Source organism: Fibrella forsythiae (assembly GCF_017353175.1).
Taxonomy (GTDB): Bacteria; Bacteroidota; Bacteroidia; order Cytophagales; family Spirosomataceae; genus Fibrella; species Fibrella forsythiae.
The window spans coordinates 288,357-346,027 of record NZ_JAFMYW010000009.1 but is presented as its reverse complement, the minus strand read 5'-3'; the positions used below and the strand labels follow the sequence as shown (position 1 = coordinate 346,027).

Here is a 57,671-nt window from a genome sequence, read left to right as displayed (position 1 = left end):
CAGAACTTCACGTTCGACATCGTTGGAGGTGCCAGCTTCCGCGATAATACGTCGAAAAACGTGGACGTGAGTGCCAGCAGCCTGGTTATCAACGGCCTGTATAATATTGGCAACTCGCTGAACAACCCAAGTGCCTTTGAATCAAACTTCACAGCCCGTCAGGCTGGGGTGTATGGCGAGACCCGGATTGGCTTCAAAGAATTTATCTACCTGCACGTAACGGCCCGTAATGACTGGCGGTCGATTCTAGCGGCTGAGAACCGGTCGTTCTTCTACCCATCGGCTGACATATCATTCATCGCTACGGACGCTATTCCGGCCCTGCAAAACACCAGTTGGTTGCAGAGTCTGAAAATTCGGGGTGGCTACTCAAAGGTTGGTCAAATCAACTTAGGCAACTCAACTACGTTTGGCGCGTATGCCTTGAATACAACGTTTAGCCAGGCGGCTGGTTATCCATACTCAAGCGGAGCTGGTTTTACCATTAACAATGGCTTGGTTTCATCTAGCCTGAAGCCAGAGATTACGACCGGTGCAGAAGCAGGCTTCGACTTTGAACTGAAAAAGTACAATATCAATGGGGGTCTTACGGTTTATAAAACCAACACCGTTGATCAGACAATCTCTGTATTCGTATCATCGGCGTCTGGCTTTCAGAACCTGCTAACCAACGTTGGTGAAGTAGAAAACCGTGGTTTAGAGACGTACCTGAGCTTTACGCCCATCAAAATGGCCAATGGGCTGGAATTCTCTGTTGGCGCGAACTACACCCTCAACCGCAACAAGGTTATCTCGCTCTCAGAGCAGTCAGATCAACTGATTCTATCGAGCGTAGGTACGTCGGCGCGGGTTCTGGCCAAAACCGGTCAGCCTTTCCCACTGCTACAGACAACTACGTATAACCGCGATCCGCAGGGCCGGATTATCGTTGATCCAATTACCGGTTATCCTGCCAGTAACGGTAGCTTTAGCGACGTTGGTATCACAAACCCACCACATATTGTGGGTCTGAACACGACGCTGAAATACAGAGGCTTCCGCTTCACAACCGTGTTTGAATATCGGAATGGCCACTATATCTATAATAGCGTGTCAACGGGTTACGACTTCTCAGGTGCCGGTATTCGTACGGCCTGGTATAACCGTGACCGGTTCGTGATACCAAATTCATCGATTCTCCAGGCAGATGGTAGCTACGTAGCCAACACCAACATTGCCGTTCGTAGCGGTGGTGCTGATTTCTGGACTGATGGTACCCGTAACACAGGCATTGGCGAAAATTACGTCAACTCAGCCGGTTTCTGGAAAATGCGCGAAGCGGCTATCTCATACGATTTTCCACGGGCCTTATTAGCTAAATCTGGCTTCATTAAAGGTGCGACATTGAGCGCACAAGGACGAAACCTGTTTATCTGGGTACCAAAATCAAACTTGTACACCGACCCAGAATACAGCGCCAACGGCACAGACAGCAACGCGGTAGGTTTCACGACTCTTGCTCAAACACCTCCAGCCCGGTATTTCGGCGGCACTGTTTCGTTAACTTTTTAATTGACAAACGATGAAAAAATCTTCTTTATACTGGTTGTTGACCCTGGTTGTCCTGGTCACTTCCTCTTGCGATAATTACCTGGACATAAACGCCAACCCAAACTCAGCGATCAGCGCTTCGGCACAACTAGTGTTGCCACAAGCTATTGTGAGTGCAGCGGCAATGTCTTCTTCTTACAACAACTATGGCGCTCATTTCGGGGGTTATATGGCAAACGCCGGTGGTTTCTCAGGTTTCGGTAACCTGCTGAACTACAACCTGGTGACGGGGGATTACAATGCGCTTTGGGTCAATACATATGATAACCTACAGGATTTCAAATATGTAATCGATCAGACTGAAGGCGCAGAAGGGCAAGGCTACTTCAATGCAACGGCCAAGATTATGACAGTGTTGGATTATGCCCGCTTAGTCGATGCTTTTGGCAACGTTCCGTATTCAGAAGCTTTGTTGGGTAATGCAGGACGTACCCCCAAATACGACGATGCTGCTACGATCTATCAAGACCTGATAGTTAAACTGGATGCTGCTATTGCTGCCATCGATGCAGCCAAGTTCCCGCTGGCTTTGAACTCGTCGTCTGATCCACTTTTCAAGGGGAACATGACAACCTGGAAGCAGTTTGCCAATACCCTAAAGCTCCGCTTACTAATTCGGATGTCGGGCGTATCGGCGCTGTCTTCTTTCGTAACTACGAAGTTTGCCGCCCTCGACAAAACTCTCGGTTTTCTTACAACAGATGCCATTGTTAACCCAGGCTATACCAAGCAGGATGGCAAGCAGAACCCAACGTGGGGAACATGGGGCTACACGGTAGCCGGCGCACTCGCAAACTCATCGCGTATTCCGACCCAATTTGCTTTTGGTTTCTACAAAGGGCAGAAATTGACAGACAATGGCCGGGGGGCGGTGATTTACAAAAATTTCGCCTCTACAACCACTCCAACACCTATCAATCAACTGGGTAACGAGAGTAACGCACCAGCTATTATTCCAAGCTATTCTACCTGGTATACAGGTACGTTTAACAGCGCATCCAGCATTACCGATGCGCTGGGTATTCTGAAAGGCCCGTCAATGGGTCAACCGATCATGCTGGCCGCTGAGTCATACTTCCTCCAGGCAGAGGCACAGTTGAAGGGATATCTTCCAGGTACGTTTGGCACCAGCTTTGATCAGGGCATCACCCAGTCGTTCACGTACCTGTATAAAGACGTGACCAACGTAGTAGGCACGGGCAAAAATGTAGCTGCAGATGTGGCTACGTACAAAGCAGACAACGCCACCAGCTATTTGGTAAACATTGCTCTGGCAACAACGAACGAGCAACGTCTGGAAGCGATCATTACTCAGAAATACATTGCGCTGAACATGATCAATTCAGATGAGGGCTGGAACGAATACCGTCGCACGGGCTACCCTAAAACGGACCCGGCCGGCAACGGATACACCAATATTGCGTCCAACAAATCGAACTCTACACGGCCCGACAAGTTGCCAACCCGTATCCTGTATCCATCATCGGAGCAGTCGTACAACGCGGCTAATTTCAAAACGGTCAACCAGTTCGCTGACTTGATTTTCTGGGACCCAAACTGATCAGATACACATGAAAAATTTCATAAAATTAGTGAGCCTCCTTTTCATTGGGGCTACCATGACTTCTTGTCTTGATGACAAGCTTAGCCTGGACCCGGCTAATTCCACAAACGTAGTTGAGTTCAAAAACCCCAGCAGTTTTTCGTCTCCCTATGGCAGCAAGTACGCGTTGTATACCCAGGCTTTTGAGGTAGCGCCAGAAAATAACTATACGCTTACGGTAAGTTATTCAGGCGCAAACGTAGCTCCGGAAAATATTACAGTTAGCCTGGGCATTGATCCAACCGCCCTGACTCAGTACAATACGGAGCAAAAGAAGGCATTTGACCTGATTCCTACCAGTTTGTATACGCTGCCAACTCAGGTAGTGATTCCGAAAGGACAGCGTACGGCTACAGTAGGCATGACCTTTAAAAGCAATAATTTTGATTTCAGCAAGAACTATGTATTGCCTGTTCAAATCAAATCGGTCTCTACAGGTGCCATAAGCGGTAATTTTGGCACCATTCTGATTAACCTCAAGGCTAAAAACCCGTATGATGGCGTGTATACGGCAACAGGCGTATTCAATCACCCGACAGCTGGTCCACGTGATATAAAACGTGCTAAGACGCTGGCAACGGTTGACGCTAATACGAGCGAGACGGAATTTGCCGATTTGGGTGCCGCCGCAACTATGCAATTGAAAGTTAACGCGGACAACAGTGTTACATTAACGCCAGGTGGTACTGCTAGTGCTGCGACTGTTCAGTTTGGTGTGAACAAGTATGATGCCGCTACCAAAACCTTCACCTTAAGCTATAAGTACGCAGGTGCAGGTGGAGACCGGATTATCACCGAGACGATCAAAAAGAACTAATACCGTATACAATTGACGTAAAACAAATGCCCCTGGCCAACACTGGCTGGGGGCATTTGTTTTACGTCAACTGTAGTTAATTCATTACCAGAATACTATAACCCTTATCAGTGAACTAGACATGCCATCGTATACTGCAATTCATATGTTTAATTCTTATTACTCTCTGCAAAATAAAAAAAGCACCATATGAGGCAGTTGATCAAAAGGTCGGAAGATCGATACTTACTAGAGACGATTTCGGCAACGAAATCCGTAGTGGTGATTATCTCTACGTCAAGCATTGGATGAAACAGCCCAGCGTAGTAGCCGCTTCGCCTAACATCCGTACTACCTGCGACGAAACCTGGACGTACGGTCACGGTAAACGGCGTTTAGTCAGTACATATCTAAAAGCCGCCCCGATCCATGGATCGGGGCGGCTTTCCTGGTTTTAGCCCAAGTAGAAACAGGCAATATCGTAAGACTAGCTTAACAGATTAATAGCTCCGTAGTCATAAATAACCAGTTAGGCCATGAACGGCGTAGGATGCCTCGCTTTGCCAAAAGCGCGTGTGATAATACTATAAATTTCACAGACCGATATAATACAGAATTTTAGCTACATCGATTCGTACTATAGCCAAATAAAAAGCTGATGTGAATATTTGCTCGCATAATAACTTTCTAATAGTTTTGATGTGGGTTAATTACCTCTTAACCCCATTAATAAACTAATCAACTCTATAAACAATGAGAAAACTTTTACTGATAGCACAGCTGCTGTTGTGCCTCATAAGTATTCCTTTGGTAGCGCAAGATCGGGTAATCACCGGCCGCGTTACCTCTGCTGAAGACGGTTCAGCAATGCCCGGAGTGAACATAGCCCTTAAGGGCACAACACGCGGCGTTACAACAGACGTTGATGGTCAGTATAAAATCAGCGTACCATCAGGCACAGCCCGCCTGGTATTCTCGTTTATTGGCTTTCTCAATCAGGAAGTAATCACGGGAAGCCAAACCACGCTGAATATCACGATGAAGGCAGATGCCTCTCAACTTCAGGAGGTTGTAGTTACGGCACAGGGAATTCGGAAAAACCCGCGCGACATTGGCTATGCCCTTTCCACGGTAAATAACGATGATGTAACCGTTGGCCGTTCGCCACAGTTGGCTCAGGCTCTTTCGGGTAAAGTAACAGGACTGGCCGTATACAACGTAAACAATAGTGTTGACCCAGCGGTAAAAATCGTGCTACGGGGTTACCGCTCATTGACAGGTAACAACGAAGCGTTGGTTGTTCTCGATGGTATGCAAACAACCTCGACGGTACTGTCAACCATTAACCCGAATGATATTGAGAATGTAACGATTTTAAAGGGTGGTCAGGCAGCTACGCTGTATGGTTCAGCTGGTATCAACGGTGCGCTTATCATCACGACCAAGAAAGGCGTAAAAGGCCGGTTAAAAGTGGCCTATTCGAACAGTACGAACTTTGAACAAATCAGCTTTTTGCCCCAGATTCAGGACAAGTACGGCTCTGGTTCACACTACGCAACAGCTTTTGGCACAGCGGGTTACAAAACAGATTACCTGGAGCGCATGAAAGACAACTGGCGTTCGTACGAAAATCAGCAGTATGGTGATGCGTTTGATGGCTCAACCCGGATTCAGGGCCGCACGGCTGAAGATGGTAGCCAGCTTCTTATTCCTTATTCGGCCATTCCGGATGCCCGCCGGAAGGCATTCGATACGGGGGTATCAGTAAATAATCAGATCAACTTCCAGGGAGGTGATGAAACCAGCTCGTTCTACATGTCAATGGAGAATCAGTCAGTCAATGGCATCGTGCCTGGCGATAAGAGCAACCGGACGAGTGCCCGTCTGTCGGCAACGAAAGAATATGGTAAACTGATTGCCAGCTTCAATGCGGCCTACATTCAGGGTGTATACAACCGTACATCGTCTGATTTTTACAACAACGTACTGAATCAGCCAGCCAACCTACCCCTTAGCACCCTGCGCGACTGGCAGAACAATCCGCTGGCAAACCCAAACGGATTCTACAATGACTACTACAACAACCCGTATTTTGAAGCTGATAACGGCCGGTTGAATTACAAGGATGCCAATCTGAACGGTAACATAAACCTGACCTTTAAAGCAACCCCCTGGTTGACATTCACCGAACGGTTAGGTGTTATGAACAACTCGCGGACAGGCAAAAACACGACTGGCAAGTTCGTTTACTCTGACTGGGCTAAAAGCAAATCATTCATCCCGGCTCCGTTCTTCCGGGATGGCGACGGTACGGGTATTTACCGGGCCATTACAGATAACCCAGGTAGCGTACAGGACTACTCAGGTACAGAAAACGTGATCAACAACGAGTTCCAGGTTCAGCTGGCGAAAGATTTTGGTCATATATCGAACCGGCTTATCTTAGGTAGCAGCCTGTATCAACGCACAACCAACAATATCTCTGAAGCATCGAGCTCAATTGTGGTGCCGGGGGTATACAACGTATCTAACCGGCAGGGTATTCTGACAGGTGGTCAGATTCTTACGGAAGAACGTCGATTGGGTTATTACGCAGACTATACGGTCAATTACAAAAACTGGCTGAGTCTGAACGGCTCGTTCCGCTTCGATCAGACATCAAAATTCTACAAACCGGATCGCCCGGCCAACTACTGGTCGTATCCGTATTACGGTATAGCCCTATCGTTTATCGCTACTGATGCGTTTCCAAGCCTCAAGAGCTCGTTTCTGAATTACGCCAAGTTCCGCGCGAACTATAATAAGAACGCTAATGACAATATCCCGCTCTATGGCCTTGACCTAACGTACCCAAATGGAGCCAACTTCCCCTACGGTAACACCGTTGGCCTGACGGTTGGCAACACCTTGCCCGATCCTAATCTGAGACCTGAAACCGTGTATTCGGGCGAAGTTGGCGGTGAGTTTCAGTTGCTGAATAACCGCATCACGGTTGACTTGTCAGCGTACACACAAAACTCGAAAGGTCAAGTAATTACGGTTCGCGTACCTAATTCAACGGGTTTTCAGAACCTGTTGATCAACGTAGGTGAAACCAGGAACTGGGGTTACGAAGCTGAATTGAAATACCTGATTGCCCGGGGTGGCAAATTCACATGGGATGCCAGCGTTCGCTACTCGTATAACGATAACAAAGTAATTGATCTGTATCCGGGCATCGACGAATTCCAGATTGGCGGTTTCGCGTATGCCAATACAAACGTGATCAAAAACACCCGCTTCCCCATTCTGAAAACGGACGGTTACCAGTACGCTCCTGACGGATCGGGCCGGGTGCTGGTTAATGCCACTACTGGCTACCCGCTCCGGAACACAGCCCTGCAGCAGCGGGGTGGCGTATTGCCCCGCCACATTGCCGGTCTGGGTTCGAAAATGGAATACGGAAACTTTGGCTTCACATTTAACTTCGAATACCGGGGTGGCAACGTAATGTTCAGCGATCTGGGCCGTCAGATGACGTTCACGGGTACGGGTAAATGGACAGAAGACCGGACACCACACGTATTCCCGAACTCAGCCATTCTGAATGCCGACGGTAGCGTATCGTCGAATACAACCGTTGTTCGTGAAGCGGAATATGCGTTGTGGGTAGATAACTACCGGCTGGTTTCAGAGAACTTCGTTACACCAGCCTGGTTCATTAAGCTGCGCGACGTTAACCTCTCTTACCGATTGCCACAAAGCCTGGTAAGCAAAACCAAGATATTATCGGGTGCCAGCATTGCATTGTATGGCCGTAACCTGCTTACGATCGTTGATAAGCTGAATTACTACACGGATCCTGAGTTTAGCTACCAGGGCAACCCAACACCAGGCAGCCAGGCTACTTCTGTGCCAACCACAAACTCATCAGTTGGTATTGGTATCAATACAACTGGTCAAACGCCTCCTGTTCGCCAGTACGGTGTAAACATCAACCTCACGTTTTAGTAGCTAGCCTCGACTTACTATGAAATTCAAACCACTATTTATAGCCGCTTTGATGGCTCTGGTTGGTACCGGTTGTAATACCAAAGATTTCCTGAACATCAATACCAATCCAAACCAGTTACCAACCGCGTCGCCAAACTACGTATTTACCAATGCGTTGAACGTTACGACGGTTAACATGCTCAATGCCAATGAGACAGGCACGTACTGGGCAGGGCAATGGTCGCAGGGCAATGGGTATATCATTTCAACAACCATATTTGCCTACAACTTCACGAACGGAGATTTCAACTACTGGGATAGTTATTACGACAACCTGGAAGACTATCAGTTTGTGATCAACAATGCCGATGCCACTAATCAGAAGTTTCTGAAGGGACCGGCCAAGGTGATGAAAGCGATGCTATTTCAGCAATTGGTTGATATGTATGGTAATATTCCTTACACGGATGCCCTGAAAGGCGCAGCGATTCTCGCACCGAAATTCGATGATCAGAAAGCAGTTTACGAATCACTGATCACCTCGTTGGATGAGGCTATTGCGGATATGAAGGCGAATGCCTTTGCCAGCAGTTTCAATACGTCTGACCTCGTTTTCGGTGGTAACCTGACGAAGTGGATACAGTTTGCCAACTCGCTCAAAATGCGTATCCTGATTCGGCAGTCAAAAGTTGCTGGCCGTGAAACGTACATCAAGACGGAGATCAATAAAATCGTAACCGAAGGGTCGGGCTTTATCACCGGTGCTGACGTTGCCGTTGGTGGAGCATCTTTTTATCAGCCAGCGGCAGGCCAGCTGAACCCAATTTATGACCGGTGGGGCTATGACCAAACGGGCGCTAAACGGGCGTTGAATAACTTCCCCCGGCCAACACAATTTCTGATTAATAGCCTCAAAGCATCGAATGATACCCTCCGGTTAAAGCGTATTGCCTACACGACGGGTGGCGAAAGCAGCACAATACCGGGCACAAGTTCGAAAGCAGAAATCGCTGCCAACTATGCGGGAACACCGTTCGGAGCCAGTTCTGGTTACTTACCTGCCAATACGTCATCGGTTGGGCCAAGCCTGCTTGTGAAAGGTGAGTACAACCGATCGTTCATTCTCATGACTGGAGCTGAAATTCAGTTTCTGCTGGCTGAAGCTAAACAACGGTACAGCGATGTATCTCTGCCAAGCACTGCCCAGGCTTATTTCGAAGCGGGTATATTGCAGTCGTTCCGGGTGCTGGGTGCCAACACGGCTGGCGCGGCGGCTTTTAAGGGCAGCAAAATCCCAAACTACGATTGGGATGCATCGACGGATAAACTGGCAGCTATCGCCATTCAGAAATGGGTTGCCCTAACAGGTTTCAGCGGTTTGGAATCGTGGTCGGAATATCGACGTACGAACCTGCCGGTTACACCGCAAAGTATTCAGGTGCCTGATAACAAACGGCCAACACGACTATACTATCCGAATACAGAAGCGGGTTCAAATGGAGCAAACATTACAGCCCAGGGAGCAGTGGACGTATTTAGCACCAAGATCTTCTGGGATGTTGATTAACTGACAGTTTTCCTGCTAATTAACGAGAAAGAGGTTGCCTGTCAGGCAACCTCTTTCTCGTTAATTAGTGCCCGCAGACAACGTAAAACACAAAAAAGCGAGTCGACAGGATCGGCTCGCTTTTTAATTACGCTTTATCCAACTATTAAGATCTGTAAGGTGCTTTATGCGGCAACCTGTTAGTAAATGTTAGTTTCTTGTAGACGCCAACTAGGTCTGAATTCGTTTATGTAGTTTCACTCCTCAAATATCTAAATTTACACTATACAGTAAGTATGGTAATCCTTGATATTTATTAAAAGGAGGCTCTTTTTGGGTTCATACCATCAAATTAGCTAACCTTTTTCCAACAACGGAGTTGTCTACTTATTTAGCAGATTACTAAGACTCACGTTATGGACACAGATCAAACCCGATCACCGCATAGCAGCGATGATACTACCAATAGCGATCACGAAGGTGATAACCTGAACCAGAAAGCACAGGAAAACTCAGCCAACGGGTTGGACAGTACAGAAGTACGAGGTGGCCAAAACGGACGTAATATCCGCGCTATGGGAAGCCAGGACATGGACAGCCAGAACGGGGTACTCCGCCAGAACGACATGAGCAATGGTGCCATGGACGTACCTGACGAAGCGTTTGCCAATGCCGCCGCCAGCGAAAACCAGACCAAAACAGCAACCGTCAGTGTAACAACTGCCGGCCCCGATGACTATGCATCTGACGCTGTAGTGAGCGTGCCCAACGCGCAGAAAGAAGCGAAAAAGCAAGACGATGATGAATCATCTGATGATTCGTCCGACAATGATTCGGTTGAATCGCAGGAAGAGACAGAGGAAGACGTTGCCAACACGGGTACGTCCACTGATCATCAGCCAACTTATTAAAGGAGCGTTGGCGATCGGCTATCAGACAGGGGCTATCTGTCCTGTCTGATGTTCAGTCTTCAACGTTTAATGCCAGTATATGAAGTCCAGCATCCTATAATGTAAACCCAACACGATCATGAGCGTATCAAGCAACATCCGCAAAGAAAGCACCGAGTCGCACGCGGCTCAGCAGATGCACAGTACCATGGGCACTGACCCAAACGTAGGCCAGTTGAACGACAAAAACCTCGATAATGAATTGCCTTCGCGGCTGAACGATCAGGCCAATGGCACATCAGTAGCCGAAGACGTAGAAGAAATTGATGATGTCATTGCTGAAGCTGATGACACCAATAAACCTACCCACGTAGCTGACGCCGACTGGAACCGCAGCACTGAAGAGTAACATGTGGTAATACACTGACCGAAGGTTTTCTGGCAGACTTTACTGGATAAACAGGATTCGCCCATCGAAAGGCGAAACGAAATACCTGTTCATCCAATAAATCCTGTCGGAAAACCTTTTGTGTATATCCAGGACAGGGTAAATTTGGCTACTATACTCGTTCATAGAAACGAAAGTGAGTTGTCTATTCGTTAGGTACGTATCATAACCGTTCCCCAATCATGCTTCGATTACTTAGCCTGTGCCTTGTTGTACTCCTGACCACTTCCTCGTTCACTCCTGCGGGTGATGATGAGAAAAGTGCAGGAATCCAGTTTACCAGTGCCCGCTGGGCCGATATTCTGAAGAAAGCAAAAGCTGAAAACAAGGTTATTTTCCTTGATGCCTACGCTAGCTGGTGCGGCCCCTGCAAGATGTTGCAAAAGAACGTCTTCACGCAAAAGACAGTTGGCGACTTCTTCAACAAGAAGTTTATTAACGTGAAAATGGATATGGAGAAAGGCGAAGGCCCGGCTCTTGCCCAAGTTTATCCGCTGGAAGCATACCCTACCCTCCTGTTCATCAACAGCAGCGGCCGCGTGGTAAAAAAAGCCATTGGCTACATGTCTGCCGAAGATCTTATCGAAGTAGGTAAGGGCGTTAAATAGTCAGCTAAGAGGTAAACAGTTAAGAGTGTAGAGTTAAGAAGTAAGAGTTGGCCGACGCAAAACTTTTCCCGCGTCGGCCAACTCTTACTTCTTAACTCTACACTCTTAACTGTTTTAAACAGAACCCCCGCCTCTGCCCTGCTGTTATAGAAGAAGGCCCGCTAACGAAAGGTCTGATCTCCTGAATGCTTTACCCCAATACCCTCGAACAAAAACTAGGTTTCGATAAAATCCGGGAACTGCTACGGCAAGCCTGCATTTCCCCACTTGGGCAGGATTATGTGGATAAGATTCGCTTTTCCGACAACCACCAACTGATTGATAAATTGCTGCGCCAGACCTACGAGTTTACGCAGATCGTACAATACGAACCCGATTTTCCGCAGAGCAATTACCTCGACGTACGCCCTCAATTGCAAAAGGCGCGCGTAGAAGGCATCACGCTCATGGAAGACGAGTTCTTTGACCTGAAACTGGCCCTGAAAGCTATTCAGGACTGCCTTCGCTTTCTGGCCAATCAGGAAGAAGACCAGTATCCGTATTTGGCCGAACTGGCCCAGCCCGTAACTGTTGACAAGAACCTGCTGGCTGCCCTCGAACGCGTTATCGATGACCGTGGCCATGTGCGCGATAATGCATCTCCCGAACTGGCCAGCATTCGCCGGCGGATCATTTCCGAGCAGGCCAATCTGCGAAAAAAGCTGGATGGCATGCTCCGCACTGCCCGCCAGCAGGGCTGGATTCCCGACGACCTGGGCCTGACCATCCGGGGTGGCCGATTAGTTATTCCGCTGGCGGCCGAGCATAAACGTAAAATCAGGGGCTTCATTCACGACGAGTCAGACACTGGAAAAACCGTGTATATTGAGCCTGCTGAAGTCTTCGACGGCAACAATGAAGTGCGCGAACTGGAATATGAAGAACGGCGCGAAGTGTATCGCATTCTGCTTGCCTTAACCGACCAGGTACGTCCTTTTCTTCCCGAATTGGGTAAGGCGGTTAACTTTCTGGCACAGATCGACTTCATTCGGGCCAAAGCGAAACTGGCCGGCGAACTACAGGCCGGTATGCCGCAGGTAATGAACCGCCCCGTTCTGAACTGGACCGCCGCCCGCCACCCGTTGCTGTTCCTATCGCATCAGAAGCAGAAAAAGAGCGTTATCCCACTCAATATCCGCCTCGACGAGCAGCAGCGTATTCTGATCATCTCAGGCCCGAACGCGGGTGGCAAATCGATTGCGCTGAAAACCATCGGGTTGCTGCAATACATGATGCAGTGCGGTTTGCTGGTACCCATGGCCGAATATTCCGACATGGGGGTGTTCCAGAACCTGTTTATCGATATCGGGGATGAACAATCGCTGGAAAACGACCTGAGTACATACTCGTCACACCTGACCAACATGCAGAAGTTTCTGGTTGGTGCCAATAAACGTACGCTCTTTCTGATCGACGAGTTTGGTACGGGTACAGAGCCCGGACAAGGGGGTGCCATTGCCGAAGCTATTCTGGAAGAGCTCAACAAGTCGGGCGCATATGGCGTCATCAACACACACTACACCAACCTGAAGGTCTTTGCCGACAAAACGGCGGGGCTGATCAATGGTGCTATGCGGTTCGACGGCGAGAAACTGGAACCACTCTATGAGTTGGAGATGGGTCGACCTGGCTCTTCGTTTGCGTTCGAAATTGCCCGGAAAATTAACTTGCCCAATGCGGTTATTGAACGGGCTAAAGAGAAACTGGGCAGTCAGCAGGTAAATTTCGAGAAACTGCTGAAAGAGCTAGATATTGAGAAGCGCGTTTTCTCAGAGAAGAATCTCGACATCAGCATCAAACAGCGCAAGGTAGCCCAGCAACTGGCCGAGTACACAGCTCTGAAAACCAAGCTCGACAATGAGCAGAAGCAGCTGATCAATACGGCTAAAGCCAAGGCCAAAACGTTAGTTCAGGAAGCCAATCAGCGCATTGAAAGTACGATTCGCGAGATAAAGGAATCGAAGGCTGATAAAGACACAACCCGCCAGGTACGTGCCGAGCTTCAGCAGTTTGACCAAAAAGAGCTAAAGCCGGAAGTGGTTGTAGAGCCAGCCAGGCCGAAGGAACCGGAGGAGGAATTCGAGAACGATGCCAGCCCTATCGGCGTAGGTAGCTATGTTCGTATTCAGGGCCAAACGGCCATCGGCGAAATTCTGGCCATCCGCGGTAAAGACGCAGAGGTCCGGATCGGCGAACTGAAATCAAACATCAAGCTGAATCGACTGGAAAAAGTTAGCCGCAAAACATACCGGGAAGCCGTAGGTATTCGCGAAACGCCCCGCAGCCAAGGTATGGACCTGAACGAGAAGATGATGAATTTCTCGTTCAATCTGGACATTCGGGGCTACCGTGGCGAAGAAGCACTTGGCGAACTCGACCGGTTTATGGATAGCGCCCTGATGCTTGGCTATCCCGAGTTGCGTATCGTTCACGGCAAGGGTGATGGCATTTTACGCCAGCTTGTTCGAAATCACCTCCGCTCCTACAAACAGGTGGCGAGTATGGCCGACGAACACGCCGACCGTGGCGGCCAGGGCGTTACGCTCGTAAAGATGAGATAGTCGGTTCAAGTTTTTAGCCAGTTGCGGTCTGCGACTGGCTAAAAACTTGAAGAAATTAATCTTCACGGCCAACGTACTAGATCTGTCTCCCGGGATATGCAAATTAATGATGGCAACTTAGATCAAAATTACGAAGGTGTCCATGACCGGGAGGTTGTAGCAGTCAGGCTGAGCTAAGCAGCGCTAACAGGGGCCCAGGTACGTAAAGTCTGCGGACGCAAGCTCACATGGTTACCGAAAAAATGCCCCAATCATTTCCCATTCTAGCCACCCATTGATTGTGTTTTTTACTCCTTGCAAAAATACTATCACGATAAAGATTGTTTTTCAAAAAGACAAACTAGTGTATCCATCGTACAGAATTAACGCAGCTTTGTAAAAACACATATCCGCTGTTTCTGCAACATAAACAACAAAATTGAAATTAAAATACAGGCAATATAGATAATTACAGTTCAATATATATTTACACGTAATTATATTTGAGCTCCTACTATTATACAATAAATAATGAGCTTTTTCTTATCAACAACGTATTATTAACGATTGACACTTCTTTCTACACGAATAGTTCATTGTTCACTTACCGCATTTGCTTGAATTATTCAGTAATATAGTAAGCAGCTTTCATCGTTTCAGAGCAGTTTTTGAATAAAATTTTACTCAACAATACCATTCATAAAGCCGGACCGAATGAATCTCAGTATTAATTATTTTTTCAGTCAACAGGTAGCTTGTCATTATAATTACTATCAAAAAAAACCGGAACATACAGATTACTTAAAAACCGCCTCAAGATAAGTCGCCGTAGTTACATACTATTGATCGGGGTAACGATAATTTTCGGGCTGGTAGTCTTTCAACGTTCGTAATAAAAGCTGGCGTTATGGTATTTTCCGGCGCTATCCCTATGCAGCCACCAGGAAAAGAATGCAGTAAAGTATTTTGGTTCGATATTACCGATGAGTTGAATACAGCGAAGCTTCCCAGCAATCTAAAATTGTTGATCGTGAACTCATACGGTAAAAAGCGACGAAGATCAGTATTAAGCAGATCAGGGTTGAAACGAGAGATTTCTAGCCAATATAAAACAGATACTAAGTCGGGCAACTTTTTGATCAAGAAATTACCCGAATTAGTATAAAGCAGCTGAACGTACCCGTTTCATTTGTTTATTTTTACAGCCTTCTCACTTTTAACAATTGGTCTTACCTGACGCAATTTAGTATGACTAAAAAGCCAACCATTCGGGTTACTATTCTGATGGACGAGGGGGTTTAACTCGTAGCTATGAATGAAGCAATTGATGTATTTCTACGCGTAAAGCGGTTCAACAAACGATCTTACACGGTATATATAGTGAAAGCCAAAAGTAATACTGTTCGTAGCGAAGATACTGTAGTGGCTATCAAACCCGATTATACGACGCAGACTTCTCTATCCCGGATATAATCGTAATTTCCGTCATTTTAGATGAGAAAAAATTATAAAGGCATGAATCCTGCTCTGGTTCATTTTATTCAGCGTTGTCATGAAAACAAGTTAGAATCACTCATCATACTGTCTGTCTGCATTGGTTTTTTCAGTTTGGCCGCTGCAGGTTTATTGAATGGCCTTCGTGCCACAACACATTACCAAGCGCTGAAAGAGGCTCAAAGCAAGTATCCATCAATTACGATGGTCAAGAATGTACGTTTTGTTCAGGATAAAAATGTTGTTACTACGGATGGGATTACATCGGGTATTGACGGGGCTTTACAGTTGGATGGACCGGAGGTAACCGACATTATGGTCTATACTCGAGACGCTTCTTTACCACCCGGCACTATCTTATAGATATACTGCGTTCATAAACGCCTCAAGCTTCACCGGATCGAGATGGCCGTTGGTACGAACACCGCTGCACAGGTCGAGGCCAAACGGTTGCACGGCCTCAATGGCCTGCCGAACATTATCGGGCCGTAAACCACCCGCCAGAAATACGGGGACAGGCGACTGGTCGCGGATCTGTCGGCTCAGTGCCCAATCGTGTACTCGTCCTGTACCGCCTAATTCTTTGACAGCCATGTTCGGGTTGCCACTATCGAGCAGTAATGCATCCACGTGTGGGGCAATGCATAAGGCTTCTTCTACAGATTGCTGGTCAATGACATGAATAACCTGGACGAGCCAGATACCGGGCAAGGCGGCTCGTATCTGATCATACTTACCCGTTGTAAGCGCGTCGACAATCTGTACAGTGTTTGTGTTCACGCGTTTCTGATGGGCAATAATCTGCTCAGCGTCTGTTTCGCTGGTTAAGAGAAACGTGGCGATGGGTGGCGGCACCATTCGGGCAATTGCAGCGATTTGCTCATCGGTGATAACACCGGGCCCACTGGGCATTGGCCCAACCAATCCAAGGGCGGAGGCACCCAAACTGATTGCCAGCCGGGCCTCATCAGGGCTGCTGATACAACAGATTTTTACGCGAATCATAAATTAAAAAGATAGACAGATAAAAAAAAGTAGAGATAGAGCGCTTCGCTAAAGTAAGAAATGGAATGTAGCGAGTCGCTTTATCTCTACCTCTTTTGACTTTCCCGAAACTGGCTACAAAATTTGGGGGTTCTATAAACGAACTTCCCTATCCTTGAACTTTTCGGCGACTACGGGGGATTTTCGATTGCTTTTGGTACTAATTTCGCCCACTGCTCTTTGTACGGGCAAACAACCTGTTAACGCTGAATTTCTTTACACCCTCGCACGAACGTATGGCAAGCACTGCTGAACTAACCGTAGATGGCAAATCGTACACCTTCCCAACCCTGGAAGGTTCTGAGCACGAAAAAGCCGTTGATATTTCCAATCTCCGTGACCAGTCGGGTTACGTTACTCTCGATCGGGGGTACAAGAATACAGGTGCTACCCAAAGTGCCATTACGTTCTTAGACGGCGAGGAGGGAATCCTTCGTTACCGTGGTTATTCAATTGAAGATTTGGCCTCTAAGGCGTCATTCCTGGAAGTATCTTACCTGCTAATCTACGGTGAACTGCCAACTCAGGCTCAGTTCGACGCCTTCTCGACGGGTATCCGTCGGCATACACTAGTGAACGAGGATATGCGTCATATCTTCAACGGATTTCCGGTCAATGCGCACCCCATGTGTGTACTAGGCTCGCTTGTCAATGCCATGAGCGCATTCTACCCCGACTCACAAGAAGGGAAGAACACCGACCTGCATATTACCCGCCTGATGGCCAAGTTGCCAACGATCGCCACCTGGTCGTACAAACGGACGCAGGGCCACCCGACCAATTACCCTAAAAACGAACTGGATTACATTCCGAACTTCCTCAATATGATGTTCGCGTTGCCAGTAGAAGACTATAAAGTTGATCCGGTTGTTGCCGAAGCACTGAACGTACTGCTGATCTTGCACGCCGACCACGAGCAGAACTGCTCAACCAGCACCGTACGGCTCGTTGGCTCATCGCAGGCCAACATCTATTCGTCTATTGCAGCGGGTGTAAATGCCCTGTGGGGGCCGCTACACGGTGGCGCCAATCAGGAGGTGATCGAGATGCTGGAAGAGATCAAAGAAGGCGGCGGCGACGTGGCCAAGTACATCGACATGGCCAAAAACGCAAAAACAACGGGTTTCCGGTTGTTTGGCTTCGGTCACCGCGTGTACAAAAACTTCGATCCCCGCGCCAAGATCATCAAAAAAGCGGCCGACGACGTTCTGAGCAAACTTGGCGTGAATGACCCTGTTCTGGAAATTGCCAAAGGACTGGAAGAAGCCGCACTGAACGATCCGTATTTCGTACAACGCAAACTCTATCCCAACGTCGATTTCTATTCGGGAATCATCTACCGCGCATTGGGCATTCCAACCAACATGTTCACGGTGATGTTTGCTATTGGCCGACTGCCCGGCTGGATTGCCCAGTGGAAAGAAATGCGTGAGCAGAAAGAGCCAATCGGCCGTCCGCGGCAGATCTACACCGGCTCTACCCTCCGCGAATTCAAGTCAATTGGCGAACGGTAGTTAAACTGCAGACTGGTTTTAGTAAACGCAACAAAGCCCCCGACTGAAAAGATCGGGGGCTTTGTTGCGTTTACTAAAACCAGTCTGCAAAGCTGGTCCGGATAACGAACCGGCACCTTGCCTGCTTCTATCACCCATTATAAGAAGCAGCACACCTGTCTGTTTTCAGTAAGCCCCCCCTCCGGTTAGCAGCCGTTTTTGCACCGGATAAACAGGTAACAAACTGGCAGCGTCATACCTTTGGGGGTATGAATACACTTTCTCAACGTGATCAGGCGGTAATCTGGCACCCGTTTACGCAGATGCAGACCGCTCCTGCCCCCATACCTGTGGTGCGGGGCGAAGGCTCCGTGCTGTATCTGGAAGATGGCCGCGAGATGCTGGATATGATTTCGTCGTGGTGGGTCAACCTGCACGGGCACTCACACCCCTACATTGCCGACCGGGTAGCGGCCCAACTGCGCACGTTGGAGCATACGATCTTCGCCGATTTTACGCACGAACCCGCCGTACAACTCGCCGAGCGACTGCTGCCTATTCTCCCCACAAACCAACGGCGCATCTTTTATTCTGACAACGGCTCAACGGCAGTAGAAGTAGCCTTGAAAATGGCGTTCCAGTACTGGCACAACATTGGCCAACCGCGGCTTAAAGTTGTAGCTTTTGAGGACGCCTATCATGGTGATACGTTCGGCGCTATGGCCGTTGGTGGGCGAAGCGCTTTTACGGCTCCCTTTGCTCCTTTTCTATTCAACGTAACGTACCTGCCGGTGCCGGTGCCGGGCCGGGAGGCTGAAGTACTGGAACTGGCCCAAACTTTATTCACCGACGAAGTAGCCGCTTTCATTGTGGAACCCCTGGTACAGGGCGCAGGCGGTATGAACATGTACGAACCTGCCGCACTAAACGAATTGTTCGCGCTGGCACGTACCCACGGAACGCTGCTCATTGCTGATGAAGTAATGACGGGGTTCGGCCGCACGGGCAAACTATTCGCCAGTCACTACCTGACTGAGCAGCCCGATCTGATGTGTCTATCGAAAGGCATCACCGGCGGCACGATGGCCCTGGGCGTGACGACCTGCACAGCCGCCATTTACGATGCGTTTCTGTCGACCGACAAGATGAAGACCCTTTTCCACGGCCATTCATTCACCGCCAATCCGATCGCCTGCGCCGCCGCCTTAGCCAGCATGGACCTGTTGCTCGACGAAGACCGATTGGCCGACATTCAGCGCATTATCACCAGGCATACGGCGTTTGCCGATAGGTTGCGTCAATCACCCGTAGTGGGAAACATCCGGCAGCGGGGCACGTTATTAGCCTTTGATCTGATCACGAATGGGCAGACGTCGTACTTCAATAACATTCGCGATGTGGCCTACCAGTTCCTGCTCGAGAAAGGCGTCTTGATGCGTCCACTAGGCAACGTGCTGTATTTTATGCCGCCCTATTGCACTACCAACACGCAGTTGCAGGTAGCCTACGATGCCGTGCTGGCCTTGCTGACAAAGCTGGAAGATTGATGGAAATGTATCGCTTTCGGCTTCTGCTGGCTCACGAAAGCAAGTACGACCAGCCAACAGCCAACGTACCTACCGCTGCTTCTCGATGGTATCGACCAGGATCTTGAACCAGACCGTAAAGGTTGCTGGCGCCGTGGCTATCTCGCGCAGTAATTCCTCGCGGCTAACCCAGCGCACAGCCATCACCTCGGCCGGGTTGAAGGGAATCTCTCCGTCATACTGACCCGTAAAAACGTGGTCGAACTCATGCTCGATTAGCCCGTTGGGTAGCGAGGCGTGGTAGATAAAGCTAAACGAAGGTGATAATGACGTACGGAAACCCATCTCCTCATCCAGCCGTTGTTCGGCCTGCGCCGCTGTATTGGCAGGCTGCGTTGGATGCCCGCAGCACGCATTTGACCAAAGTCCTCCAGAATGATATTTTTCCAGCGCCCGCTGCTGAATCAGATAATCGCCCCGATCGTTGTAGATCAGGACCGAGAAGGCACGGTGCAGCACCCCATCGTAGTGGACCTGCATTTTTTCGGCCGTGCCAATGATCTCGTCCTGTTCTGTAACGAGCAACAAATCGGGGGATAACGTACCTACAGAGTTCATGCTTTTCGGCTGTATGCAATGACTGGCAGCGAAGGTAGCGCTCCCGCTAAGCCAACACAACTCACACGAGCTATCTCTACTAACCACACCTGTTTTCGGCTAGTTACTCAGTTGATAAACTATCTAGCGGACTGTCAGACTAACGCATCAATTAGCCTATATTGGCTAATGTGACAGGCAGGGTATTCGTGAAAGCAGTTGTTGACCCCGGCGGACGTATTGCCAACGTAACCCACTACCTGCTCATTCCATCTAACACACGTGTCACGTATGCATCCACGACTTGTTAATGTCATCTTACTGCCCTTCCTTTTCGTAATCAGCTATCGTTCAGCCCATGCGCAGGCGCCCGTTTACAAACCGTTTGAAGTTGATTCGGTGGCGGCTCCGATCGGTGGGCAATCGATGCTGGAAACCTTTCTGGCGGTCAACGTGCAAAAACCGTTTATGGCCAGGGTAGCCAACGTAACGGGGAAAGTTTTTGTAACGGCAGTTGTAGACCCCAACGGGCGGGTATCAGACGTGCAGCTTATGCGCAGTCTTCGGCCCGACTGCGACCGGGAAGCTCTCCGGGTCATGCGTCTGTTCAACGCCTGGAAACCTGCCATCAAGAGCGGGCAACCCGTTTGGCAACTGATAACGTACCCAGTTACGTTTCTGGCAAACGATCCAGTAACCTACGCAACTGGTCAACGAATTGAGTATTTCGATAGCGATCAAAAACCCATCATCAGCAGCCAGAAAGCTCGCTTTCAGCAAACCACTGCTATCGATTCAGTTTCGGGGCTGCCAACGGGTGAACTCGTTGTATCGGAGATAAAGGGGTCAGGGAAACTTCGCGAACTTACCCGCCTGCCGCTAAGCCGGCTCGACAATAAATCTGCTTCTCCCAACGAGCCAGTCACCTATATGCTGGGGCATAAACAGCCGTATAGCACTTGGTATGGCTTTGTCTATACCCTCGATAAAGCTGGCAAATTGATCAGACGCCACCATAGCGCAAACAACGAAACCCTGGAATATGACTCAACGGGCATGGTTACACTCATGCGAACCGCTGTTGGTGGCAAGTCGCAATTGACCTGGCACAGCAACGGGCTGATCAAACAGGTAGAAACGTTCGATAAGGACATTAACCAACTCGAAGGTCGCAATCCGTACCGGATGATGTCTGTCTGGGACGGGGCGGGCAATCAGTTGGTGATCAACGGGAACGGCCAATCGAGCCATAGTAGCCGGGTCTTGTCGAGGGCATCCGACGCAAAAGAGGTAGAGCTGGTGGAAACCGGCAGTTGGGTTAATGGCCTGAAACATGGCACCTGGAGCGGCTCGTACAGCGATGGCTCGTACTCGTATAGCGAATCATTCGACAAGGGGAAACCGCTGGGAGGCTCGGCAACGATAAACGGCGATAAGACAATTACCTATACAGCCAGCCAGCAAAATCCGGAGTTTAAAGGCGGAATGCGAGAAATGTACGCTTTTCTGGGCCAAAACATCAGATACCCGGCCGATGCCATCAGAAATGGTATACAGGGCAAAGTATTTATGGCATTCACCGTTTGCACTGACGGCACCCTCTGCGACTTTGAACTGCTAAACAGTGTACACCCATCGCTGGATGCCGAAGCGGAGCGGGTTGTGCGTGCATCGAGCGGGCGCTGGCAGCCCGGTTATCAGCGGGGCGAGCCAGTGCGGGTCAAGTACAACATCCCGATCAGCTTCCAGGTCACCACAACATCAACCATATATCGGTAAAGGAACGGCTACACATTCCAGTTGAAAGACCGTACTTTTGCGGCAATAAAACCGTCAACATGTCGCTGAAGCAAGTTCCGTTAGACGCCGTACACCGGGCGTTGGGTGCCAAGATTGTTCCTTTTGCGGGCTACGAGATGCCCGTTCGTTATAGCTCCGATCTCGACGAGCACAACACCGTTCGCAACGCCGTGGGCATCTTCGATGTCTCGCATATGGGCGAGTTTATCCTGAAAGGCCCTGGCGCCCTCGACCTGATTCAGCGCGTGTCGGCCAATGATGCCAGCGTGTTATTCGACGGGAAAGTGCAGTATTCATACCTGCCAAACGATCGCGGCGGGGTGATCGATGACCTGCTGGTGTATCGCATCACAGAAAACGAGTACATGCTCGTGGTTAACGCCTCGAACATCGATAAAGATTGGAACTGGATCAACCAGTACGCACCTGAGTATGACCGGTCCGGCGCTCCGGTTGAACTGACGAATATCTCTGATGATATGTGCCTCTTCGCCGTTCAGGGGCCGCTCGCAGCCAAAGCGCTGCAACCCCTAACGAATGCCCTGCTCGAGTCGATGTCGTACTACACCTTCGAGAAGACCGATTTTGCGGGTATGGCCAACGTCATTGTCTCGGCAACGGGCTACACCGGCGCGGGTGGTTTCGAGATTTACGTGTCGAACCATCAGGCCGAAACGGTCTGGAATGCAATAATGGAAGCAGGGGCACCGTACGGCATCAAGCCCATTGGCCTGGGCGCACGCGATACGCTCCGCCTCGAATCGGGCTATTGCCTGTATGGCAACGACATCACCGACGAAACGTCGCCGCTGGAAGCAGGCCTGGGCTGGGTCACCAAGTTCACGCACAATTTCGTTAATTCGGAGGTTTTAAAAGAAGAAAAAGAACAGGGTATTGCGCGCAAACTAATCGGTTTCAGCATGATCGACCGAGGTATTCCGCGTGGCCATTATCAACTGTGCACCGCCGACGGCACCGTGGTTGGCGAGGTAACGTCGGGCACGCAATCGCCCACGCTGGGCAAAGGCATCGGTATGGGCTACGTACCTGCCGCACTCAGCAAACCCGGCACCGAGATCTTCGTCAGCGTCCGCGAAAAGCTGCTCAAAGCCGAAGTAGTTAAACTTCCATTTCTGAAAAAGTAACCGATTTTCTAACAGGATTACAGGAAAAACAGGGTTTTATCTCGATGATGACCTGCTTAAAAATCCTGTTCTTCCTGTAATCCTGTCAGAGAAAATAGCGTATAGATGAAACAAATTGACGTTTGCCTGACCCCGGATCTGCTGCACCTGCACACCATCGATAATACGATTGTGGTGGTGGCCGATGTGTTCCGGGCTACTTCCTGCATGGTTACAGCCTTTGCCTATGGTGTTGGCAGCATTATTCCGGTAGCCACTGTTGACGAGTGCCGCGCCCTGCAACAACGGGGATACCTTGCCGCCGCCGAGCGCAATGCCCAGACGGTAGAGGGATTCGACCTCGACAATTCGCCGTTCAGCTACATGGACGAGCGCCTCGAAGGCACCGACATTGCCATGACCACCACCAACGGCACGCTGGCCATCACCCGGTCGCGGTCAGCGGTGAAAGTACTGGTTGGGTCGTTTCTGAACCTCGACGCTATAGCCCGTTACCTGCGTACCCAGACCTACGACGTCATGGTGCTGTGCGCAGGCTGGAAGGGTCGGGTCAATCTGGAAGATACACTTTTTGCCGGTGCGCTGGCCCACCGCCTCCGCGACGATTACGCCATGCATGAAGATAGCGTGCTGTTGGCCCACCGCCTCTACTGCGACGGGAAAGACAATCTGGTCAGTTACCTGGCCAACGCGTCGCACCTGCGGCGGTTACAGCGGCTTGGTATCCAGAAAGATATTGCCTATTGCCTTCAGCACGACCTCTACGATGTGGTTCCCGTTCTGCGCGGCGGCTCGCTTGTAAAAATGGAAGTGTAAAAAACTGTTTACAGTAAACTGTAAACTCCTTCAAAAATGACATTTTCGGAAATCGCCATCCTACTGCAGGAACACTTCCAGGTAGAGCCTGTTACGACTGGTCTGCAACCTTTCCTGACAGTAAAAGCGGAGGAACTGGTAACAATTTGCCAGTTCCTCCGCAACGATGACCGGTTGTTTTTCGATCTGCTGGCTTGTGTAACAGCCATTGATAACGGGCCCGACGCCAACACGATGGAGGTTGTCTATAACCTGACGTCGATTCCATATGCGCACAACCTGATGCTGAACCTAACGGTGGTTCGCCACAACGAGAACGCCGTAGACGGATTACCGAACGTACCCAGCCTTAGCGACGTATGGCGCACCGCCGACTGGCACGAACGGGAAGCGTTTGATCTGATCGGCATTCGGTTCACCGGGCACCCTGATCTACGCCGCATCCTGCTGCCGCTGGATTGGGAAGGTCACCCCCTCCGCCGCGATTACCGGGAGCCCGAACGATACCACGGTATTTCCACGAAATAACACGGTCAGTTACCCGTGATCAGTTCACAACAAGTAAGCGATATCGTAGCTTAGACGCACGAATAGCGTCGACTGGTAATTGGTAACTGCTAATTGATAACTGACTTATGGTTCGCCTACCTTTCTTACTTCTCCTGCTAATCACGGCTACTGCAGCCTTTGCTCAACCCAGGATCGATTCGGTTATCGTGTCGGGTCAGGTACGTCGGTTATCGGCAAAATTGTACCGACAGTCGCCCACCGTACTGGTCACCCGGACAAATATGCTGCGTGGTGGTATCGAACAGGCATTTCCGGCTCCACTTCAGCCCAATGGCACATTTCGGGTGGCCGTTCCAATCGTGTACCCACAGGAAGAGATGCAGTTCATTATCGGAAATGCCACTACTCCATTTCTGGCTTCGGCAGGCAACCTGACCATTACGCTCGATAACGATTCTCTGTATGTGGCGGCCCTTCCGTTTCAGTTTGGCGGTGTCAACGCGCAGGTGAATCAGCAGTATGCTCAATTTAAAGCGTTTGAAGCCAAGAACAAGCCCGATGAGAATGCCCGAAAACGCACGCTCAAAAAAGCACTGAATGGCGATATTAATCAGACTTTTTCAACGCTCTACCCGACCTTTATAGACCCATTCACTCAGTTTTCGACCAGGCAGACCGTTTTCCCGCTGGTGCGCGACTGGGCCGTCACAAACGCCCGGTATGATGCAGCAGCCTACGTCTTCGACAAAGCCCTTCAGGAACAGCAGACCATACCGCCCAATTATTTCAAAGCCGTCACAACCGATACAGAAACCCTGCTAACGGCCAGCCGCGCCATTGCCATGAGCCGGTTTGGGGCATATGCGGATATGCGCATTCAGCAAAATACGCCTAGCAGTGGTCGTGGCATTCGTATTCGTACACTGGCGCAGTTGATCGATCAATACGGCACCGGCCTTACGGTCAATGACCGGCAACGCCTGGCCGCCTTCCGCGAAACCAACACGGCCCGTACGGCCGATGTACGCTACCTGTCGAAACTGCTCGAGCGCAACCCCGATACACTGACTCGACTGCTTACCTACGAAAATGCCATGCAAACCGCTCGCCCCCTATTCGATAGCCTGTCTATGGATTACCTGAAAGGATACGCGATGAACATGGTGATCACCGAATCTACGCTCGACATTGTTCAGGTAGTAGCACAGCACATTTACCCGCAGATTGGCAATCCATACCTGAAACAGTCGTTCAGTGATCTGCTGGGGCAGGCCCTGCGAGACACCGCCCTGGTCAGACAAGTCCGCGCTGACTACCTGGCGCTGGAAAAACAACCGGGCGTAAACAGCGGCTATGTCGGCGACGGTATTTACGTTACAGCCGGTACAAATCGGGACGGCTCTGAATTGCTCAAAAAGGCGGTTGATCAGAACAGAGGCCATGTAATTTACGTAGTTCTTTGGGGGCCCGGTAGCGAAACGGGCCGGCAACTGGCCCGCGATGCGCAACGGTTACGCGACGTTTTTCTGCCGCAGGATCTAACCATTCTGTACATCAGCACAAACGATGCTGACGAGAAGCTCTGGCTGGAATCGATCGTCCGGAACCGCCTGAAGGGCGAACATATCAGGCTCTCCGAATCACAGACCTATTCTGTATTCAACACCCTGAACCTTAGCGATCCGTCGCCTGTCAGAATTATTCTGCCTCAAGGAAAACTCTTCAGAAAAGAAGCCCTGCTACCCGATAAGTTTGACCAGTTGGTTGAGCAAATTCAGGCGCAACTCCGGTAGAGCCGGGTACGTGTAACTGCCTGATCATCGATCAACGCCCTTACCTCCCCGGCTTCGCCAGCAACGGTTTCGTTCCGGCAGGTATCCCGTATGGTGGCAATGAGTAGATTTTTTATATCAAATGAACCTATCCGGATCGTTGGAATAGGTATATCTTAGACGTTAAAACGCCACGAGCCCGCTTAATGCCCAAGTTATTTGTCGACACCCAGCCACTAAAACATATCAATACCGGCATGGGGCAGGTTTGCCTCAACCTGAGCAAAGAGCTTATTCGACAGTGTCCGGCAAACTGGGAGATCACCTTTCTGGTACCTAAGGGTAAAGAGGGTTTCTTCGGCCCATCGGTGCAGTACAAAGTGGCCACCGAATGGCTACGACATTGGCGAACGACCGGCTATGATGTCTGGCACTGCCTGCACCAGGGATCGAAATTCTTACCCGCCCAGTCGACATCGCTGGTTTACACGATTCTCGACCTGAACTACCTGATCCATCCAAGTTATACAGATAAGCAGAAGGCCAAGCAGAAAAAGCGGTACCAGGCACGCGTAGACCAGGCCTCGGTCGTTACAACAATTTCAGAATACGTAGCCAACGATGTTCGGCAGCAACTGACTCTACCACCCGCCACACCCGTTGAGGTAACGTACCTGGGTGCCAATGTGCCAGACAATATTCAGTCGCTCTCTCCTTCCTTCCGGCCTGATGGGCCGTTTTTGCTATTCATGGGCGTGGTTGATCCGCGCAAGAACGTACACACGCTTCTGCCTATTCTGGCTGCCTCTCCTGCCTATAAACTCGTTCTGGCCGGTGATATGAAGCCCGATTACGTGGCTGATTTGCTGGCCTCGGCCAGACAGATGGGCGTTGCAGACCGGCTCATTCTACCCGGTTCTGTTGACGAAGCCACGAAATGGTGGCTTTATGCCCATTGCGATGCCTTTCTGTTTCCGTCGTTGCTGGAAGGATTCGGTCTTCCCGTTGTAGAAGCAATGGCGCTGGGCAAACCCGTCTTTTCGTCGGATAAAATGAGTTTGCCTGAAGTCGGTGGCCCAGACGCCTTTTACTTCCGATCATTTGAGCCACAGGCCATGATCGACACGTTTCAGGCGGGCATGGCTACCTATGCAAATGACCCGGCCTATCCCGATCGGCTTCGGGCATTTAGCCAGCAATTTCGCTGGGAAAACGTAGCGGCCACCTATTGGCGAATTTATACGGGCTTAGTGTAGCCCCAATCTGGTCAAGGCAGGCGTTAACACCCTTCCATACTCGCAACAGTAGGGCTTGTGAGCATCGGAAGCCGCTGTAATGGCGGTGAACAGCTATCCCGGAAATCAGTTTATTACTAAACGTTATGACTTAAAAGGCTTCTCTATGCCTGCAGAAGGAATAAACCGATATGTCCGGCTTTGGCAACATATTGCCAATCCAGCCGAATACATCATGCACAAGAGTGATCGCCGGCACCGGTCACTGTCATTTACGACAAAGCCACTGCCGCTTCACTTCCAGGTAACAGAACCGCTTTATCAGGTATTTAAGGAGCTGTTCATGCAGGATGTGTACGAGATAGATGCTCTGGTTGCGCAGCTTCCGGAACAACCTGTTGTCATCGATATTGGCGCTAATGCAGGTTTTTTTGCGGTTCAGTTACTCTCCAAAATAAAGCGGGCAACTGTGTATGCGTATGAACCCGTGCCCGCCAATGTACAGGCATTTCAGCAAACACTGGAGGCAAATCCACGTTTGAAACGTACCGTGCATCTCTTTCAGATGGCTGTTACCGGACATCATAAGGCAGTAATCGATCTGTTTGCCGAGGCCGCTGACGATAACCAGGTAGTAGCATCAGTACTAGCCTCCTTTCATGAAAACAACACCCGCACGCTGACAGTGAAGGGCATCACCTTAACGAGTATTATCGAAAGTAATAACCTCGCGGTCATTGACTTATTGAAGATGGACTGCGAAGGAAGCGAGTACGATATCTTTTACAATACAGACCCTGACCTATTCCGGCGAGTGCGTCACATTGTCATGGAAGTACATGATCTAGATGCAGATCGCAACAATGTCAGCGCCCTGACAACGTACCTGGAATCGCTTGGTTTTCAGACCAAACACGTACCTATCAATTCCTTTTGTCACTCGCTGGAGGGCATCGCTGCTGGCCGCTGAATTCGGTCAGGTCAATGGCCATGTCCACGCCCGTGTCCACGCGTCGGGCGGCCAACGCGCGGCGGTCGAGCTCGTCCGTTACCCAGCAGCCCCCCCGAGTCAGTGCGCAGGAGCCCATATCGCAGATAAACGCCGTAAAACGTTTTGGAACTGTCGGTGAACTCGCTGCTGAAGTCGTAATAGCCCGTGGTTAAACCAATGCCCAGCCGGGGAGCAACCTGAGCCATAATACTGTAGGTTAGCTCCAGCATCAGGCTCCCCGCCCTATCGAACACCCGGCCAGCGCCAATGGTCATTTCGTTGGCAAAGACACCGTAATTTGCCACGTCCATCGTTACACGCCCTTCCAGGAACATCGTTGAGTCGGGGCGAAGGGAATTACGCCCAACCGCGACCCCTAAGTCGATGACGTTGAATGATTTACCAATCTCGACGCTCTGCGAGATACGATCACGAATATTACCCAGCCCGGTGTAGACCAGCAACGGATTCGCCCTGGCATACCACGGTGCTGCGCCAAAGTTGAATACCGATTTGGTTGAATCTTCCGACGAGCGGCTGATCGACTGATACGTCTGCTGATTCCGGGAAGTACGGGTCATTGTCGAATCCCCGGCCGATTGCGCCAGGCAGCCGGGCGCTAACCAGGAGATCGCCAACAGGATTATGTACAGACCGCGAGACAGACACATAGACGCATGTTTGAGTGTAAACCAGCCAATAGCCAACGAGGCAATTCCCGAAGCCCGAGCTAATATACGATAGCCAGTTGTCTTTCCCCGGTTAGCAATACCCAGTGATGAGGCCAGCCACCGTATTGTTCGTCGGTTACGCTGCCTGTATGCCCAGCAGCCAATGTTACGAAATAAGCTCACTACCAAACCACGTCTGAGCACATGTTATCAACAAAAAAAGCCAGTCAATACTGACTGGCTTTGTCGGGAAGGCGGGATTCGAACCCACGACCTCTTGCACCCCATGCAAGCACGCTACCGGACTGCCTATAACCTTTATCTACTGATAACTAGATAGTTAACAAAGGTTTTCAATAACCTGCTACTGGATTTTACGGGTGGTTTTAACCAAATGTTTTAACCATGTTTTACCCGTTTTCCTATGAAAGCTACAGTTAATGCCGTTCTTTTTAAATCAAAAGTCTTACGAAACGGGGAAAGTCCCGTTATGATCCGGGTTACTAGAAATCGTCAATCAAGGTACATAACCTTAGGGATAACCTGTCCTGCTGATCTTTGGGATCAGGCTAAAGGGATTCCTAAGACTAAACATCCTCTGTATAAGGAGTTAACGACGACCATTCTAAAAACCAAACTAGCTATTCAAAAGGAGCTGTTGACCCTAACTAATGAGGATCAGGATTTCTCTCTTGACCGACTGACAACCTTGTCTCACAAGGCCCCGGTGCCGGTGAAAGTGTTAGGCTACTTCGATCAGGTTATAAAGCAGCTTACCGAGTCAGGCCGGATCGGCTACGCTAATATCTTCCGGTCTACAGCCAACAGCTTACGGAATTTCAAGGATGGAAAAGACTTTCTGTTTACTGACGTTAACCCGTCCTTTCTGATGAAGTATGAAGCTTGGTTCCTCAGCCGAAACGTTATGTTCAGTTCCATCTTTGTTTTCATGAGAACTTTCAAGACACTGGTCAACTATGCCCGTAAGGAGGGCTATGTAAAACCAGATTTTCTTCCATTCAAGGATTTCAGCTTCAGTAAGTACCGACGGGTTAAAACCAGAAAGAGATCGTTAACCAAAGCTCAAGTTCAGGCTATTGCTGGTTTCGCAACTAAACCCGGTACTTCCTTATTCCACGCCAAGAACTATTTTCTGTTCAGTTATTACTGCCGGGGGATCAACTTTATTGATATGGCCCTGCTTAAGCGGTCAAACGTTAAAGCCGGTCGAATCCAGTACTCCCGTAGGAAAACGAAGGAGCTGTTCACTATTAACCTGTTAAAACCAGCTCAGGAGATACTAGACCTATACCGGCCAAGTATAACTCCATCAGAAGACGGGTATATCTTTCCCATACTGAGAATAGACTTTCATATCAGCCCGGTCCAGATTGATAACAGGATTGACAAGGTGAACAGGCAGGTAAACAGCTCTCTGAAAGAGATCGGTAAACAGTTAGGTATCGAGGAGAAGTTAACCACTTATGTAGCCCGCCATTCTTTTGCTACCGTCCTGAAACGGGAAGGAATATCTATAGCTATTATCAGTGAGCTGATGGGACATGACTCAGAGCAGACCACTCGGATTTATCTTCAAGGCTTTGGAGATGATCTACTGGATGAGGCTACACAATCGGTAATCTGGTAAAACGTTGACAGGCATAAACCTGAAATAGCTAGCTACTAGGTAGACTAGTGAAACCACTTTCTATCTGTAGAATCCCTTTGTTCCTGCTTTTCTCAAGTTCCCAGTGCTGGTTTCTAATGTAGGCTGGGCAGAACAGGTATACCCTTTTTTCCGGTCATTAACGTCCGAATTAAGCTATCTGAAATCCATTGATCTAAGTCCCTGTGACTTCTGAGCTATCTCAATAATGGCTTATAGGGAGTACCGTATAGCTCTGCCTATTCCAGAATTTCCAGCTCGTTCCACCCCACCAAATTTTTTTTATATGGGTCTGTCTACAAGGGTGGGTAGTGTTCACGCCCCGTCTGCTACCGAGTCCCCCTGGTCCCCCCGGTCTACTTCAATGGTAGTAGAATAGTATGTATATCTGAATCCGAGTACGTCTGTAGATAGGTATTTGTCTGCCCGATTACTCCCACGTTCATCTAAGACTTACCAATCTACTATAGCCAAGACAGGGTAGATCCGTCCGCTCATGAGTAAAATGTACACAATCAAACCAAACTCAAATCATGGTTACTGTATCCGATTACCAACAACGTACTTCTACAGAAGGAACCCCTTTTCAAGTACTAGAATTAACTAGCCAAGAGCTGGAAATGGTTGTTTCCCAGCAAACCGGCCGTTATTATGCTACCGTTCGTAAATGTTATATCCCAGCTACCTTTCCGGAGGCTGTTTGCCGATTGATGGTAGGGAAACAGCTCCCTGGCTGCATCATCAAGACTGAATGTGATCCGTATGAGTTTACGGTTCCTGAGACAGGGGAGGTAATAACCCGAAAACATCGGTATGAATACAGCCCAGTAGAACAAAGCTCTATGGAGCAAACCGTTCTTTCTGGAGTTCCGCTGATAGCTATAGTATAATAGTGTTGTACTGCTTCCCGGATTAAACGACTTGAAAAGGGGCCTAGACAGGTCCCTTTTTCTTTTTCAGTCATTCGAGCTTATCTGGGATTCTCTTCTAGCCCGGTGCGGGTCAACCATGGACTGACCGGTTTTTAACGGTTGGCTTTTTATAGCTGGAAATCCATTTGACTCAGCGATTCCCAGACCCCATCTCCCACAGGAAAAACCTTGTATTCAAATTTTATCAGTCAACTTCTCCACTAAATCATCATGGAAACTCAATTAATATACCACGAGTCTAACCCGCTGGAAACGATTGTTCTATCGGAAAACAGATCGTCAGAAACAGCCTTTATTACAGCCAATACCATAGCTGCCTCTCTACCAGATATACAGCAACACCACATTATCCCGGTATACAGCAGAGATAATGAACCCCTGATTAGCCATGGAGACTTCATTGAGACTGCTCTTTCTACAGTAAATCGGCTGTTCCCCCACGAAACTGTACTGAACCCGACAATACGAGTTTCTCATCCAGTGAAAGGACGGATTCCTCAAGCTCGTAACAAGCCAGCAAAGGAGTTAGCTGACTGGGAAAAAACCCTGTACTACGAACGAGCTGCCTTTGTCATTGAGATCCCGACGATCTATGATACTGTTGGTAGTAATCTGCTGTCTTTGACAGTTGGCGGGGTAAAGTCTTACAGCCTTGATAGCCTTCATCAGAAGAAGGGAGCCGATGAGCATTTTAAAGTATTCATTGGTTTTCAAAACAAGGTATGTACGAATCTGTGTGTCTGGTCTGATGGCTACATAGCCGATCTCCGGGTTAAATCACTGGATCAGTTGACCTCAGCTCTGGTTGACCTAATTAGCCGATACCGGGCTGAACAGCAGATACAGGCCCTGGCTCAACTGACTGACTACTACCTGACCGAGACCCAGTTTGCTCAGTTGATTGGCCGGTGCCGGTTATATCAGTTCCTTCCCCCGGCCGATAAACGGGCTATCCCTCCCCTGCTTTTAGGTGACCAACAGTTCAGTACGATTGCCCGGGATTACTACCGGGACGAATCATTTTGTCGGCAGGAAGACGGTTTAATTAGTCTTTGGAATGTGTACAACCTGTTTACCGGAGCTGTTAAAACCAGCTACATTGATACGTTCCTGGATCGTAACGTGAACTCATTTGATCTAGCTACCAGACTCCTGGATACGGTCCGGGGTGGAACATCAAGCTGGTATCTTCAATAATCGACAAGGTGGGGACGGTTTGTCGCTGCCTTTTTCTTTGTCCCCTTTATGTTAGATGAATCCATGTCTCACCCGGTAAACTTCGACCATGTTACTAGCTGCCTGTTTATCAATAAGGCTGGTACTCTGTTTCGGATACATTGTCCCTTCCGTGTCGTTTGTCAAACGGCTCACCCTCCTTATTCGGTTGGAGACAAGCTAACAGTGACTCGGATCGGCTCTACGGATACCAACTCTGTATTGTTTCAGATCGACCATCAATACTGGCCACACCATCCGTTTGTACTGTACATACGGTAAGTAGCCCTGATTTAACAAGTAGTCCCCTGTTTGCGGTTATGCTGTATTTTGTTGGCCACGTTCTTTTGAGACGGTTTCCGCAGTAAACAAAACCCCTGAAGAAGAACGTGGCTCTCTTTTCCCTGTTAATTAGGGTAACCCAGTATCATACTTTTTATGGCTCAGTACTGGCTATGGTTTTAGTTGTCCATACTTTAATAACTTAAGTCACAATCAGTACGTATTTTTCCTTTATAACTAGCTCATTTTTAGTATATTACAAATAATATTTTTCCAGGTTTATTACTGGACATTTCCTGTACTACTTCTCTTTTTTCTCTTGACAATCACAGTAAATTTTTGTATATTTATAGTACAATCTGCGATAAGTAATAGGGCCTTATCCCTCCGTTTTTCAGAATTTATGGAGTGAAAGCAGTACACGAATTGGGGCTAAACTCCCTTTAACCGTCAGAACAAGCCCTATCTTGTTTATGACGGTTTTTTTATGTCTTCTACTTCACTCATATCGTACCAGTCTGTTCCCGTTATGTTTGCTCAGGCAGCAGTTAAAGGGGATATAGTGTGTACCCAGTCTTTGGTTTACCTTCAGATTAGGGCTACACTGGTGGAAATGGGTGGTGGCGGGGGGGAAATTCACGTTACCAAGGAGTTGGCTTCTCGGTTTTCTTTAAGTTTCCGCTCACTCAAGGAGTACTTGAATAAAGGCGTTAAACAAGGTTGGTACGTTAAACTGGGGCTTAACAAGTACCGGCTTGTCTCACTTTATAAAGTTAGTCCGGTAGTCTACGACAAAGACGGTAAAGTCAGCAAGTACCAAGAGTATTTCGAGGTTGATAATGTTACCCTGAGTAATCTCAGTTGGAAGAACATAGCAACTTTTAGGGCTTTTCTATCTGAAGAGGTTCTGAACAAGAGAGTCAGAACCTGGGAAATCACTACCAACTATGTAGCCAGAAAAGAAGCGGCCAGGCAGATCGACCAAGAAGCTCTAAGTAATCCACACGGATATAGTAGACCCAATAAACACAGAACGAAACCTCCGATAACTACAATTGGCGAGTTCCCTGTTTCGTGTTCGTTCCCGGTCAAGGATATCGGTAGAACAAAAAAGACCGTCCATAACTACCGAGCTCTAGTAGAGAAGACCCTTCGTACAAATGTGGACAAACTACCAGAAGATCAGCTTTTCCAAAGTGTGTCCGTGTTTTACAGAACTAACAAGATAACAGTAGGAAACCTGTATGATGACTCAGGCTGGGATGTATACTACATAGCTCAGCAGAATCGGTTTATAGAGGATAACTACGAATCTCTTCCTGTAGAACGTAAGGGGCGGTATCAGTATTGTACAGTCTCTGGGCGGGTATGGTTTAACGGGGTTACTGATCGTGTTAGTCTGGGTCATAAGCAGATAAAGAGACGAAGAACTCCTGCCAAATATCTGGTTTCTCCTGCTCCTTTCTGCTCTACTATCAAGGGGTCCCTATCTGTAGAAAGTTTTAGTGTAAATACCCCGTACTAACCATTACCAGCTTGGTACTCTTCCCTCACCTAGTTCATAGTGTGGGGTTTCTCTGTTTCTACACATTGCTGAGACAGGCTTTATTACTGTTACTACAGGTACCTTTCACTCTATTATTTCCCTACCTGTATCCAGATCTCGTTAAACCCGCTAAACCAGAGATTCTACATCTACCCAGTAACAATGAACATCCTGGTTAATTAACGGAACCTCCCTCCCGGCAATGTAATTCTTTAAGAGTTATTGTACATTACGGCTTTAATGACCGCTGTTTCATCTATGACCCCCGAAAACCTAGCTCGTCAACTGATAGACCGGATGTTGGTTGATTCGGGATGGATTATCCAGGATATAAAGACCCTGAATTTCTCAGCTGGTCAGGGAGTGGTAGTTCGTGAATACCCCACGGATTCCGGTCCGGCAGACTACCTCTTATTTATTGACCGAAAACCAGTTGGGGTCATTGAAGCCAAAGCGGAGGGTACAATTCTAAGTCCAGTTGAAGAGCAGTCTAGCCGCTACGCCGTCAGTAAACTGAAGTGGCAGAAAGACCACCAGCCACTACGGTTTATCTATGAGTCTACTGGGGCTGAAACCCATTTTACGGACAACTTAGACCCTGCTCCTAGAGCCAGGGAAGTCTTCACGTTTCACCGCCCAGAAACGGTCAGGGAATGGATTAGACAAGGTACTTCGCTCAGGCATAGACTTCAGCAGTTTCCGGTATTGGATATCCGCAACCTCAGGGATTGTCAGGTATCAGCCATTACTAACCTGGAGAAATCATTCGGTAAGAACCAACCCCGAGCTTTAGTACAGATGGCCACTGGATCGGGTAAGACCTTCACGGCTATCACGACCGCTTACCGGCTGTTGAAGTTTGCCAGAGCAACCCGGATACTATTTCTGGTTGATACTCGAAACCTTGGGGAACAGGCTGAACAGGAGTTCCAGGCGTTCAGCCCTAATGATGATCCGCGGAAGTTCACGGAACTGTATAACGTCCAACGGCTCCGGTCTTCTTTTGTAGATTCCTCGGCTCAAGTATGTATCAGTACTATTCAACGGATGTACTCTATTCTACGGGGCGAGGAAATTGACGAGTCAGCCGAGGAAGAATCCCCCAATGAACGACAGACCTCTTCTTTTTCCCGAGAGGTCGTTTACAATTACCGAGTACCCATTGAAACCTTTGACTTCATTATTATTGACGAGGCCCACCGCTCCATATACAACGAATGGAAACAGGTACTGGACTACTTTGACTCGTTTCTAGTTGGCTTAACTGCTACTCCAGATAGCCGAACATTCGGTTTCTTCAATCGGAACGTGGTTAGCGAGTATACATACGAACGAGCTGTAGCCGATGGAGTCAATGTACCCTTTGACGTCTATTCCATTGAGACAGAGATAACCAAAAACGGAGCTACTATAAAAGCCGGGGAATGGGTAGATAAACGGGAACGGCAGACCCGCCGAAAACGGTGGGAACAGGTGGATGAGGAGACAGTCTACCGGGGATCAGCCCTTGACCGGGATGTCGTTAATCCAGATCAGATCAGGACCGTTATTCGAACCTTTCGGGACAAGCTACCTGAGATCTTCCCCCACCGGAAAGAAATACCTAAGACTCTGATCTTCGCCAAAAGTGATTTCCACGCGGATGACATTATTAGAACGGTTCGGGAGGAGTTTGGCGAACGGAATGAGTTCTGTCGGAAAGTCACATACAGTGTAGGTAAAGACGGGGGAGACAAGCCCTCGGAGGTTCTCCAGCAGTTCCGTACTGCCTATTACCCCCGGATAGCTGTAACGGTCGACATGATTGCTACTGGAACGGACGTTAAAGCACTGGAATGTCTGTTATTCATGAGGGATGTAAAGTCTCGGTCTTACTTCGAACAGATGAAGGGCCGGGGAACCCGTACTATGCTGGAAGATGACCTAAAGCTGGTAACTCCTTCAGCCGTGGGTAACAAGACCCATTTTGTATTGGTCGATGCTGTGGGAGTCAGTAAATCCCTGAAAACAGATAGTCGACCGCTGGAGCGTAAACCCGGGGTTTCACTGAAAGATCTATTATGGAATGTAGCCGTTGGTGGAGATAATTCAGAAGACACGTTAACCTCCTTGGCTAACCGGCTAACCAGACTAGAAAAACAGCTTACTCCAGTCGAACGAAACCAGTTAGCCACAGCAGCTGGAGGGAAAACCATCAATCGGGTAGTCAATGAGTTGCTCGATACATATAGTCCCGATAAGCTTGATGACCTGGCTAAGCAGTTTCAGAAAAACAACGGAGAAATCCCCACACCGGGAACTCTGGAAGACATCAGGAATGAATTGATCCAGCAGGCTACCCGTGTGTTCGATGATCCCAACTATCGGAATCTACTTGAGTCGATCCGTAGGAACCACGATCAGGTCATAGATGGTGTTAACCTGGATACCGTTCTTTCAGCCGGTTGGGATGCTTCAATGGCTGAAAAAGCCGGAACTATTGTAGCTGACTTCAAGACGTACCTGGAAGAAAACAGGGACCAGATAACGGCCTTACAGATCTTCTACAACCAGCCTAACAGACGTAGGGAGATCACCTACCAGATGATACAGCAGGTAGTAGAAAAACTGAAAACAGACCGCCCAAATCTGGCTCCCTTTGCTGTCTGGAAAGCCTATGAGGTTCTGGGTAAGGTAAACGGTAATCAGCCCAAGAACGAGCTGGTAGCTCTGGTTTCGCTGATCAGACGAGTACTGGAGATCGACCCGGAGTTAACCGCTTACGACCAAACCGTAAACCGGAATTTTCAGAACTGGGTATTCCGGCAACAGGCAGGTTCTCTGAAGTTTACGGAGGAGCAGATGGAGTGGCTCCGGATGATGAAGGATACTATAGCCCGGTCTATTCAGGTTACCAAAGATGACTTTGACTATTCTCCCTTTGTGGACAAGGGTGGACTAGGTAGGCTCTGGAGCCTGTTTGGAGACCGGACTTTCCCGTTAATTGAGGAGTTAAATGAATCTTTAGCTGCTTAGAAGCAAATGAGCAACCATTTTGGAGGAAGCTGGACCTTTCAGAAGGTTCGTATTATTGAGGAATACGCTAAGGCTTATCTCCAGATCATGAAGGAATATCCGTATTGGAAACTGATGTACTTTGATGGCTTTGCGGGTACCGGAGAATTCCAAGTAAAAGGTAAGATGAATCCCAGTGTATTTGACGATAACACCATTGGACTGTTTGAAGGAGCTGCCCGGACAATAGCTTCTATTAAAGAGCCAAAACCGTTTGACATGTGTTACTTTGTCGAACTGGAGACACAGAAGGCTTTACTTTTACGGGCTAGTATTGAAAAGATACGGGAAGGAGGTGTATACGTTGTCGAAGAGGATTGTAACCAGAAAATCCTAGACCTAGCTGCTTTCCTGACCGGTAAACGGGGAGAGGGCGGCCGTAATTACAAGGTACTAGCCTTCATAGATCCATTCGGGATGAACGTCCAGTGGTCATCCATCGAAGCTCTACGTGGTTTGGGTGTTGACATGTGGATCCTGGCTCCAACCGGTATAGGAGCAAACCGGTTACTTACTCGAAACGGCCAAATACCGGACTCATGGGCTAATAAGTTGGAAAGCTTCTTCGGAGTCTCAAAGGACCTAATCTATAAAAATCTATACCGGGAAACTGTCGAAACGGACTTGTTTGGTAATACCACTACTACCTTAAGTAAAAATAAAAAGGCTCTGGATGAAATCAGCAGGTTATACTCGGAACGGCTGTTAACTGTATTTAAACACGTATCAAACCCCTATGAGATGCGGAACAGTACTAATTCAACCATGTATCACCTGTATCTGGCTTCTAATAATACAACGGCTGTTAAAATAGCTAATGACATTGTTTTGAAGTACAATCTGAAGCATTAACCATATGGCTCAATCTAGTATTGAATGGACTGAAATGACCTGGAACCCGACAACAGGTTGTACCAAGGTTACAGCTGGCTGTAAGTTCTGTTACGCTGAGATTATGTCCCGGCGGTTGAAGGCTATGGGAGTTCCTAAGTATCAAAAGGGCTTCCGTATTGCTACCCATGAAGACCAGCTAGCAATACCCTATACTTGGAAAAAATCAAAGGTGGTGTTTGTCAACTCCATGAGTGATCTGTTCCACAAGGACGTACCCTTGGAATTCATACAGAAGGTTTTTGCTGTCATGAATGACAACCCACAACACGTTTTTCAGGTATTGACTAAACGGGCTGACGTTCTTTTGAAGTACCATACCCAGCTTAAGTGGACTCACAATATCTGGATGGGCGTATCTGTAGAAGATGACCGGGTTACAGAGCGGATTGACTTGTTACGGCAAACGGGAGCCCGGGTAAAATTCCTTTCTCTGGAACCATTAATAGGCCCCCTGAACGGTCTCAACCTGACTGGAATGGACTGGGTCATAGTAGGTGGAGAAAGTGGCCGTAAACCCCGTCCAATGGACCCTGACTGGGTATTAGACATCCAGGACCAGTGTGAACAAGCAGGAGTAGCTTTCTTTTTCAAACAGTGGGGAGGAACTAACAAGAAAAAAACAGGCCGGATTCTTAATGGTCGGACTTATGATGAAATGCCGGAACTGGAGTCTTTCATCTAATAAGGAAGTCTCTTCTTATGTGTAATCTTTGGATCCTTGACGGTAGGTATTATCAGCCGTTAAACCTCCTCAAACCTGAGATAATAGTAAGGCCAGATAACAACACGTACCTGGCCAACATAGCTTCAGATAATACAGTTGATCCGTTTTATCGGCTACTACCCACCCAGCTTCGTATATTGCCTATCCGTTACTACTAAAAATCATGTCTGAAGTACAATTACCGGAAGGTTGGATCTGGAAGAAACTAGGTAAAAGCGTCACTATAAATCCGAAGCTGAGCAGGAAAGATATTCCGACTGAATTACAAGTTTCCTTCTTACCAATGAGAATGGTTGAAGAGGTGACTGGCCGGTTTAATCTTGCTGAAACCCGCCAATACGGTGAGGTCAAAAAGGGATTTACAGCCTTTCAGGATGAAGACATCATCTTTGCTAAAGTGACTCCCTGTATGGAAAACGGGAAGATTGCAGTAGTAAGTGGTCTAAAGAATAAGATAGGATTTGGCTCAACAGAGTTTCACGTTTTCCGTTGTCAACAAGACCTAGACAACAAATACCTCTTTTATTTTCTAGTACAACGACGGTTCCGCCATGAGGCAGAAGGAAGTATGACCGGAGCTGTTGGCTTGAGACGGGTACCAAAATCGTTTCTAGAAGAGTACTTAATTCCTGTCCCTCCCCTCCCAGTCCAATACCAGATAGTAGCCCGGATTGAAGAGTTATTTTCCGAGTTAGACGCCGGGGTAAACGAGCTAAAAACGGCCCTATACCGGCTAAAAACATACCGACAGGCTGTACTACAGAATCAGTTGAGCAACAAAAATTGGCCCACAATTCAGTTAGATGGGCTGTTACAACTTGGTAGAAATAGCATAAAGACGGGACCGTTTGGAATGGCTTTGAGCAAATCTGATCACAGAGCAGAAGGTGTACCAGTCTTAGGAATCGAAAATATAGGTAGGGGGAAGTTTTGGGATAGAAACAAAATATTCATTACTGCTGATAAAGCAGCAGAATTATCTTCATACACGGTTTCAGAGGGAGACTTAATTATTTCACGTTCAGGGACGGTTGGAGAGATCTGTATTGTCCCACCCAAAATGGAAGGTAGTATCATCTCGACAAACCTTATAAAACTCTCGCTAAACAAAAACGTAGTTGATCCACAATACTTTTGTTACCTTTTTCTGGGATGTCGATCTGTTCTTAATTCAGTTAAAGATCAGTGTAAAGGCAGTACAAGAGACTTCCTAAATCAAGGCATCCTTAAATCCTTAGATTTCCCTTTACCTGATCTACATTTCCAGAAACAAATAGTTTCAGAAATAGAAGCCCGGTTATCGGAAGCGGAGGCTATGGAAACCACTATCCGGCAGGAATTAGTCAGAGCCGAGAATCTCCGGCAGAGTATTTTAAAACAAGCTTTCGAGGGAAAACTAGTCCCATCAACAATGTACCCATCCCTCCAATCGGAAGTAGCTAAGGTTGCTGAACCGGACCTCTCAAATTACGGAGGCAAAGCCGATCAGTTGACACTGTTCTAATCCATACCTTACCTAATCTACATGGCTATCACCGATTAACACTGGCTAATCTTTGATTACATGGAAACATACCTTCGTGAACACCCGGAAGAAGTAGAAACTGTTATCAATAGACGTTTGGCAGGATGGTTACATATGACAAATCCTGTAACACTCGGATATGGCTTACATTACAAAGAGTAATTTTGAAGGGCGGGGACCATTATCTCGTTACAGAAGTATACACCTTGAGTACGGCTGTCCAAGGTTGTGGGCAGATTATCGTGATTATCAAATACCTCAAGAGATAACTCAGGACCCTGTTAAAGTAGAGTCATTTAATACACTTAAGACCGCTAAAGCTGAACAGTGGGATTTACTATCGGTGACAGAAGTTGCTTCAGATCTAAGTATAGACCTTAGGCAACATATTAGTCCTGCCTTTATAAAAGTTATTCCTAACAGTGGTCCTGAAGGTATAGGTGATGACCTGGATCCATATTTAAACCAAGGGTACAAATTGTGTAATACCTGTTTTAGACCTTGATTATGTAACTATCACTCTATTACAACACTGGGTTAGGCTTCTGAACAAACTGTCTCTAGTTACTGAGATAAAGCCATTTCATTGACCCTGTTTTAAATCAAACTCATACCTTGACTAATTATACATGGCTATAACTGATTACCACCGGGCAATCTTTGATTACTTGGAGGTCTACCGTACTCAGCATCCTGAAACTAATCTTACCTATTCTCTACGTCAGAACAACGGAGTAAAAAAAGGGAGACTTCGAAACAAATATCTTTTTACAGGTAACGATAACTACATCAGTATTGGCCTATACAGTCCCATAAATTATAGCAGTAAGATTCGAAGTATATGTTTTGAAATAGGCTACGACTCTATTAACGACAAACTCAAAAATTCTCACTTAACCATTATATACAGTGATCTTAAATTAAAAGAACAAGAAGTCATCCATGAAACCGTTATTCAACAGATTGGACCAAACCTTTTCAAAGAGAGAGGCAATAAACGGTATGAATTATACTACTCAGATCCTGACTGGAAAGTAAATCTACAATCTTACCTTGAGCAACATAAACCCATTATAGATCGAGTATTCTTGGAGGCTGGTGTTACCAATCAATTTCACATCCCTAAAGAGGACTTGGAGGAATCCATTCAAGTTATAGCCCAGATGGATAAGATAAGTAATGACAAAGCTGGTTTCACATGGATTCCTTTCTATCGTGAGTTATGCTCAAAGCTTCTCCATTATAATACAGAAGAATTAATTAGCCTTACAAAGGAAGTACTAAAGGTAGAAGAGCTTTCTGGACTTACGGATAAAGATGCTAACGGGAATTCAATGGACTTGACAGTTATTGATCCTTACACATTACTGTCCTTCATCCGTATCTGTCCAGATAATAAACGATCAGACTTATTCAGTCAGTTGAAGGAACAGTTGTCACTTGCTAGCCCAGTCCCAACTGATTTTTCAGGTTTATACACAGACAAAAACCAGTGGATCTGGATGTTTGGTTATTCTTATGAGAGGGAGCCAGATGACATTGACAAGCTAAAAAATCTGTATACATTAGTTGAACAGAACAACCTTTCTGAAGAGCTGTTTAATCAGGTACTATCCATCAAAAAAATTTACCGGTCAAAGCTTACAGAAGGTTTGTTTTCTCAATATCCAGAATCCTTCTTTCCAATTAACTCTATAACAAAAGAGTGGCTAGAACATAGATCCATACAGAGTAACTATTTAATACATTCCTACGATGACTACCAGAATCTTATGAGTGATATTCGAAAACGTGACAAAAGGCCATTTTACGTAATTTCAGAAGAAGCTTATCAAGAAAGTCAATCCAAGAAAGCTCAGTCCAGTTTACACAAGATTCCAGAGTATAACCCTATGACCTCATATATAAGTACTTACTCTAAAAACATTATTCTTTATGGACCACCGGGCACTGGTAAGACCTTCGGAACAATTGATTTAGCTATTGATATTATAGATGGGCCAAGTAATTCGAATCATAAACAAAAAAAAGTCAGGTACGACCAGCTCAGAAAGGAAGGTCAAATAGAGTTTGTTACTTTTCACCAAAACTACTCTTACGAAGACTTTGTGGTCGGTATAAAACCAGACGTTGATACTGACACAGCAGGATTAAGATTCGAAAAACGTGAAGGTATTTTCTACAAAATCAGTAAACGATCAGAGACTAATTTCAGAGGAAGCCTCGTAGGAGGGAATATCCAAATAAAATCTTTTGAAGAAGTAATAGAGGAACTAACAGTTAAAGTCCAGGTAGGAGAAATAGAATTGGAGACCAAAGCTGGCTATCCATTGTATATTACTTGGGATAAGGACAAACAAAAATTAATGTATCGACGGTCTACTGGAGCGGCTTACGATTTGTCTTTATCTAGTTTAAAAAAATCTTATGAAGGAACTGCTGAGCAATACAATAATCAGAGGACTTACTACAATCCTATAGCTGATCTATTACGGAAAGAAGCTGAAGTAAAGCTAGTTACTCCTAATGTCCTTAAAAGTTTTGTTCTCATAATTGATGAAATAAACCGGGCTAATATGTCTCGGGTTTTTGGGGAGCTAATTACCCTGTTGGAAGATGATAAACGGTTAGGAGCGGAGAATGAACTTACGGTAACTCTATCGTCTGGAGAGTCGTTTGCTCTCCCTCCTAATCTATACCTAATTGGTACTATGAATACGGCCGATAAGTCCTTAGCCTTGCTGGATATTGCCCTTCGAAGACGGTTTGAGTTTATCTACACCAAACCAGACCCCGAGCTACTGGAGAGCAAGGCTAAGGAAGTTCTAAAAAAGCTGAATCAGGCTATCCGAGATGAACACAAACCTGCCGATTTCCTGATTGGCCACGCTTACTTCATGGGTAAAGATGGGTCTCAACTTCCAGAGGTATTCGACAACCGGGTTACTCCCTTACTGATGGAGTATTTCAACGGTAAGGTTCAGACCGTAATCAAGGTACTGGATAAGGCCGGGGTTAAAGCCATAGCTGATCCGATTACCGATGAACTGAAGGTCAGCTATGTGGAATAATCCAATTAACCTGGTTGAACACCATCTGAGACTTGGTTTAGAGCTAACCAAAGACCAGATAGCTGGCTTAAATCAGTATCTGGATACCGTTTGGGAGACCAGATCACTATTCTATGATGAAGACCCAGAAACCCCACTTTCCGTCAAGCAGCCCTTTTTAGAGTTTGTCTACGATCCTGTTAGCGGACAGCCTAGCTTAAAAGCTGGTAAGTACGTTGGTTTTATTCAGTATGAGGGACTGACCATTCAGATTATCCCTAAACTGTTCGATAAAGATCAAGCTGATCTGGCTTTCCGGCATTTACTGTGGTGGATGGATTATAGCCAACGAGTCCGCTTCCCCTTTGCTGATCTCCTGACCGGTTCAGAGTTTATCAGTAACTTCCCGGAAGCTCTAATCAGGTACTTTGCCCGGTTTGCTTATCAGTTGGTTTCTACATCTCCTTACCATAAGTACGAGGAAATAACCGATACCATGCCATACCTACGTGGCCGGTTAAATACCCAAGCTTACGTAAATAATAGTCTGAGCCAAGGAAACTGGCACCAGCTGGTTTGTGACTATGAACCATTCCTGTTCAACAACCGGCTAAATCAGATTATCAAGTTTGTAGCCCGTCGGTTGACTCACCTGTGTCAGCAGAAAGATACACACCGGGACCTTGATAAGATTGTATTTCTACTGGATGAGGTAGATGACCTTCCTTGTACCGCTCAGGATTGCGACACGGTACTGGTTAGCCGGTTCTTTCAGGAGTATGACCACTGTCTAGATATGTGTCGGTTTTTCTTGACCGATCAGTACTCAAACCGGAAAGATGATCAACAACGACATTTCTGTTTTCTGGTCCCGATGGATCTGATCTACGAAGATTTCATTACCGGAATTGTCAAAACTCATCTGGGAAACCGATTTACCGTAACTTCTCAGGCTGTCAATTACCTGGCTGCTACACATCCGACCGGAAACAAGGTATTCAAGATCAAGAATGACATCCTGTTAACCGATAAAGCCAACAAAGCGGTCACGGTGGTAGATACCAAGTACAAAGTCAGGAAGTATGAGTCGGCCGATAATAAAGCCGGAATCAGCCAGACAGACCTGTATCAGATGGTGAGTTACGGGCTCAGACAAAACTCCCGGGATGTACTTTTGTTGTATCCGCTTGCCCATTATGAAGCTTCAAGGTCAGTACAGGAATTTACCGTTACCTCAGCTTTACTGGCTAACCAGCCAATTCACATACGGGCTGTCGACCTCACCCTAACCGGTGAGTCACAACAAGCCATAGTAGACACTCTTTTACCTCAACTAACAGCAGCCTTCAACCTGCCAACTAACTCATGAGTACAAACGGCCTAATTCAAAAAGTCTGGAATTTCTGTAATACCCTCCGGGATGATGGTATGGGTTACGGAGATTACCTGGAACAGTTAACCTACCTGCTGTTCCTGAAAATGGCCGATGAATACAGTAAACCCCCTTATTTTCGAGATACCCATATTCCTCAGGAATACAACTGGGAGACATTGACCAACAAGAATGGGGCTGAATTGGAAGTCCATTACGTTCATATCCTGTCTCAACTGGGTAAAGAGCAGGGAATGATCGGTCAGATCTTTTTCAAGGCTCAGAACAAGATTCAGGACCCGGCCAAGCTACTGAAACTGGTCAGGCTGATCAATGAAGAAACCTGGATCGGACTGGATACCGATGTGAAAGGGGATATCTACGAGGGTCTGTTAGAGAAGAACGCGGAGGATACTAAATCCGGAGCTGGTCAGTACTTTACTCCCCGGCCGCTTATTCGGGCTATGGTTGACTGTATGCAGCCTGAGCCTATGAAAACCATAGCAGATCCAAGCTGTGGAACCGGGGGCTTCTTTCTGGCTGCTTATGATTACCTGGCTAAAAAGGAGCTAGACCGGGAACAGCTTAAATTTCTGAAGTACGAAACATTCCGGGGCTGGGAGATCGTCCCTAATACTACCCGGCTCTGTTTGATGAACCTGTTTCTTCACAACATCGGTGATCTAAATAGTGAGCCCCCCGTTGAACGGAACGACAGCCTGATCAGCCAACCAGCCAAGCGGTTTGACTATGTACTAGCTAATCCCCCATTCGGTAAGAAGAGCAGTATTACGGTAACTAATGAGGACGGGGATCAGGAACGAGAGGCCCTTACTTACCAGCGACAGGACTTCTGGGCTACCACCTCTAACAAACAGCTCAATTTCCTCCAGCATATCCGGGCTCTGCTTAAGGTAGACGGTAAAGCTGCGGTTGTCTTACCTGATAACGTTTTGTTTGAAGGAGGAGCCGGGGAAACTGTCAGGAAACGTTTACTACAGAGTACCGACCTACATACTATTCTCCGGTTACCGACGGGTATCTTCTACGCTCAGGGAGTAAAGGCCAACGTTCTGTTCTTCGACAACAAGCCAGCCAGTAAAAACCCGTGGACTAAAGAGGTCTGGATATACGATTACCGGACCAATGTAAAGCATACCCTGAAAACTAACCCCCTCCGGCTAGATCATCTCCAGGACTTTGTTGACAGTTACAGCCCGGATAACCGGCAGAACCGGGTAGAGACAGATCGGTTCCGTAAATTCAGCTATGACGAAATTATAGCCCGGGATAAAACCAGTCTGGATATCTTCTGGCTAAAGGATGATTCACTGGGAGACATGGATAACCTACCCAACCCAGATTTGCTAGCTCTGGATATTGTCGAGAATCTGGAATCAGCCCTTGACAGTTTCCGACAGATTGTAAGCCGTCTCGAGCCAGTTTAAGCTAAAAACAGAAAGCCCGTACAGAATCAATGTACGGGCTTCTTTTTGTCTTACCTACCGATGAGAAGTCAGGTTGATCAGGTTCAATCTGGCTGATCTAGTCCCCTCCTACCGACCACTATCTACCAGTTAGAAAACGGAATAATTGTATAGATTTGTCCAGCCATCTGTAATCCAGACAGCAGTTAATTAGGAAACCCAGTTAACTCTTGAGATATCAGCAAAGGGAAGTCAGGTTCAACTAGTTGTTTTAACTATGTTTAAACCGGAAATAAAAAAGGGAGCTACATCTCTGTAACTCCCTGATTACTAAGTCGGGAAGGCGGGATTCGAACCCACGACCTCTTGCACCCCATGCAAGCACGCTACCGGACTGCGCTACATCCCGAATGGAGATGCAAAAGTAACGAATACTCGACAATGTACAATGAATAATGGCGCTGCCAAGGCTAAATTTTACCCGGCAGCGCCATTATCATCAATCAACTACCTTCTACCCTTTCTTCGGATCCAGCGCATTTTGAATCCGTGCCTGAATGTCGGCCAGGTGGTATTTGCTCATCGTGTCGGTTTGGCGAGGCACAGCCGCAGCAATGCTCCGCTGCAGGCTAACCAGCTGACCACGAACGACTGACATGATATCTGACTTACGGATATCTGTAACCGGGCCGGGGTTAAATCGGAAGCCCGCACCCGCAAAAGGAGCTGCCCCCGCACCAGCTGATGCAGGTGTATTAAGCACGGCAATCAGCTTTTCCGCATATGCCTTCTGCAGGTTCCGACGGTAGATATCTACCGCTTTTCCTGAGGCGAGTTCACTAAAAATACCGTTCTGTAAATCGCCCATGAATTCGATCAGCGTGTAGGTCGGCGTGCCCGACTTAGCTAGTGAACCTGAACCTGTTTCGATCAGGCGCGACAACCGGCCAACGTCAGTCAGGCTATTCAGCGTGGTTTCCTGAAGCGTACGGATGTAATCGATGCCCTGATCGGCGCGTACCAGCGGCATGATTTTCGGATCGAGAATCCAGGTTGGGGTCTGGAATAATTGCGTGTTCAGGAAAGCCATGGCTTCTTTCTGCAACGCTTTAGGCGTTGGTTCATAAACCGTCATGCCCGTCTGGTCGTAGGTACGTGGCGTTTCGTAGATACCCCCTACGTATTTGGTCACGTGACCCATATACCGGCGGAACTGACCAACTACTTCACCGTACATTTCACGCAGCTTGTCATAATCTTCAGCTTCTTCTTTCGTCCATTCGGTCAGGTTTGGCATAATGCGCTTCAGGTTTTTGATACCATACTCGCTGGCTTTCATCGCGTTATCGCCCAAATCTTCGCTCTGCGAACGGGGATCCATTGGGTTGATCTCCGTACCGAACCAGTAGCGTGGATCTTTCTCGTGACTCTTCACCCAAGTATTTAGCACCAGTTTGTCGGCCGTAGCGTCTTTGGTATCATACACAGGTTTATAGCCCCACTCGATCGCCCAGATATCGTACGTGCCAATGCGCGGGAACAGGTCGGTGATGCCATCTTCAGGCTGGGCTACGTAATTGAAACGGGCGTAGTCCATGATCGAAGCGGTATGGCCATTCTGCGCGATGAACGCTTTGTCGCGTAGTTTCTCAACGGGTGTAGCGTGGCTTGAACCGAAGTTGTGGCGCAGACCCAGCGTGTGGCCTACTTCGTGGCTCGACACGAAACGAACCAGTTGGCCCATCAACTCATCATCGAACTTGGGCTTGCGGGCACGGACATCTACGGCAGCGCCTTGCACCACGTACCATTTACGCAGCAGGTTCATTACGTTGTGGTACCAACCAATGTGGCTTTCGATGATCTCGCCCGAACGAGGATCATTCACGTTTGGTCCGTAGGCATTCTCAATGTCGGAGGCGAAGTAGCGAATCACCGAGTAACGGGCATCTTCGAGGCTCAACGTGGTATCAGTGCGGTTCCAGTCTTTGGCAATAATAGCGTTTTTCCAGCCTGCTTTTTCAAACGCTTTCTGCCAGTCGGCCACACCCGCTTTCAGGAATGGACGCCATTTGGTCGGTGTTGCCGGATCGATGTAGTATACGATCTGTTTCTTTGGCTCAATCAATTCACCTTTTTTCTGACGCTCGGCATCGGCATCATTTTTGGCTTCCAGACGCCACCGAACGGCAAACGTTTCGTCTTCTGTCCGCTGTGAGTTGTCATCATATACAGTGTAATTGTTGGCGAAGAAGCCAACGCGGCTGTCGAACAGGCGTTTGCGCATGGGCTCTTTCGGCAGCAGGATCATCGACGTGTTGATCTCCATCGTAACGGCCCCGGCATCATTACCTCCTGGCAGCGTCACGGTTTGCTGTGGCGTTGGAATTGGCGATGGCGGCGTTGGCGTGGTGTTCACGTTGAACGTCTTCGTTACCCGCACTTCCGTGTTGATGGGATATGACTTGATGGTCTGGATGAATGACCGATCAGCCGCGGCAGCCAAAATCCGATAACGGGCTTTAGTGGCGGGGGTTAACGAAACAACCTGGTTATCGTTCCGGAAAAAATCCGTTACGTCGATCACCGTCGATGAATCTTTCCGGATTGCCCGAACGTCGAATGCAGCAGCAATCGGCTCCACGTTTGAGTTGCGCACGGCCTGCGAAATAGGCAATGTATCACCACCGGCCATGCCAACGTTGATGTAACTCACCACCCGCAACAGTAATCGACGATCCGGGCCACGCTCCCAGCGCAGCACCTGACGGTTGGCCAGTTCGCCACCGTAACCGGCACCGGTTGGTGCCTTGGCAATCCGGGTAATAGCCATAAACTCGCGGCCCAGCAGTGAATCGGCAATCTCGAAATAATATTTGTCGTCGATCTGATGCGACGTAAACAGTCCTTTGCTGGTTTTGGCAGCACGAGTGATTACTTCACGGTACGGTTTGATGGCAACACGAGGCGGGCCAGCCGCAGTAGGTGATCCAGTATTAGGTGTTGTAGTTGCCGATATGACCGACGTAGAGGTGGGTGCGTCTGGTCGCCGGTTTTGCGCCAGGGCGGGCACAGCTAGTCCCAGCAGCAGCATGCCGCGCAGGACAGTTGATAGATGTTGATGCATTTAAAGAGATATATTTACAGGGTCACGCATAAGCATGCGCTGTTAAAATTACTATATACGAACCGACTATTTAGCAACTGGTATCCTATATTCAGCCTCCTTATTTATGAAATATCCCCGACGGCTTTCATCAGGTGCCAATAACACGGTCATTGCGCTGTCAGAAACAGAAGTAGCCAAATTATTTTCGGGTGATACCCGCTCAGACATCGGTTCAGAAGCGGAGAAAATGCGATTTGCCAATGCCATCAACGAACTGATAGTCCGGTTCAGCCGCCTCGATTACAACGACACGCTGGAGGCCGAAATGCTGGTCATGGAGCGCATCTATCCGATCGATTATCGCGCTCATGAAGTCGAACGTCGGGAGCTATGGTTCGATGTGTTCGCCGACGAACTGGCGCAACTGCATGCCAACGGTTTTGTACACCGCGACTTAAAACGGCCCTCCGGTCTCGACGGTCTGGCCTTCGATAATATCCTTCTTACCGATCGCGGTTTACGCCTAATCGACGTGGGAATCTCGGCCTTGAAGCACCAGGTTGGCGACAAGATATTTGCCAGGTACGTTGCCCACGAACAGGATGAACTGGCCCTATTTCGAGATTATTTTCTGAATAGATAGTTTCTACCAGCAGTCGATTACATTCATTATTTGAGTAAGCAGCGCTCTTTCTTGTCATCCCGACGACAGGAGCGGTCCGCCGTTGCGGGATGACAAAAAGCCTCAAGGCAGCGAAAACCGAAGCTTTAAAACACCTTCTCAAGCATAAAAAAAGTCCCCTGACGAGCAGCCGGGGGACTTTTTTTGTAAAGAGAATCTATCTACCGGCGTGGCCCGGTGCCTTGCTGAGCAGGAGGCGTACCACCGGTTTGGCGTTGCTGCTGCATTGGGTTTTGACCTTGTGGGCCGAAACCGCCGGGGCGCTGCTTGAACAATTGCAGACGTGTTGGCTTCGACACCCGCGGGAACGAATTGTTCTCCGTGTCGATATCAGCAATCTCCTGATACGGGTCGAGCGTCCATTGCGTTACCTTTTTATTTGTGGCAAATACTTTGGCGATCTGGTTAGTGTTGTAGCGCCAGATTTCGGCTGGAAGGCGGGCTACCGAGTCGGTGCCGTCTTCAAATTGCATGCGGATGATGACCGGCATCGGAATACCACCCTTGTTTTTCAACGTCAGCGTGTAGAAGTTTTGCTTCGATTCCAGCACGGCGCGCTCATCGGGCGTCAACGTGGCCAGGTAGTCCTGATACTTCTTCTTGTCGGCGTCGGTTACGGCAAACTGATCGTAGCGGTTGTAGAAATCCATCATCGTGGTATCCTGTGCTACTACAGTTTCTTTCTGCGTAGCGGCGTCGCGCTGTTTGGCCACGGTGTTCATCCGACGGTTGTACGCTTCTTTCGCTTCGGCTTTTACCACCTCCGGGTTTTGCGAGCTGGGCTGATACCAGTCTACTTCAACCAGATCCTGATCAACGGCATCGACACCGAAGAACCAGCCTTTCCAGAACCAGTCGAGGTCAACGCCCGAGGCGTCTTCCAAGGTGCGGAAGAAATCGGCAGGCTCAGGCGATTTGAACGCCCAACGGCGCGCGTATTCCTTGAACGCATAGTCGAACAGTTCGCGGCCCATCACGGTTTCGCGGAGGATGTTCAGGGCCGTTGCTGGCTTGGCGTAGGCATTAGCGCCCAGGTTGATCACGTTATCTGATGACGTCATGATCGGTGACAGGACCGATTTATCAGCCTTCATGTAATCGACAATGTACTGAGGCTCACCCCGGCGGCTTGGGAAGTTGTAGTCCCATTCTTTTTCGGCCAGATACTGGCAGAACGTGTTCAGGCCTTCATCCATCCAGGTCCACTGGCGTTCGTCGGAGTTCACGATCATGGGGAAGAAGTTGTGGCCCACTTCGTGAATGATTACGCCGATCATACCGGCCTTGGTTTGCTCAGAATAGGTGCCATCGGCTTCCGGGCGACCACCGTTGAACGAGATCATCGGATATTCCATACCACCGCCAGCGGTGGCGTGGCACGAGATCGCTACCGGATACGGATACCTGATGGTGCGATTGCCATACGATTTCAGCGTGTGCTCAACAACGCGGGTTGAGTACTGACCCCACAGTGGGTTGCCTTCTTTTGCGTAGAATGACATGCTCCAGATTTTCTTACCATCACCGTACACGTCGGTCTGCATAGCGTCCCAGATGAACCGGCGGCTGCTGGCGAAGGCAAAGTCACGAACGTTATCCGCTTTGTAGACCCACGTTTTGGTGGTTTTCACGTCTTCGGGTTTCGCTTTCAGCGCTTCTTCAGCCTCAGCCTGCGTCACAATCACCACTGGCGACTTGCTGGTAGCGGCCTTAGCCAGACGTTGCTGCTGCGTAGCCGACAGTACCTGCTTGTAGTTCAGACATTCACCGGTTGAGCCAACCACGTGGTCGCTTGGTACGGTGATGGCCACTTTGTAGTTACCGAAGATCAGTGTGAACTCACCTGTTCCCAGAAACTGCTTGTGCTGCCAGCCGTTCACATCGTTGTAGGCGCAAAGGCGTGGAAACCAGTGGGCGATGAAGTAATTACTGTTGCCGTCTTTGAATTTCTCCAGACCACTCCGACCGTAGTATTCGGTGACGAAGTAATTCCAGTCGACGTTAAACGCAAAGGACGTACCTGGCTTCAATGGCGTTGGCAGGTCGATCCGCATCATCGTCTGGTTGATGGTGTACGGCAGCGTCTGACCTGCTTTGGTTGTCACTTTCGTGATCTTATAGCCGTATTTATCGCTGGCCTGCTGCTGGCTGCGTTCCCGCACCGAGGTCAGGTTCTGTAATTGGGCAAAGGTCATGCCGGCTTCAGGTACACCGCCCGTGCGGGTGATGCTGCTGGTTGATCCTTTGGCAAACAGGTTCTGGTCGAGTTGGAGCCAGATGTAGCGCAGTTCGTCGGTCGAGTTGTTGAAATACGTTACCGTTTCTGTACCGATGATCTTCTGTTGCGCATCGTCGAGGGTGACTTTAATGTCGTAATCGGCCCGGTTCTGGAAGTAATCTTTGCCCGGCGACCCGGCAGCCGTACGGAAAGTGTTCGGCGTGGGCAGCACGGGTCCAAGCTGCTCGAATTTATCGTTGGCACTGAAATTTGACGGAGCCGTTTGGGCGATGGCTCGTTCGCCAATCAGCAGAGCCAGGGCTATAGCCAGCACCGACCCAATTGTGTGTCGCATAGAGATAGGTTTGTTCATGAAATACAGCCTTAAAAATACAGAAAAAGCGGATAACGAATGGGCAAACCCTCTTTCCGCTCATCACAAATGAAAAAATGCCAATTAATTAGTCGTCAAATCGCTTAATCGACGTAAAAAATTGGGCGACTTATCACTTCGGCCTTATTGGCGAAACGATTTGTCGTTGCCGCGTTGCTGCCCGGCCCCAAGCCTATCATATACCTCACTATTCGCTGTTTTTACCGGCAAACGGCCGAATTCGGCAACAGTTGTGCCAGCGGTAACGTACCTGTAAGCTCATCGTGCAGGCTGAACGAGAGTAGGTATGGGCAAACATATATTTGTATCGGGACTATTGATCCTTCATAGTTTCCTGGCCATCGGGCAATCACTGGATTGCAGCAATATCGGTTTCGAGGAGGGGACAACGCGTGGCTGGGTGCTGACCAACGGCTCGGTTACCGACATTAACCAGAAAACGGTTTATGAGGGCGAGACGGCAGGTACGTTCGAGAATGGTCACCTGATCACAAGCGCCGGCAACGATCCCAACGTAACCGCCGAAGCCATTCCGATGGTGGCACCCGGCAGTACGCATTCGCTGCGGATCGGCAACGTAACGCGTGGTTCCCGTTTCGATCGTATTCGGGGCTCATTTGTCGTCACGGCCGATAATACGCTGTTTCAGTACCGATTTGCCGTGGTATTACAGAACCCGACCCATCAACCCTATCAGCAGCCCGGCTTTAGCATCCGGATTACCAATCAGGCCGGGGCACTGCTGGCGTGTAGCGACTACGACGTCACGGCCGCTGCCAACATTACCGGGTTCAAAAACCAGGGGGACATTCGCTACCGTAACTGGACCACCGGCGCCATTGATCTGCGGGCGTATCTGGGTCAAACGGTCACGGTAGAGGTAACGGCGCACGGCTGTACTGAAAAGAGGCATTTCGGCTATGCTTACTTCGATGCCCAATGCCTGAAAACCGAGGTCACGCAGGCCCTGTACTGCCCCGGCGTTGATCAGTTTATGACGCTGAAAGCACCCGAAGGGTTTGCCACCTATGCCTGGAGCACCAGCGAAACCACGGCCAACATCGTCATTAAACCCGTTCAGGGTGCCAGGTATTCCGTTACCGTTATGCCTTATTCGAGCCTCAACAGCGCCTGCCAGTTATCGCTCGATTATACCGTGAAGGTGGGTCAGCCGGTTGCTCCCACCCTACACACAGCCACGATCTGCGAAGGCGATGCCTATCAGGTTGGTGATTCGTATTACCAGACAGCGGGAACGTACCTGACGGCTGTGAAACGAGGCGCGCAACAATGCGACAGTCTGGTACAAATGACGTTGACTGTCCGGCCGCTCCTCCGACGTACCCAGACCGTTACCGTTTGCGATGGTGACAGTATCCGAATGGGCGGGATAGCCTACCGAACCGCCGGTACGTATCAGACCCGTATTAACCAACCCGACCCGCTTTGCGACAGCCTGATCACGACCGAGGTCATTGTTAACCCATTCAAACTGACGGTCTCGCTCAGTAAGTTGATTCGTCCCGGCGAAACGGGACAGTTGCAGGCCCAGGTATTGGCAGGCAGCGGTACGACCACGTTTGGCTGGTTACCGCCCAACGATCTTTCCTGCCCCACCTGCGCCACTACCCTGGCTAAACCAACGGCTACAACCCAATACACCGTGCTGGCCGAAAATGCGGAGTTAGGCTGTCGGCGAACGGCTACCGTCTGGCTGGCGGTGGGGTCTTGCATTCTGTACGCACCCGACGTGTTTACGCCGAACCGCGACGGAACGAACGACGTCTTTTTCATTCCAGCTAATGTCTGCATTCGGCAGATCAATGAGTTAACGATCTACAACCGCTGGGGCGAAGTGATCTACCACTGCCAGAACGTAGCCGCTGGTGATCCGGCAGCGGGTTGGGACGGGCGTTACCGAGGCGTGGATTGTGAGGCGGACGAATACGTCTACAAAGTGCAGGTCGACTTTGAGAACAACAACCCAGGTTCGTTTCAGGGTCGGCTATTGCTCATTCGTTAATTTAGCTCGTTGGTTACCACGTCTGTTGGGCAAGGGTCGCTCCGCATATTATACATGAATTTACATTCAGAGTTAGCCTGCTGGTTACGTGCATGAGAAATTGGCTTAATACCTATGCGCTGCGTCTGATTGCAGGAGCCGCTCTGCTGGCACTTCCTTTTCTGTTTATAATCAGTGAGGGCACAGATGTCAATCACCTGATCCCGCATCGGCATGACATTCAAAATACCCTGACGTACCTGGCCCTGCTTCTTTTCTCCTATGTCAACTACACCATCTTCGTGCCCCGGTGGTATCTGCGAAAACAGTATTCGCGGTACTTTGTCGTAGTTGTCATGTGCCTGCTTGGCGCTACCCTGATTCCTCAACGCATTGAACAGTGGTTTTTCCTGAAGCCTCCCGCCAACCCGACAGTAGCTGGCTGGGCCAAGCAGTTGCTATGGGAAGAAAACCTTTTTCCGCCTATACCGCCGCAACACGATCATCGGCCACCGGCTAACCAGCACGATCCGGTAACCGGGCCGCCGCCTCAACGCCCCGACGACCTTGATGGCCTTTTCCCCACAACGCCACTATCGGTTAAACTCGGCATTATCTTCTTGCTGGGGACTGTTAGCATCCTGACCTCTATTTCTGTGCAAACCAACAACCGGCTGCGTCAGGTTGAAACAGACCAATTGCTGGCCGAGCTCAGCCAGTTGAAAGCGCAGATACAGCCCCACTTCCTGTTCAACACACTTAACAGCATTTATGCCCTGGCTATTCGCCGCGACGACCGCACCGCCGAGACCATCGTCAAGCTGTCGGAGTTTATGCGCTACATGATTCGTGATGTCCATCATGATACCGTCGCGCTGGACAAGGAAGTACAGTACATGGCTAACTACATCGATTTACAACGTGCCCGGCTTCGCGACTCCGTCGTAATCGACTACACGCTGGACGGCAATACCAGCGGAAAACAAATTGCCCCACTCGTCTTGTTCTCTTTCATCGAAAATGCGTTCAAGTACGGAGTCAACCCGAACGAAGAATCAGTTATCCGCATACAGCTGCAACTACAGATCAACTCATTACGGTTGCAGGTATACAATCGAAAAGTACCTGTCAGTCATCTTGAGCCGTCGACTGGTATTGGTTTGCCAAACGCCAGAGAGCGGCTTCGGCTGCTCTATCCAGCGGCCCACAAACTTCTCATCGAGGACGTACCTGATCACTTTGCCGTTGACCTGACCATTACCCTGCTATGATTCGAGCGATTGCGTTAGACGACGAACTACCCGCCCTGGATATCATTGACGCCTTTTGCCGCCAGATCGATGGTATAGACCTGCAAAAGACGTTTCACCGAACCAGCGACGCCCGGCATTTCCTCGAAGAGAACCCGGTAGACCTTTTATTTACCGATATCAACATGCCTGCCGAATCAGGACTTGATTTCTGCCGAACCATTAATCCGGCTTTACAGACACACAGAACGCTGGTCATTTTCACCACCGCGCATATGGAGTACGCTGTAGAAAGCTATTCGCTGCAGGCCCTGGACTACCTGCTGAAACCATTCACCTTCGAGCGGTTCAAACAGGCCGTAGCCAGGGCAAACGAACAGATTGCCTTGCTGCGCCAATCAGCTGACCAGCAAGACACGTACCTGTTTTTCCGCATCGACTACAGACTTGTGAAAGTGACAGTCGCTGACATTCAGTTCATCGAAGGGCTTGACAACTACCTGAAAATTCATTTGCTGGGTCAGAAGACACTGGTAGTACGTATGACCATGAAAGCCTTAATCGAGAAGCTTCCTTCCACAGGCTTTGTACGGGTTCATCGGTCCTACATCATAGCGCTGCGCTATATCGCGACGGTACGTAATAAATTCATCAGCATTGGCAACGAAGAAATCCCGATCAGCGGTAGTTACGAGGCTGACTTCAATCGTCTCTTTACGCTGTAGCCCTTGCTCAGTTCACCCCAGTATTTACCAGATTCGCCACAAACTGGCCTGCAAACACAACGAACGAGTAGCGCTGGGTGTACTGTAGCCAAACAATCAGACAAACGATTATGACTACTTGCTTCACCTGGCCGCGGCTGGTAACACTGCTCGGGATAACGGCCACCCTTATGTTGGGCGCCTGCAAGTCAGACACCAGCAGTACGGTTACGCCCACAACGGCAACCGTAACAGGCATCACCTGCGGAGCAACTACTTTTTCTACTACGGCCGTCAGCGGCGCGGCCTACACGGGTACGGCCACGGTGCCCTATACAGGAGGTAGTGGCGTAGTAGCCTATGCCGCCCAGACGGCCATCGCCTCAACGGGCGTTACCGGTCTGAGCGCCACGCTACAGGCAGGCACACTGGCCAGTGGCGCAGGCAACCTGATTTACAGCATCAGCGGCACCCCATCCGCCTCCGGAACGGCCATTTT

Annotated in this window: 41 protein-coding genes and 2 tRNA genes (2 of these 43 cut by a window edge); 36 read left to right on the top strand and 7 right to left on the bottom strand. The window is 48.7% G+C overall.

Annotation, left to right across the window (positions count from 1 at the left end):
* From J2I46_RS25920 to J2I46_RS25875, 10 genes are all read left to right on the top strand, one after another.
* Positions 1-1,551 carry the end of a SusC/RagA family TonB-linked outer membrane protein gene (locus tag J2I46_RS25920; protein WP_229379952.1) on the top strand. Its footprint begins 1,584 nt before the window's first position, so 1,551 of the gene's 3,135 nt are visible here — the last part of the coding sequence; the start codon falls outside the window, past its left edge; its stop codon occupies positions 1,549-1,551.
* Positions 1,552-1,561: 10 nt separating this feature from the next.
* Positions 1,562-3,151 (top strand): SusD/RagB family nutrient-binding outer membrane lipoprotein, encoded by a 1,590-nt coding sequence (locus J2I46_RS25915; protein WP_207331991.1) that lies wholly within the window; start codon positions 1,562-1,564, stop codon positions 3,149-3,151.
* A 10-nt stretch (positions 3,152-3,161) separates the two neighbouring features.
* Positions 3,162-4,010 (top strand): BT_3987 domain-containing protein, encoded by an 849-nt coding sequence (locus J2I46_RS25910; RefSeq protein WP_207331990.1) that lies wholly within the window; start codon positions 3,162-3,164, stop codon positions 4,008-4,010.
* 732 nt (positions 4,011-4,742) lie between these two features.
* Positions 4,743-7,979 carry a SusC/RagA family TonB-linked outer membrane protein gene (locus J2I46_RS25905; protein ID WP_207331989.1) on the top strand — a complete coding sequence of 1,079 codons (3,237 nt, stop codon included), beginning with the start codon at positions 4,743-4,745 and terminating at the stop codon, positions 7,977-7,979.
* 19 nt (positions 7,980-7,998) lie between these two features.
* Positions 7,999-9,528, top strand: a complete 1,530-nt coding sequence (locus tag J2I46_RS25900; protein WP_207331988.1) for a SusD/RagB family nutrient-binding outer membrane lipoprotein — start codon at positions 7,999-8,001, stop codon at positions 9,526-9,528.
* A 395-nt stretch (positions 9,529-9,923) separates the two neighbouring features.
* The gene (locus tag J2I46_RS25895; protein ID WP_207331987.1) at positions 9,924-10,418 is read left to right on the top strand and encodes a hypothetical protein; all 495 of its coding nucleotides are present in this window, start codon (positions 9,924-9,926) and stop codon (positions 10,416-10,418) included.
* Between the two features lie 118 nt (positions 10,419-10,536).
* Positions 10,537-10,806, top strand: coding sequence for a hypothetical protein (locus J2I46_RS25890; RefSeq protein WP_207331986.1), 270 nt, complete (start codon positions 10,537-10,539; stop codon positions 10,804-10,806).
* A gap of 221 nt (positions 10,807-11,027) precedes the next feature.
* A complete protein-coding gene (locus tag J2I46_RS25885; RefSeq protein WP_207331985.1) occupies positions 11,028-11,453 on the top strand; it encodes a thioredoxin family protein in 426 nt (141 codons plus the stop codon).
* Between the two features lie 185 nt (positions 11,454-11,638).
* Positions 11,639-14,053 (top strand): endonuclease MutS2, encoded by a 2,415-nt coding sequence (locus J2I46_RS25880; RefSeq protein ID WP_207331984.1) that lies wholly within the window; start codon positions 11,639-11,641, stop codon positions 14,051-14,053.
* Positions 14,054-15,547: 1,494 nt separating this feature from the next.
* Positions 15,548-15,889, top strand: a complete 342-nt coding sequence (locus tag J2I46_RS25875; protein WP_207331983.1) for a DJ-1/PfpI family protein — start codon at positions 15,548-15,550, stop codon at positions 15,887-15,889.
* Here J2I46_RS25875 and J2I46_RS25870 read toward each other — a convergent pair.
* Positions 15,884-16,531, bottom strand: a complete 648-nt coding sequence (locus tag J2I46_RS25870; RefSeq protein WP_207331982.1) for a phosphoribosylanthranilate isomerase — start codon at positions 16,529-16,531, stop codon at positions 15,884-15,886. The two genes, J2I46_RS25875 and J2I46_RS25870, sit on opposite strands and share 6 nt — an antisense overlap.
* A 275-nt stretch (positions 16,532-16,806) precedes the next feature.
* On the opposite strand from J2I46_RS25870, the gene J2I46_RS25865 reads away from it, so the two are divergent.
* Positions 16,807-18,084 carry a citrate synthase gene (locus J2I46_RS25865; protein WP_207331981.1) on the top strand — a complete coding sequence of 426 codons (1,278 nt, stop codon included), beginning with the start codon at positions 16,807-16,809 and terminating at the stop codon, positions 18,082-18,084.
* A gap of 248 nt (positions 18,085-18,332) precedes the next feature.
* Positions 18,333-19,610 (top strand): adenosylmethionine--8-amino-7-oxononanoate transaminase, encoded by a 1,278-nt coding sequence (gene bioA / locus J2I46_RS25860; protein WP_207331980.1) that lies wholly within the window; start codon positions 18,333-18,335, stop codon positions 19,608-19,610.
* Positions 19,611-19,679: 69 nt separating this feature from the next.
* Here bioA and idi read toward each other — a convergent pair whose 3' ends face one another.
* Positions 19,680-20,207, bottom strand: a complete 528-nt coding sequence (gene idi / locus J2I46_RS25855; protein ID WP_207331979.1) for an isopentenyl-diphosphate Delta-isomerase — start codon at positions 20,205-20,207, stop codon at positions 19,680-19,682.
* Between the two features lie 270 nt (positions 20,208-20,477).
* On the opposite strand from idi, the gene J2I46_RS25850 reads away from it, so the two are divergent.
* The 7 genes from J2I46_RS25850 to J2I46_RS25820 all read left to right on the top strand — a co-directional run bounded on the left by J2I46_RS25850 (position 20,478) and on the right by J2I46_RS25820 (position 28,434).
* Positions 20,478-21,965, top strand: a complete 1,488-nt coding sequence (locus J2I46_RS25850; RefSeq protein WP_207331978.1) for an energy transducer TonB — start codon at positions 20,478-20,480, stop codon at positions 21,963-21,965.
* A 59-nt stretch (positions 21,966-22,024) separates the two neighbouring features.
* Positions 22,025-23,131, top strand: a complete 1,107-nt coding sequence (gene gcvT / locus J2I46_RS25845) for a glycine cleavage system aminomethyltransferase GcvT (RefSeq protein ID WP_207331977.1) — start codon at positions 22,025-22,027, stop codon at positions 23,129-23,131.
* Positions 23,132-23,236: 105 nt separating this feature from the next.
* Positions 23,237-23,947, top strand: coding sequence for a 2-phosphosulfolactate phosphatase (locus tag J2I46_RS25840; RefSeq protein ID WP_207331976.1), 711 nt, complete (start codon positions 23,237-23,239; stop codon positions 23,945-23,947).
* Positions 23,948-23,983: 36 nt separating this feature from the next.
* Positions 23,984-24,475, top strand: coding sequence for an NADH-quinone oxidoreductase subunit C (locus J2I46_RS25835; RefSeq protein WP_207331975.1), 492 nt, complete (start codon positions 23,984-23,986; stop codon positions 24,473-24,475).
* A 107-nt stretch (positions 24,476-24,582) separates the two neighbouring features.
* Entirely contained in the window at positions 24,583-26,250 is a 1,668-nt protein-coding gene (locus J2I46_RS25830; RefSeq protein ID WP_207331974.1) for a hypothetical protein, read from the top strand.
* 185 nt (positions 26,251-26,435) lie between these two features.
* Positions 26,436-27,485: a glycosyltransferase family 4 protein gene (locus J2I46_RS25825; RefSeq protein WP_207331973.1), complete on the top strand. Its 1,050-nt coding sequence runs from the start codon at positions 26,436-26,438 to the stop codon at positions 27,483-27,485.
* Between the two features lie 145 nt (positions 27,486-27,630).
* Positions 27,631-28,434: an FkbM family methyltransferase gene (locus tag J2I46_RS25820; RefSeq protein ID WP_207331972.1), complete on the top strand. Its 804-nt coding sequence runs from the start codon at positions 27,631-27,633 to the stop codon at positions 28,432-28,434.
* An 11-nt stretch (positions 28,435-28,445) separates the two neighbouring features.
* Here J2I46_RS25820 and J2I46_RS25815 read toward each other — a convergent pair whose 3' ends face one another.
* On the bottom strand, positions 28,446-29,126 hold the full coding sequence (locus tag J2I46_RS25815) for a hypothetical protein (RefSeq protein WP_207331971.1): 681 nt from the start codon (positions 29,124-29,126) through the stop codon (positions 28,446-28,448).
* Between the two features lie 253 nt (positions 29,127-29,379).
* Positions 29,380-29,438 (bottom strand) — tRNA-Pro (locus J2I46_RS25810).
* 112 nt (positions 29,439-29,550) lie between these two features.
* On the opposite strand from J2I46_RS25810, the gene J2I46_RS25805 reads away from it, so the two are divergent.
* The 12 genes from J2I46_RS25805 to J2I46_RS25750 all read left to right on the top strand — a co-directional run bounded on the left by J2I46_RS25805 (position 29,551) and on the right by J2I46_RS25750 (position 46,834).
* Positions 29,551-30,774: a site-specific integrase gene (locus J2I46_RS25805; RefSeq protein ID WP_207331970.1), complete on the top strand. Its 1,224-nt coding sequence runs from the start codon at positions 29,551-29,553 to the stop codon at positions 30,772-30,774.
* A gap of 551 nt (positions 30,775-31,325) precedes the next feature.
* Entirely contained in the window at positions 31,326-31,682 is a 357-nt protein-coding gene (locus J2I46_RS25800; protein ID WP_207331969.1) for a hypothetical protein, read from the top strand.
* Positions 31,683-31,934: 252 nt separating this feature from the next.
* The gene (locus J2I46_RS25795) at positions 31,935-32,921 is read left to right on the top strand and encodes a DUF3871 family protein (protein WP_207331968.1); all 987 of its coding nucleotides are present in this window, start codon (positions 31,935-31,937) and stop codon (positions 32,919-32,921) included.
* Between the two features lie 829 nt (positions 32,922-33,750).
* A complete protein-coding gene (locus tag J2I46_RS25790; RefSeq protein ID WP_207331967.1) occupies positions 33,751-34,746 on the top strand; it encodes a hypothetical protein in 996 nt (331 codons plus the stop codon).
* Between the two features lie 279 nt (positions 34,747-35,025).
* Entirely contained in the window at positions 35,026-37,782 is a 2,757-nt protein-coding gene (locus tag J2I46_RS25785) for a type I restriction endonuclease subunit R (protein WP_229379951.1), read from the top strand.
* Between the two features lie 6 nt (positions 37,783-37,788).
* Positions 37,789-38,673, top strand: a complete 885-nt coding sequence (tcmP, locus tag J2I46_RS25780; RefSeq protein ID WP_207331965.1) for a three-Cys-motif partner protein TcmP — start codon at positions 37,789-37,791, stop codon at positions 38,671-38,673.
* Positions 38,674-38,677: 4 nt separating this feature from the next.
* Positions 38,678-39,397 (top strand): DUF5131 family protein, encoded by a 720-nt coding sequence (locus J2I46_RS25775; protein ID WP_207331964.1) that lies wholly within the window; start codon positions 38,678-38,680, stop codon positions 39,395-39,397.
* 205 nt (positions 39,398-39,602) lie between these two features.
* A complete protein-coding gene (locus J2I46_RS25770; protein ID WP_207331963.1) occupies positions 39,603-40,943 on the top strand; it encodes a restriction endonuclease subunit S in 1,341 nt (446 codons plus the stop codon).
* 160 nt (positions 40,944-41,103) lie between these two features.
* Positions 41,104-41,469, top strand: a complete 366-nt coding sequence (locus J2I46_RS25765) for a hypothetical protein (protein WP_207331962.1) — start codon at positions 41,104-41,106, stop codon at positions 41,467-41,469.
* A 124-nt stretch (positions 41,470-41,593) separates the two neighbouring features.
* Entirely contained in the window at positions 41,594-44,035 is a 2,442-nt protein-coding gene (locus J2I46_RS32950; protein WP_229379950.1) for an McrB family protein, read from the top strand.
* Positions 44,025-45,383 (top strand): McrC family protein, encoded by a 1,359-nt coding sequence (locus tag J2I46_RS25755; protein ID WP_207331961.1) that lies wholly within the window; start codon positions 44,025-44,027, stop codon positions 45,381-45,383. The genes J2I46_RS32950 and J2I46_RS25755 overlap by 11 nt, the downstream gene beginning before the upstream one ends.
* Entirely contained in the window at positions 45,380-46,834 is a 1,455-nt protein-coding gene (locus tag J2I46_RS25750; RefSeq protein WP_207331960.1) for a class I SAM-dependent DNA methyltransferase, read from the top strand. The genes J2I46_RS25755 and J2I46_RS25750 overlap by 4 nt, the downstream gene beginning before the upstream one ends.
* Before the next feature lie 314 nt (positions 46,835-47,148).
* On the opposite strand, the gene J2I46_RS25745 is transcribed toward J2I46_RS25750, so the two are convergent.
* Together J2I46_RS25745 and J2I46_RS25740 are read right to left on the bottom strand one after the other, a co-directional pair.
* A tRNA-Pro gene (locus J2I46_RS25745) sits at positions 47,149-47,222 on the bottom strand.
* A gap of 105 nt (positions 47,223-47,327) precedes the next feature.
* Entirely contained in the window at positions 47,328-49,940 is a 2,613-nt protein-coding gene (locus tag J2I46_RS25740; protein ID WP_207331959.1) for a zinc-dependent metalloprotease, read from the bottom strand.
* 106 nt (positions 49,941-50,046) lie between these two features.
* Here J2I46_RS25740 and J2I46_RS25735 point away from each other — a divergent pair, with 106 nt between their 5' ends.
* Complete coding sequence (locus tag J2I46_RS25735) at positions 50,047-50,565, top strand: hypothetical protein (RefSeq protein ID WP_207331958.1); 519 nt, start codon at positions 50,047-50,049, stop codon at positions 50,563-50,565.
* 200 nt (positions 50,566-50,765) lie between these two features.
* On the opposite strand, the gene J2I46_RS25730 is transcribed toward J2I46_RS25735, so the two are convergent.
* A complete protein-coding gene (locus J2I46_RS25730) occupies positions 50,766-53,177 on the bottom strand; it encodes a M1 family aminopeptidase (protein WP_207331957.1) in 2,412 nt (803 codons plus the stop codon).
* Between the two features lie 325 nt (positions 53,178-53,502).
* Here J2I46_RS25730 and J2I46_RS25725 point away from each other — a divergent pair, with 325 nt between their 5' ends.
* From J2I46_RS25725 to J2I46_RS25710, 4 genes are all read left to right on the top strand, one after another.
* Positions 53,503-55,239, top strand: coding sequence for a T9SS type B sorting domain-containing protein (locus tag J2I46_RS25725; protein WP_207331956.1), 1,737 nt, complete (start codon positions 53,503-53,505; stop codon positions 55,237-55,239).
* Between the two features lie 92 nt (positions 55,240-55,331).
* Positions 55,332-56,489, top strand: a complete 1,158-nt coding sequence (locus tag J2I46_RS25720; protein ID WP_207331955.1) for a sensor histidine kinase — start codon at positions 55,332-55,334, stop codon at positions 56,487-56,489.
* Positions 56,486-57,193 (top strand): LytR/AlgR family response regulator transcription factor, encoded by a 708-nt coding sequence (locus tag J2I46_RS25715; protein WP_207331954.1) that lies wholly within the window; start codon positions 56,486-56,488, stop codon positions 57,191-57,193. Before J2I46_RS25720 ends, J2I46_RS25715 begins: the two co-directional genes overlap by 4 nt.
* 110 nt (positions 57,194-57,303) lie before the next feature.
* On the top strand, positions 57,304-57,671 hold the beginning of the coding sequence (locus tag J2I46_RS25710; RefSeq protein WP_207331953.1) for a DUF3500 domain-containing protein. The gene runs 1,033 nt beyond the window's last position; only the first 368 of its 1,401 coding nucleotides appear in the window; it begins with the start codon at positions 57,304-57,306; its stop codon lies beyond the right edge, outside the window.

Coding starts and splice junctions, on each gene's coding strand:
- J2I46_RS25915 (WP_207331991.1), top strand. CDS start 1,562: ATGAAAAAATCTTCTTTATACTGGTTGTTGACCCTGGTTGTCCTGGTC.
- J2I46_RS25910 (WP_207331990.1), top strand. CDS start 3,162: ATGAAAAATTTCATAAAATTAGTGAGCCTCCTTTTCATTGGGGCTACC.
- J2I46_RS25905 (WP_207331989.1), top strand. CDS start 4,743: ATGAGAAAACTTTTACTGATAGCACAGCTGCTGTTGTGCCTCATAAGT.
- J2I46_RS25900 (WP_207331988.1), top strand. CDS start 7,999: ATGAAATTCAAACCACTATTTATAGCCGCTTTGATGGCTCTGGTTGGT.
- J2I46_RS25895 (WP_207331987.1), top strand. CDS start 9,924: ATGGACACAGATCAAACCCGATCACCGCATAGCAGCGATGATACTACC.
- J2I46_RS25890 (WP_207331986.1), top strand. CDS start 10,537: ATGAGCGTATCAAGCAACATCCGCAAAGAAAGCACCGAGTCGCACGCG.
- J2I46_RS25885 (WP_207331985.1), top strand. CDS start 11,028: ATGCTTCGATTACTTAGCCTGTGCCTTGTTGTACTCCTGACCACTTCC.
- J2I46_RS25880 (WP_207331984.1), top strand. CDS start 11,639: ATGCTTTACCCCAATACCCTCGAACAAAAACTAGGTTTCGATAAAATC.
- J2I46_RS25875 (WP_207331983.1), top strand. CDS start 15,548: ATGAATCCTGCTCTGGTTCATTTTATTCAGCGTTGTCATGAAAACAAG.
- J2I46_RS25870 (WP_207331982.1), bottom strand. CDS start 16,531: ATGATTCGCGTAAAAATCTGTTGTATCAGCAGCCCTGATGAGGCCCGG.
- J2I46_RS25865 (WP_207331981.1), top strand. CDS start 16,807: ATGGCAAGCACTGCTGAACTAACCGTAGATGGCAAATCGTACACCTTC.
- bioA (WP_207331980.1), top strand. CDS start 18,333: ATGAATACACTTTCTCAACGTGATCAGGCGGTAATCTGGCACCCGTTT.
- idi (WP_207331979.1), bottom strand. CDS start 20,207: ATGAACTCTGTAGGTACGTTATCCCCCGATTTGTTGCTCGTTACAGAA.
- J2I46_RS25850 (WP_207331978.1), top strand. CDS start 20,478: ATGCATCCACGACTTGTTAATGTCATCTTACTGCCCTTCCTTTTCGTA.
- gcvT (WP_207331977.1), top strand. CDS start 22,025: ATGTCGCTGAAGCAAGTTCCGTTAGACGCCGTACACCGGGCGTTGGGT.
- J2I46_RS25840 (WP_207331976.1), top strand. CDS start 23,237: ATGAAACAAATTGACGTTTGCCTGACCCCGGATCTGCTGCACCTGCAC.
- J2I46_RS25835 (WP_207331975.1), top strand. CDS start 23,984: ATGACATTTTCGGAAATCGCCATCCTACTGCAGGAACACTTCCAGGTA.
- J2I46_RS25830 (WP_207331974.1), top strand. CDS start 24,583: ATGGTTCGCCTACCTTTCTTACTTCTCCTGCTAATCACGGCTACTGCA.
- J2I46_RS25825 (WP_207331973.1), top strand. CDS start 26,436: ATGCCCAAGTTATTTGTCGACACCCAGCCACTAAAACATATCAATACC.
- J2I46_RS25820 (WP_207331972.1), top strand. CDS start 27,631: ATGCCTGCAGAAGGAATAAACCGATATGTCCGGCTTTGGCAACATATT.
- J2I46_RS25815 (WP_207331971.1), bottom strand. CDS start 29,126: ATGTGTCTGTCTCGCGGTCTGTACATAATCCTGTTGGCGATCTCCTGG.
- J2I46_RS25805 (WP_207331970.1), top strand. CDS start 29,551: ATGAAAGCTACAGTTAATGCCGTTCTTTTTAAATCAAAAGTCTTACGA.
- J2I46_RS25800 (WP_207331969.1), top strand. CDS start 31,326: ATGGTTACTGTATCCGATTACCAACAACGTACTTCTACAGAAGGAACC.
- J2I46_RS25795 (WP_207331968.1), top strand. CDS start 31,935: ATGGAAACTCAATTAATATACCACGAGTCTAACCCGCTGGAAACGATT.
- J2I46_RS25790 (WP_207331967.1), top strand. CDS start 33,751: ATGTTTGCTCAGGCAGCAGTTAAAGGGGATATAGTGTGTACCCAGTCT.
- J2I46_RS25785 (WP_229379951.1), top strand. CDS start 35,026: ATGACCCCCGAAAACCTAGCTCGTCAACTGATAGACCGGATGTTGGTT.
- tcmP (WP_207331965.1), top strand. CDS start 37,789: ATGAGCAACCATTTTGGAGGAAGCTGGACCTTTCAGAAGGTTCGTATT.
- J2I46_RS25775 (WP_207331964.1), top strand. CDS start 38,678: ATGGCTCAATCTAGTATTGAATGGACTGAAATGACCTGGAACCCGACA.
- J2I46_RS25770 (WP_207331963.1), top strand. CDS start 39,603: ATGTCTGAAGTACAATTACCGGAAGGTTGGATCTGGAAGAAACTAGGT.
- J2I46_RS25765 (WP_207331962.1), top strand. CDS start 41,104: ATGGCTTACATTACAAAGAGTAATTTTGAAGGGCGGGGACCATTATCT.
- J2I46_RS32950 (WP_229379950.1), top strand. CDS start 41,594: ATGGCTATAACTGATTACCACCGGGCAATCTTTGATTACTTGGAGGTC.
- J2I46_RS25755 (WP_207331961.1), top strand. CDS start 44,025: ATGTGGAATAATCCAATTAACCTGGTTGAACACCATCTGAGACTTGGT.
- J2I46_RS25750 (WP_207331960.1), top strand. CDS start 45,380: ATGAGTACAAACGGCCTAATTCAAAAAGTCTGGAATTTCTGTAATACC.
- J2I46_RS25740 (WP_207331959.1), bottom strand. CDS start 49,940: ATGCATCAACATCTATCAACTGTCCTGCGCGGCATGCTGCTGCTGGGA.
- J2I46_RS25735 (WP_207331958.1), top strand. CDS start 50,047: ATGAAATATCCCCGACGGCTTTCATCAGGTGCCAATAACACGGTCATT.
- J2I46_RS25730 (WP_207331957.1), bottom strand. CDS start 53,177: ATGCGACACACAATTGGGTCGGTGCTGGCTATAGCCCTGGCTCTGCTG.
- J2I46_RS25725 (WP_207331956.1), top strand. CDS start 53,503: ATGGGCAAACATATATTTGTATCGGGACTATTGATCCTTCATAGTTTC.
- J2I46_RS25720 (WP_207331955.1), top strand. CDS start 55,332: ATGAGAAATTGGCTTAATACCTATGCGCTGCGTCTGATTGCAGGAGCC.
- J2I46_RS25715 (WP_207331954.1), top strand. CDS start 56,486: ATGATTCGAGCGATTGCGTTAGACGACGAACTACCCGCCCTGGATATC.